Below are 57,671 nucleotides of genomic sequence, written 5' to 3' on the forward strand. Positions count from 1 at the left end.
AAATAAATTTACGAAACCGGTTGTTTTATTTGAAATAATGGATCTTTTACGAAAATTATTTGAGTAAAATATATCTTTTGTATTAAAAAGGAGATTTTTTAACAAAAAAAGCGGGGCGAAAAATTTCTTAAACCATTTAATTTTGAATTCTTTAAAAAGAAAAATAGTACTTTTGAAAAATAATATTTAACATGTTTTTTTTTGTTTCAAAAGAAATCTCATGAAAAAACAGCTATTGCATTTTTAAAAAGATTCTTTTTGATAATATCATGCATTAGTTAATTTTGCAAGTGTAAAAACTACATTAATAAATTATGAAACCTATTAGGAAGTTTATATATTTACCACTAAAATATTTAATATGCTAAACAGTTATAGCTCTGCCGATAAAGTTCTATTAGCAGTAGATTGTATCATTTTTGGATTCGACCATGAAGGTTTAAAAATACTTTTAATCAAAAGAGACTTTGAACCTGAAAAAGGAAAATGGTCTTTGATTGGAGGTTTTTTAAAACGTGATGAAGTACTTGATAACGCAGCCATCAGAATATTACATACCTATACCGGGTTACACGATATTTATATGGAGCAGTTATATGCATACAGCGAAATTGATCGTGACCCGGTTGAAAGAACTATTTCTGTATCCTATTATGCTTTAATTAATATTGAAAATCATAATACAGAACTTATTCAAAATTATCATGCACAATGGTTCAGTATAACCGATGCTCCTAATCTAATTTTTGACCACAACGAAATGGTAGATTTTGCCATTAGGAGATTACGCTATAGAACTTCAATAAAACCAATTGGATTTGAATTGTTGCCTGAAAAATTTACAATGCGTCAATTATTAGAATTGTATGAAGCCATTTTGAGCAAGGAATTAGACAAACGAAATTTTATCAGTAAAATTAATTCATTAGAAATTCTGAATAAATTAGATGAAAAAGACATGCAGTCATCCAGAAAAGGTTCTTATTTATATACCTTCAACAAAGAAAAATACGAAGAAAAATTACTAAATGATTTTGTACTGAACTTATAATCACACTAGTAAGCCACAGCTTAAAGGATTAAAATGACTTAAAAAAATCGGTATTACTCCTTTATTCTGTTGTTATTTTTTTTCCATTAAAAAACAAAAACCCTGAAAGCTACAACTTCAGGGTTTTTTTCTTCAATAAAACTAATTTTAAAAAACTTAACAAATTATTCTTTTTTATACTCCTACAAATTGAACAAAACAAATAATAAGTGTAAAATTTACATTTGCAAATGTAAGTAAAAAAATTAAACAAAAACAAAAAATTGCATTCTTATTTTTTTTACCAATAACTTATAAAATTAATAAACAAAAAGAGCTTTAATTGTGATATAGATGCGTTTTAAACAAAAATTAAACTTATACACTATAGTGAGTTTCGCATAATAAGGGCCGACTTATTTTCTATTTGCACATTGTTTCCTTTAATAACCATCTCGGCCAATATTTTACCCATCATTTCAAAATGGGTTGAAATAGTGCTAATTCCGTTTGCAACCACTTTTTTCAAAGGTGTTTCGTTATACGATATAATTCCAAAATCAGATCCTAACTTTAAATTCTGATTTCTTGCATTTTCAATTACACGAACCAGATCACGGTCATTCGGGATAATATATAAATCTCCTGAAGTGATTTCGCGATCGGTAAATTCGGTTATAATCTCAGACTCAAAATGATATTCGGAACAAAAAGCTTCAAAACCTAATTTCATTCCAAGCGGCTCTCTAAATCCCGGGAAAATTAAAATCAATTTCTTGTATTTGCTTACCCTGGCTTTTCCTTTTACTAAGCTTTCAAAAATGTCTTTTTCATGATTTTGATAAATCGCCGGGTATGATTTTAAATCTGGATTGGTCTGGTCCAAAATAATAACATCGTTCACTGGTAGGGTTTTTATCAAATTGACTATATCATTTAAATTGGTCGGCATGATAATGTATTTCGTATAATTTCCATTGCTGTCATTTATTAGTTTTTGAAAGACCTGAAAATTGAAATGATGAAAGAAAATATCGACCTGAACATTTTTTCCAATGTTTTTTAAAAATGAATTATAGATGTCTTCCTTAAAAATATTCAATTCATCAAAAAGCAAAAATATCTTCTGTTTTATAGCAATTCCGGTGCTTTTGACGTAATATCCTTTACCTGGAATGGCATAAATTATCCCTCTTTTCTTCAGCTCATCATAACCTAACAAAACAGTATCCCGTGATAAAGAAAAAGCCAGGCAAACTTTATTGACAGATGGAAGTCGGTCACCTTTTATCAATTGACCTTCTTCGATCGCTTTTTCAATTGAAAGAATAATCTGTTTATATTTTGGTAAACCAAGATTGCTCTGAATAGATATTATGTTCATGAAAATTGCTTTTTTAAGCAATATACAAAAAACTGGTAGGTACTGGTATGTAAACATAAAGAATGTTTCTATTTTTGGATTTCATTTTTGGTAAAAATAACATGGAAATAAAACACATATCGCAGTTTCAAGATCAGTCTGATTGCAAATTATTTGGTTTAATGCCTGATAACGAAGAAATTCATTCTTTTGAATTACGTAATAAAAACGGAATGAAAGTGCAGCTTATCAATTACGGCGCGACAGTTACTTCCTTAAAAGTTCCGGCATCAAACGGAAAACTGGTAGATGTTGTTTTAGGTTTTGATAATCTGGAATCTTATTTGTCTTCTTATAATTTACCAAGTGCGCCTTATTTCGGAACCACAATTGGCCGATATGCAGGAAGAATCAGTAAAGGAACTTTCACTTTAAATGATGAAACATTTCAGCTTGTTGGTAATAATAATGGCAATACTTTACACGGTGGCAATATAGGTTTTGGAAGAAGAGTGTGGAATGTAACTGATATTACCGGCGGAGAAAATCCATCCATAACTTTTGGGCTTTTAAGCGAAGATTCAGACGAAAATTTTCCTGGAGAACTGCACGTTTATCTTACTTATACTTTGACAGAGCAAAACGAATTAAAGCTGGATTATAAAGCAATTACCACAAAAGATACTGTTATAAACTTAACCCATCACAGTTATTTTAATCTTGACGGGCATGATACTGCAGTCTTAGATCAGCAAATGTATATCGATTCTTCTAAAATGTTAGAAACAGATGTTGAAGGTATTCCAACAGGAAAATTCACGGATCTTTCTAATCATAATTTCGATTTCAGAACTCCTAAAAATTGCCCTTCTTCTATTGACAATTCTTTTGTAATTGATTCAAAAGATAAGATTGCCGCTCAATTGCTCAGTGCGAAAAACAATCTGAAAATGGAAGTCTATACAGACCAGCCAAGTGTACATATATATGTAGGCGGAAATTGTTTTGATATTCTTTCGGGAAAAGAAAATACAAAATATCACGCAACAAGCGGAATTTGTTTTGAAACACAAAATTTTCCGGATGCACCAAATAAGGCACATTTCCCGAATTCTGTTTTGAAAAAAAACGAAGAGTATCGCCAGACAACAGTTTATAAATTTGATCGTATTAATTAATTATCTTAAAACATATTTTATCTGATTTTAATGATTTTCCATTTGAATCACAAGACAACACAATCACAAATAATGAATGACATTTTAATACAAACGACCTCAGCCTTTTTTGAGAAATCTTTCGGATCTGTTCCTCAAAAAATTGTGCTATCTCCGGGAAGAATTAATATTATTGGAGAACATATCGATTACAACGACGGTTATGTTTTACCGGCTGCTATTGATAAAGTAATTTGCTTTGCTTTTGAAAAAAGCAATACCAAAAAATCTAAAATAATCGCCATCGATTTAAAGGAAGAATTTGAACTTGATTTAACAGAATCGATTCAATTAAGTGATATCATTTGGACCAATTATATTCGTGGCGTTGTGAAGCAACTTCAGGACAATGGGTTTTCATTTGAAGGTTTCAATTGTGTTTTCAGCAGTAATATTCCGGTTGGTTCGGGATTGTCTTCTTCGGCAGCTTTAGAGTGCGGTCTTCTTTTTGGAATTAAGGAACTTTTCGATTTAAAAATTGAAAAAGTTGATATTGCGCTAATGGGACAAAAAGCAGAACATTGGGTTGGTATTAATTGTGGAATTATGGACCAGTTTTCGAGCGTGCACGGACTTGAAAACAAAGTGATAAAATTAGATTGTAATACCTTAGAATTTGAATATCACGATGCTGATTTCAAAGATTACTCCGTTATTTTATTTGATAGCAATGTAAAACATTCTCTTTTTACTTCTGAATATAATACAAGAAGATTAGAATGTGAGGAGGGTTTATCAATTATAAAAAATCATTTTCCGGAAGTAAAAAGTTTTAGAGATTGCACAGAAGAGCAACTTTTGAGTATTCAGGATCAATTTACTCCGATTGTTTTTAAGAGAGTTCATTTTGTCGTAAAGGAAATTAATCGTGTAATAAGAGCGTGTGAGGCGCTTGATAAAGGAAATATAAAACTTTTAGGACAATTGCTTTTTGAAACGCATTATGGTTTATCGCAGGAGTACGAAGTAAGTTGTGCTGAATTGGATATGCTTGTAGATACCGCAAAAGCTGACGAAGCGATCATTGGAGCCCGTGTAATGGGTGGCGGATTTGGAGGTTGTACCATAAATTTAGTTGAAAAAGGGCACGAAAATGAGGTTAAACGTAAATTTTCAAACCTTTATTTAGATACATTTGGAATTGAATTAAAATTCTATGATGTAAAAATATCCAACGGAACAACATTACTTTAATACCACAACTAGCATACAATGAAAAATTTTGACATTAACGAAGATCCTCACAGACGCTTCAATCCTTTACTTAACGAATGGGTATTAGTTTCACCTCATCGTGCAAAACGCCCGTGGCAGGGACAAAATGAAACAATCGCCACTGAAGCATTACCAAAATACGATTCAACTTGTTATTTATGTCCGGGGAATGTTCGCGCCAACGGAGTAAGTAATCCGAAATACGACAGCAGTTTTGTTTTTGAAAATGATTTTGCTGCCATGAAACAGGAAGAAATTATTTTTGAAGAAGACATTAAACATACCTTTTTTAAAGCTAAACCAGAACAGGGAATTTCGAGAGTGGTTTGTTTTTCACCAAGACACGATCTTACACTACCGGAAATGGATCTGGACGGAATTGAAAATATCATTAGAACCTGGCAAAAAGAATACACTGATTTAGGAAGCATAAAATACATTAATCACGTTCAGATTTTTGAAAATAAAGGAAGTGTTATGGGGTGTAGCAACCCGCATCCGCACGGACAAATCTGGGCACAATCATCATTACCAACTCAGGTCGAGAAAACACATCATAGCCTAAAATCCTATTTTGATAAAAACAAAAGAACGCTTCTTGAAGATTACCTTCAGGCCGAATTAAGATCAGGAAGTCGTATCGTAATCGAAAACGATGATTTTGTGGCTTTAGTTCCTTTCTGGGCAATCTGGCCTTATGAAACTATGATTTTGAGCAGAAGAGCAATCTCTAAAATTACCGATTTCACAGAGCAGGAAGTAAGCTCTTATGCCAAAATTTTAAAACAATTAACCATTAAGTACGATAATTTATTTAGTACTTCTTTCCCCTATTCATCAGGAATTCATCAGGCACCAACAGATGGCTTAGAACATCCTGAATGGCATTTTCATATGCATTTTTATCCGCCTTTGCTACGATCTGCTACAGTTAAAAAATTCATGGTTGGCTACGAAATGTTAGGCGAGTCGCAACGTGATATCACACCTGAAAAAAGTGCGGAAATTTTAAGACAACAGCCAGATGTGCATTATAAAAGTAAAGCAACAATAGGCGAAAAAGCTGAAGCTAAATAAAAATCTATTTAAATTTTAACATTATATCATATCCATAAATGTAAAAAACACATTTGTGCATGATGTAAATATAGATTTTTATTCTACTTTTGGCTTTCGTTCTTATTTTGACAAAATAATAACAGAAATAAAACACATATTGTATTTTTAGTCAGATAAAACCACAAAAAAGCTGATTTTATAATTTATTAAACAACCAATCACCTATACTAATTTTAAAATACTACTATCAATGAACCAGAACCTTGCTTTCGCAGATTATGCGGTTTTTATTATTTACTTTATCGTAGTTTCGGTCTACGGTTATACCGTTTACAGAAAACGTAAACAAGATGAACAAGATGCTAAAGCTTACTTTTTGGCTGAAGGAAATTTAACCTGGTGGGCTATTGGAGCTTCGTTAATTGCCTCAAACATTTCAGCTGAACAATTCATCGGAATGAGCGGTGAAGGTTTCTTTTTAGGAATCGCCGTTGCTGCATACGAATGGCTTGCTGCTGTTGCTCTTATTATTGTAGCGGTTTGGTTTATTCCTGTATATCTTAAAAATAAGATTTACACCATGCCTCAATTCTTAAAAACGCGTTACAACGAATCTACTGCTTTAATTATGGCGGTTTTCTGGTTGTTTTTATACGTTTTTGTAAACTTAACTTCTATTCTTTATTTAGGAGCGGTTGCTATTAATGGACTTGCTGGTGGACAATACCTTCACGTAATCATGGTTGGATTGGCTGTATTTGCTTTGTTTATCTCTTTAGGAGGTATGAAAGTTGTGGCCTATACTGACGTTATTCAGGTTGCGGTTTTAATTATTGGAGGACTTGTAACTTCGTATATTGCATTGGTAACTGTTGGAGAAAAGTTAGGAATAAGTAGTAGTGCAATCGAAGGATTTAAAGTCTTAATGAGAGAAGCTCCTGAGCATTTCAAAATGATTATCCCAAAACCAACGGCGAATTCATCTCAACTTGAAATCGACAAATATTTGACTTTCCCAGGTTTGATGTCTTACCTTGCCGGTATCTGGATCATCAACTTAAACTATTGGGGATGTAACCAATACATTACACAGAGAGCTTTAGGTGCCGACTTGCAAACTGCCCGTACAGGAATTTTATTTGCTGGTATGTTAAAATTATTAATGCCTTTAATCGTAATGCTTCCTGGTATCGCTGCATTTGTTTTATATGAAAACGGACACTTACCACAATTAGTTGGAGGAAAAGATGGAGCTTATTCTGCTGTATTGACATTCCTGCCAACCGGTTTAAAAGGACTTTCTGTAGCGGCTTTGACTGCGGCAATTGTAGCTTCATTGGCTGGAAAAGTAAACAGTATCTCGACTATTTATACTTTAGATATTCATAAAAAATACATCCAAAAAGAAGCGGGTGAAAAACAACAGGTAAACATTGGTAGAATTGCCGTTTTTGCTGCAATGCTTTTAGCGGTGTTATTTACATGGAATGATATTTTAGGAATTGGTGGTGTTGGTGGATTCACTTACATCCAAAAATATACAGGTTTCATTAGCCCTGGTGTATTTGCTATGTTCTTCCTTGGTATGTTCTGGAAAAGAACTACCGGAGCTGCTGCAATTGTGGGTGTAATTTTAGGATTTGTATTGTCCGTTTTATTCAATGAATATGCTCCAATGTTATTCGGAAATGAAACATTGTTATATACAGCTTATCCTAACGGAAAAGGTGCTTTCGAAATTCCTTTCCACATTTGTATGGGATTATCATTCTTCTTTACCATGTTAGCAATGATCGGAATCAGTTTCGCTGGTCCTAAAGTGAATCCAAAAGCGTTTGAAATTGACGCTGAAATGTTTAAAGTTAAACCACAAACTACAGTTTTAATTGTAATTACATTATTAGTAATTGTGGCTTTGTATGTTAAGTTCTGGTAGTATAATTTTTTTACTATATTATTTTTTGAAGACAAAAAGAGGATATCAAATTGATATCCTCTTTTTATTAATGACTATTTTTTCCTGAAAATAATCTATTGAAAATCCTTCTAAACGTGTCTAATTCATTATAATTTAGATATGAATTAAATCAAATCCATAATTGTAATTAATTTTATTTTTTCCCTTTTCATTTTCAATCCATGCTTTCTCTTTATGACTAATATCTTTAATTTGACTTGCATTACAATTTTTAAATTTCACAACAACTTCTTCCAATGATTCTAACTCAATTTCATTAAATAACTCAGAATTAAAACTTTTTAAAGGAGAAGGAATGAATTTCTCTCCAGTATAATCACCATAAAATTCAGTTTGTAAGTCAACAATTTTTTTATTTGTCATATAATCAAATATCCCGTTAAATCTCACAGGAACAGGACCATAATTATGTGCCATATATCTAGTGCCACTTATTGAGTATCCGGATTTTTTATAATTCCCAAAGTCTGCATAGAATAATAATTTATTCATCATAGTTACGGTTGGTAAAAGTTTTTCTGAAAAATATACAACCATTTCCGATAGTTTTTGAATATTTGGTTTTCGATACCCTGAAAAAACATCTGGAAGCATATTTTCAAAAAGCATGCTAACAAACTTGTTTTCATCATTTGTTTCTGATTCTAATTCTATTGCAGCGTCAATTTTTACTAATATTTTACTTTTTTCAAATTCTTCTAAATCTGTACTCCTCAAAACGAGATTTTTAAAAACGATAGAGTCATTAGAAATCGTTTGAATTAGATTAGCATTTGCCATACTTGGAACCTCCCCTTTTTCATAATTTCTATAGCTATTTGCTCCAAATCCCAATATCTGAGACATCTTATTTGCGGATAATCCATATTTTTCTCTAATACTCAGGATTTCATCTGCAAAAAGAATATTATGTTTATCTCTATATTGATTATAAACTTGATTTAAATTTAACTCGTCTATTTCTGTTGTTGTAAATGATTCTTGACTATCTTCACAATAATAACTCAAATGAAAATATTCAAACTCTTCTTTACGGAAAACCACACTATTTTTATTGGTTTGTAAGGTCATTTCCTTACCTGTAATTGGACTTTTCATAATTCTTCTATTTGATTTTTATAAGGAAATTTTATAGGATGATCTGCTTTATGAAATGAGATACAGATCGCATTGTTGGTACTTTTAGACAAAGTAAGCTTAATGTAAACTTCTTGAGTTTTTATTATTTTCCCGAAAATCCACAATTCTTTTCCATTAAATTGTGTTTCAGGCAGAGGACCTTCACTATAATCTTCAACTTCTAATTGAGTAATTATTTGTTTTCTTGAGTTAGCCGTGATGCCAATATCTGCTAAATCTTGTATACTATTTTTAGCTCTATCTACAAAAAATATATCCCATGTTTTTATTATTTGCTTAAGTTCCTGTAAAAAAGATGTGACAGTTGCTTTATGAGACATATTAATCATTTTAATAATCACCGCAAAATTACTCGTTTAAAACCAAAAAAACAATTTTAAAGTTGAATTTAACTACTAAATCAACAATTATACCACTTTAAAGTTAAACTTTATATATTTAGCCGAAATAGAAGGATATGCAAAAACTACAAAATAAACATTAAATCATTCGAATATATCACAAAAAAAGCCCTGATTATTCAGGGCTTTGTTCTTTTTGCATATTCAATAAATAGGCCATATTCTTAATAACATGATCATGTTTTTTCACAAAAGGGTTTTCTTCATTCCAAACATATCCAGCTAATACAGAACAAATTTTTTCTTTCACATCTGGATTTTCGGGCTGATGAAAAAACAAAGTCTGCAGGTTTCCGGTGTACCATTCTTTCACGTAAGTGGTAAAAACAGCAATTCCTTTTTTCATGTAAGCTGTGAATTCATTTTCCCAGTCTACTTCAATTCCCTGCGATTCTTTAATGTATAATTTTGCAGCCAGCATTCCCGATTCTGTTGCAAACGCAACTCCTGAAGAAAAAACCGGATCTAAAAATTCTGAGCTGTTTCCTGTCAAGGCAAAACCATCTCCATACATTCTTTTTACCGCTCTCGAATAATTTTCGAGTTTTACCGGTTCAAACAAAAACTCGGTTCCTTTAAATCTTTTGATATAATAATCGGATTGCTGAATCGCATTTCGCAACGCTTCAACATTATCTTTATTTTCTGAAAGCGAATTGATGAAATCCGTCGGACCCACAACCCCTAAACTGGTGTTTCCATTCGAAAACGGAATAACCCATAACCAAACTTCGGTTTCCAGAATGTCAAATGAAATTTGAGTTCCTTCCTCGCCTTCTGGTCTGTTTATATCTTTTACGTGGGTAAATATCGAAGAATGCGGATCTAATTTTGAAGGTGTATCCAAATCTAAAAGTCTTGGCAAAACGCGTCCGTATCCGCTGGAATCAATAATGAACTTGGCGTGAATTTCTTTTAAATTTCCGTCTTTGTCTTTTACAATGGTTTTCGAATTTTTTCCTTCAAAAGAAACCTCCAAAACCTCTGATTCAAATTCTAAGTCAATTCCTTTTCGAACAATTTCCTGTGCCATCGTATTGTCAAAATCTGCACGCGGTACCTGCCAGGTCCAGTCCCAGCCTTCTCCAAATTTCTGACTAAAATCGAAAACACAAATTTCTTCTCCTCTGATAAAGCGGGCGCCGAGTTTTTTCTCAAAATTCATTGCATCGAGACATTCAAAAAGTTCGGCTTCGGCAAAATGATCCATCACCCGCGGAATAAGGCTTTCGCCAACCACAAGCCTTGGGAATTTTGTTTTCTCCACCACTTTTATCTTTATATTATTTTTATGAAGATAAGACGCCGAAACGCATCCAGAAGGTCCTGCACCAATCACTAAAACATCAACAAACTCCTTTGTCATAATAAAAATGTTATCGATTATTAACTTACATTTGCCTTCATCAAAATAACTACATTTATTTTGATAAATAAAATTAAATTAGCATAATCAAAAACGATTTAATGAACACAATTAATGAATATTTAAGTTTAGCAGAATTCGAATCCATTATTTTTGGGAATAACAAAGTTGCAATTAGCGATGTAGTTTTAAATCGGGTAAACGAAAGCTTTAACTTTCTGAAAGAATTTTCAGGAAACAAAATAATATATGGTGTAAATACTGGTTTTGGACCAATGGCTCAATATCGTATTAAAGAGTCAGACCAAATTCAGTTGCAATATAATTTAATTAGAAGCCACTCTTCAGGAACCGGAAAACCATTAAGTCCGGTTTGTGCAAAAGCAGCAATTTTAGCTCGTTTGAATACGCTTTCCTTAGGGAATTCCGGTGTTCATCCTTCTGTCATCCACTTGATGGCTGAATTAATCAACAGAGATATTACACCTCTTATTTTTGAGCATGGTGGCGTTGGCGCGAGCGGCGATTTAGTACAATTATCACACTTGGCTTTAGTCTTAATTGGCGAAGGCGAAGTTTTTTATAAAGGAGAAAGAAGACCAACTCCGGAGGTTTTTGAAATTGAAGGTTTAAAACCAATTCAGGTAGAAATCAGAGAAGGTCTGGCTTTGATTAACGGAACTTCGGTTATGACCGGAATTGGCGTTGTCAATGTGCATCATGCTAATAAATTATTAGACTGGTCTTTAAAATGTTCTTGCGCCATCAATGAATTGGTTCAGGCGTATGACGATCATTTCTCTGCAGAATTAAACCAAACCAAACGTCATAAAGGGCAGCAGGAAGTAGCTTCAAGAATGAGAGAAAACCTTTCTGACAGTACTTTAATCCGTAAAAGAGAAGACCATTTATATTCTGGAGAAAACACTGAGGAAATCTTCAAAGAAAAAGTGCAGGAATATTATTCTTTAAGATGTGTACCTCAAATTTTAGGTCCGGTTTTAGAAACAATTAATAACGTTGCTTCTATTTTAGAAGACGAATTTAACTCGGCAAACGACAATCCAATTATCGACGTAAAAAACAAACACGTTTATCACGGGGGTAATTTTCACGGTGATTATATTTCACTGGAAATGGACAAATTAAAAATCGTTATTACCAAATTAACGATGCTGGCAGAACGTCAATTGAATTATTTACTGAATTCAAAAATCAACGAAATTCTTCCCCCATTTGTCAATTTAGGAACATTAGGATTTAATTTCGGAATGCAGGGTGTTCAGTTTACGGCAACCTCAACAACTGCCGAAAGCCAAATGTTATCCAACCCAATGTATGTTCACAGTATTCCGAACAACAACGACAATCAGGATATTGTAAGTATGGGAACAAACGCAGCCGTGATTACCTCAAAAGTAATCGAAAATGCATTTGAAGTTTTAAGTATCGAAATGATCACGATTGTTCAGGCAATTGATTATTTAAACCAAAAAAACAAAGTTTCATCAGTTACCAAAAAATGGTACGACGATGTTCGTAATATAATTCCGGAGTTTAAGGAAGATCAGGTAATGTATCCGTTTGTGCAACAAGTAAAAGATTATCTGATAAACAGCTAAATTTTAATTTTCACATTATTAATATTGAACCTTTAATCATGAAAAAAATACTTCTTTTTTTATTTGCATGCTGTATTCAATTTGTTAATAGTCAGGAACTGGCTTTAGTTAAAAAAAATTCTAAAATTGGATATATTTCCAAAAACGGAGATTTTAAAATTGAACCAAAATACAAATCAGCAAGAAGTTTTTCTGAAGGTCTTGCTGCAGCAGAAGAAAATGGAAAATGGGGATTCATAGATACAAAAGGAACTTTTACAATTCCGGCAACTTTTGATGATGCAAAAGATTTTAACAGCGGAATTGCCGTTGTTAAAAAAGGCAAGGACTGGGTTTATATTGATACAAAAGGAGAAATTCAAAAAGCACCTGCTTCTGAGAAATTATTTGATTTTAAAGATGGCGTTGCTTTTTTCAGACAAAATAATAAAGTTGGATTGATCAATCCAAAAATGACCGTTGTTCTGGAACCAAAATACGATCAGATTAAACCTTTTGAAAATGGTTTCGCGAGAGTTGAAAACAATAAAAAATGGGGAATTATCAATACGTCCGGAAAAGAACTTATTGAACCTGCTTATGATGAAATAGGTAATTATTTTAAAAATACAAGCTGGGCAAGAAAGGATAAAACTTTCGGAGTTGTAAGTGCCGGAAATTTTATTCCAGTTGACGGAGCAGAAAAAATCTGGGATTTTGAAACACAAGATTTGACTTTTGCCAAAAAGAACGGGAAAATTGGTTTTATTGATTTAAAAGGAAATTGGGTCATTACTCCAATATATGATAAAGCAAAAGCATTCTCAAAAAATTTAGCTCCAGTTTGCGTCGGTTCAAAATGGGGATATATCAACCCAAAAGCAGAATTTGTAATTGAACCAACTTACAACGATGCAGAAGTTTTCAGTTCAAACGGCTTGGCTCCTGTAAAAGAAAAGAACTGGGGATTTATCAATGAAACAGGAAAATTAGTTATCCCAACACAATACGGAATTACAGCAAACGGAATTATAGCCATGTTTGTACAGCAGGATAAAGGATTTATTGGTGGTGTGGCGAGAGTAAAAAATGAAGGAAAATGGGGTTTTCTTAACCCAGACGGAACTGTCATAAGCAATCAATGGTTTGAAAACGCTGAGCTATTTTCTCAAACAGAGAAAAAAGAGACAATTGAAGTTGCCGTAGAAAAGCCAAAACAAGAAATAAAACAGGCTAAACCTGCAACCAAAACCGCAGCTAAACCTGCAGTTAAAAAGAAGAAATAATATTTATCCCCCAATAAATAATAAAAAATGAAATGTGTATTAGTAACAGGCGGTTCGAGAGGAATTGGAAGTGCTATTTGTAAAAAATTAGCCGTCGAATCCAATTATCACATACTGATTAATTATCATTCGAATAAAACAGCTGCCGAAGCAACACTTCAGGAAATACAAAAATTAGGCGCAACCGGAGAAATCTTAGGTTTTGATGTTTCTAATTTTGAAGAAGTTCAAAGCATTTTAACAAAATGGCAGGAAGCCAATCCTGAGGCTCTGGTAGAAGCTATTGTAAATAACGCCGGAATTACAAAAGACGGTCTTTTTATGTGGATGACTCCCGAAGACTGGAACGGAGTAATAAACACAAGTATAAACGGATTTTTTAATGTGACACAGTTTTTCATCCAAAAAATGCTTCGCAATAAATATGGCAGAATTGTCAATATGGTTTCGGTTTCAGGCGTAAAAGGAACGGCCGGACAAACCAATTATTCTGCTGCAAAAGGCGCTATTGTTGCGGCAACCAAAGCATTGGCACAAGAAGTTGCCAAACGTAATATTACGGTTAACGCAGTTGCTCCTGGTTTTATCAGAACGGACATGACAAGCCAGCTGGATGAGAAAGAATTACTAAAGCTAATTCCGGTGAATCGTTTTGGCGAAGCCGAGGAAGTAGCAGATTTGGTAAGCTTTTTGATCTCTAAAAAATCAAGTTATATTACCGGCGAAATTATAAACATAAACGGAGGGATATATTCTTAAAAATAGTATTCTCCTTTTTAAGAGATTATTTTTTGTTTTTTTGTTTAACGCTGAAAATTGCTCGCAAAAATAAACAACTACGCGTTTGAAGTCCAGTTTTAGTTTTACGGACTAAAAGTCGGCAAGACTGAAAAGCTTGATAGTTAACCACAAATTGCCCAAATTCTCTCAAATTAATTCGTGGAAATTTGTGAAATTTGCGGTTAAAAAACTTTTTTAGAAGCTGAAAGCGAAATACATTAAAGTACATTGCGTTAAGCTATTTTAGAAGCCAATAAAGAATAATTAAAAAAAATTGAACGTGATTAAAATTACATCTAACGGATAAAAAATTACTTTAAAAGACAATGAATAAGAGAGTTGTAATTACTGGAATGGGAATTTATTCATGTATCGGAACTTCTTTAGATGAAGTAAAGGAATCTTTATACAACGGAAAATCGGGTATTCAGTTTGATGCTGATAGAAAAGAATTTGGTTTCCAATCGGCTTTAACGGGCGTTGTTCCTAAAGCAGATCTAAAAAATTTATTGACCCGAAGACAACGTATGAGCATTGGTGAAGAAACCGAATATGCTTATATGGCAACCATCGAAGCATTGAAAAATGCCAATATCGACGAAGCGTTTTTTGATGCCCGTGAAGTGGGCATCATGTACGGAAACGACAGTGTTTCTAAAGCCATTATTGATGCTACAGATATTGTTCGTGAGAAAAAAGACACTGCTTTAATAGGTTCCGGAGCCATTTTCAAATCGATGAATTCGACGGTTACGATGAATCTTTCGACAATTTTTAAACTTCGAGGCATCAATTTAACGGTAAGTGCAGCCTGCGCGAGCGGCTCACATTCTATTGGATTGGCCTATTTCTTAATAAAAAGCGGTTTTCAGGATATTATTATTACCGGTGGAGCTCAGGAAATCAACAAATATGCGATGAGTAGTTTTGATGGTTTGGGCGTTTTTTCAAACAGGGAAAACGAACCTGAAAAAGCGTCAAGACCTTTTGATGCTGACCGCGACGGATTGATTCCGTCAGGCGGAGGTGCTACTTTGATTTTGGAAAGTTACGAATCAGCCATTGCGAGGGGAGCCAATATTATTGCCGAAGTAGTAGGTTACGGATTCTCATCCAACGGAGGTCACATTTCGACTCCAAATGTTGAAGGCCCGTCTATAGCCATGCAACGAGCGCTTGACGACGCACAATTAAAAGCAACAGACATCGAATACATTAATGCGCATGCCACTTCAACTCCGGTTGGAGACGGAAATGAAGCCAAAGCGATCTTTGAAGTTTTTGGAGAAAAAAATCCATACGTAAGTTCCACTAAATCAATGACTGGCCACGAATGCTGGATGGCCGGAGCCAGTGAAGTGATTTATTCAATTTTGATGATGCAGCATGATTTCATTGCGCCGAACATCAATTTGGATAATCCTGATGAAGATGCTTCTAAATTAAATTTGGTCAAAACTACTTTAAACAAAAAATTTGACATATTTTTGTCCAATTCTTTCGGTTTCGGAGGAACCAACTCTGCGTTGGTGGTTAAAAAGTTTAAATTGAACAATGAATAAAGAAGAAATTATAACGAGAATTAATGGTTTTTTGGTTGATGAATTTGAAGTAGATAATGATGAAATTGAACCAGATGCTAATTTAAAAGATACACTTGGGTTGGATAGTTTGGATTATGTTGATTTAGTAGTTTCAATTGAATCTAACTTTGGTGTAAAACTAGTTGAAGCTGATTTTGTTGGAATTGCGACTTTTCAAAATTTTTACGACCTTATTGAAACCAAAATAAAAGCAAAAACTGCTTAATGAGTCAATGGGATGGCAAATCAAAAGGAACAGTTTTAGGCTATAGAATATTCGTTTTTTTGATACAAAAAGCGGGTGTCAAGTCTGCTTATGTCCTGCTTTATTTGGTTGCTTCTTATTACTTTTTATTTCTAAAAAAGAGCAATCGCGCTATTTTTTATTATTTTAAAGAAAGACTCCACTATTCCAATTTTCAAGCAAAAAAAATGGTTTTCAAAAGTTACTACACTTTTGGGCAGACTATTATTGACAAAATTTCGATTTCGGCAGGAATGCGAAACAAATTCACTTACGAGTTTGACGGAATAGAAACTCTAAAAAAACTTTTGGCCGAGAAAAAAGGCGGGGTTTTAATCAGTGCACATGTTGGAAATTTTGAAATTGCCGAACACTTTTTGGGCGATATCGATCTTGAATTTCAAATAAATTTGGTCACCACAGATTTAGAACATTCGGCTATTAAAAATTATCTGGAGAGTGTTACACAAAAACCTACCGTAAAATTCATCATCATCAAAGACGATCTGTCTCATATTTTTGAGATCAATGCTGCACTCGCTAACAACGAATTAGTTTGTTTTACCGGGGATCGTTATTTTGAAGGAACCAAATCACTTTCAACAGAAATTTTGGGCAAAGAAGCCAACTTCCCGGCTGGTCCTTTTTTGATTGCTTCACGATTAAAAGTACCCGTTGTTTTTGTTTACGTAATGAAAGAACCCAATCTGCATTATCATTTATACGCCCGAGAAGCAACCGTAAAACATCGCGACGAAAAAGGATTATTACAGGAATATGTAAAAAGCGTCGAAAGCATTCTGCAAAAATATCCTCTGCAATGGTTCAATTATTTCGATTTTTGGAATGATATAAAAAGCTAGTTTTTTCGCCACGAATTCACGAATTATCATAATTTGATTAAAAATAAATTCGTGAATTCGTGGCGAAAAAACATTCCATTAAACAAGAAAATTCGTTTAAATAAATTTACTTATTTTTGTTTGCAACCAAAGCTTCCTAATCAAATGAAAAATGTCCTCGTTATTTTTTATTCTCAATCCGGGCAACTAGAATCGATTGCGCGAAATATTGCAAAACCCTTTTTAAACTCAGAGGAAATAAAAGTAACTTTTCACGAAATTGAGTTAGAAAAACCTTTTCCTTTTCCGTGGAATAAAACCACTTTTTTTGATGCTTTTCCAGAATCATTTTTACAAATTCCGACAGCCTTAAAACCGGTTGCTGAGGAAATTCTGAATACAAAATACGATCTTGTGCTGCTGCATTATCAGGTTTGGTATTTATCGCCATCCATCCCGATGAACTCTTTTTTGAAAAGTCCCGAAGCCAAAACTATTCTGAGCAACACGCCTGTCGTTACCATAAACGGATCCCGAAATATGTGGATTATGGCGCAGGAAAAAGTCAAAGTTTTATTGCGTGATGTAAATGCAAAATTGGTTGGAAATGTAGCTTTGGTCGATCGCGTTGGAAATTTAATCAGCGTGATTACGATTGTAAACTGGATGTTTTCAGGAGTAAAGAAAAAATATTTAGGCTTTTTTCCACTGCCTGGAGTTTCTGACAAAGACATTCAGGAATCGGATAAATTTGGAGGAGTAATACTTGCTCAATTCAATCAAAACAATTTAGACGATTTACAACCAAAATTAGCCGAAATTGGAGCTGTAAAAATCAGTTCATATTTAGTTACGGTAGATAAAACAGCGAACAAAATCTTTAATAAATGGTCTAATATCATTCATAAAAATCAAAAAAACAGAAAAACGCTTCTTAAAATATTTTATGTTTATTTATTCTTAGCTATATGGCTAATCTCGCCAATAGTCTATATATTGCATCTTATTACCTATCCATTTAAGTTCAAAAAAATAAAAAAGGAAACTCAATATTATCAGGGAGTTTAGAAGAGGAAATTAAATTATGTTTGACGTATATATTACCAAAGCCGCAAAATATTTACCCAACGAAGCTGTTTCAAACGATGAAATGGAAAACTATTTGGGACTTATAAATGATACTGCCTCAAAAGCAAGACGTATTATTTTGCGTAATAATAAAATTACAAGCCGCTATTACGCTGTCGACAAAGAAGGTAAAAGCACACACAGCAATGCCGAATTGACGCGGAATGCGGTTGTGCAATTATTTGATGAAAAATTCTCAGATCAGGATTTAGAAGTACTTTCCTGTGGAACTTCATCGCCAGATGTTTTTGCGCCGTCACACGCCGCAATGGTTCACGGTTTGCTAAAAAATAAATCGGTAGAATTGAATTCTTCGACTGGAATCTGTTGTTCTGGAATGAACGCCCTGAAATATGGCTTTCTTTCAGTTCGATCTGGAAATTCTAAAAATGCCATCTGTACAGGATCTGAAAAAGTTTCAACCTGGCTTTCGGCACAAAAATACAATCACGAAATCATCAACTTAAAAAATCTGGAAGCGCAGCCTATTATCGCTTTCAAAAAAGATTTTTTACGTTGGATGTTATCTGACGGAGCCGGTGCTTTTTTATTAGAAAATAAACCAAGCGGAGACATTTCTCTAAAAATCGAATGGATGGAATCCTATTCTTATGCCTTCGAATTAGAAACTTGTATGTACGCTGGTGGAGATAAATTAGAAAACGGCGAAATCAAACCGTGGAGTGATTACAAACCAGATGAGTGGTTGAACGAATCTGTTTTTGCTGTGAAACAGGATGTGAAATTACTGGACGAATTCATCTTGCCAAAAGGTGTTGAAAGTATGAGCGAAGCTATGGCAAAGCACAATGTTACAGCAGAAGAGGTTGATTATTTTTTACCACACGTTTCGTCTAACTTTTTTGTTGAAGGATTGAAAAATGGCTTAAATGAAAAAGGAATTGTAATTACTGATGAAAAATGGTTTATGAACCTTTTGAGAGTTGGAAATGTGGGATCAGCTTCGATTTATATTGCGCTTGAAGAATTAATGTATTCAGGAAAATTAAAAAAAGGAGACCGCATTTTATTGTCTGTTCCTGAAAGTGGAAGATTCTCATTTGCGTATGCCTATTTAACGGTTTGCTAATGGAAACTACTATACTTTTAGAAAAAGAAGCGGTTGGGAATTTAGTACCACAAAAGTTTCCTTTTGTAATGGTAGATCGACTATTTTCTTATTCTGAAACCTCATTGGTTGCAGGGTTGAGAATTCAGGATGACAATATTTTTTTAGAAGAAAATACTTTTCTTGAAGCAGGTTTAATCGAACATATGGCGCAGTCTGTGGCTTTGCACACCGGTTATCAGTTTTTTTTGAAAAACGAAATTGCACCAACAGGTTACATCGGTTCTATTAAAGATATCGAAATTAAAAAACTGCCACAAATCGACGATACGATTCAATCGACCATAACGATTTTACAGGAATTTGGCGGCATCACTTTGGTTGATATTGTGACTTTTTTGAATAATGAAGAAATTGCAAGCGGACAAATGAAAACCGTTTTAGCCAAATAATCAAGAATATGATAGTGGGAATTGACATTCAAAATTACTTGCCTCATCGCGCTCCGATGCTGATGGTCGATTTGATTTTAGATATCGATGCCAATTTCGTAAAAACCATATTTTTCATCCAAGAAGACAATATTTTTGTCGATAAAAACATTTTTACAGAAGCCGGTTTAATCGAAAATACAGCCCAGACTTGTTCAGCAATCGTCGGCAAAAAGTATTTTTTTGAGGATGATGGCACAGAAAATGAGAATGTTAGCGTTATAGGTTTTATCAGCTCGTTAAAAAATGTAAAAATATATTCATTGCCAAAAGTTAACGACACAATTACAACCAAAGCAACTTTGGTATCAAAATTTGTTGGCGACGATTATACTTTATGCACGATGAGCTGTGAAAGCTTACTCGAAGACCAAATACTTTTAGAATGCGAAATTAATTTGTTTATTCAAAAGACGATTTCTGCAGCAACTTAATGCTAAATCGAAAATAAAACCCGTCATGGAAAAAGAAAATGTACCTCAGCACGATGGAAATTTAAGCAAAAAGAACCTCAAAGAATTGGTTTATGCTACCGATGAAAATGGCAATTACACAACCGCTTTAAGTACGGGTTGGGAACCAAAAGCCATTGCGCTTTCGAACGCGATCGATGACATAAAAGAACGTGCAGAAGAAGCAAAACTAAAAGTTCAGATTGGAGAAGTTAGTCCGATTTGCTATTATATGGAGCTCAACAAAATGGATCTTACAATTCTTGCCGGTTATGTTGATATGTGGAAATGGCGTGTAAAAAGACATTTTAAACCGACTGTTTTCGCTAAACTAAACGACAAGACTTTACAAAAATATGCCGACGCTTTTGACATTTCAATAGCCGAATTAAAAAACTTTAAAACAGATTAATGCAAGTTACTTTTACACACCATCAATCTGCTCATTGTGAAAATGGAGTAGCGTCAAATTTGCTAAAAAACAGTGGACTGAACATCAGCGAACCGATGGTTTTCGGAATTGGTTCCGGACTTTTGTTTGTGTATTTGCCTTTTATAAAAGTGAATCACGCGCCGGCCATCAGTTATAGAACTTTGCCGGGACAGATTTTTAATAAAGTCGCAAGCCGATTAAATCTTAAAATAAAAAGACAAAAATTTTCTTCTGTTTCAACTGCCACTCAGGCTTTAGACGAAAATTTAAAAAATAATATTCCAACTGGTTTACAAGTTGGTGTTTACAATTTGAGTTATTTCCCGGATGAATACCGTTTTCATTTCAACGCGCATAATTTAGTCGTTTACGGAAAAACCGAAACCGATTATCTGATCAGCGATCCTGTGATGGAAACCGTTACAACTTTAACACACGACGAACTGGAGAAAGTACGTTTTGCTAAGGGTGCTTTTGCGCCAAGAGGACAGATGTATTATCCAATTCAGGTTCCGGGTGAAGTTGATTTTAAAAGTGCGATCATCAAAGGAATTAAAGATACCTGTCGTACTATGCTGGCGCCAATGCCAATTGTAGGTGTCAATGGAATTAAATTTGTTTCCCGCCGAATCAGAAAATGGCCGGCAAAACACGGTGTCAGAAAAGCCAATCATTATCTGGCGCAAATGGTACGCATGCAGGAAGAAATTGGAACCGGAGGCGGTGGTTTCCGATTTATTTACGCTGCATTTTTACAAGAAGCTTCGGTTATTTTAGGTAATGAAGAATTGAAAAATCTTTCGAAAGAAATGACACAAATTGGAGATTCCTGGAGAGATTTTGCCGTTGAAGCTTCCCGAATTTACAAAAACAGAAGCGCCAAAGAAGACGCTTACAACGCCATTGCAGATGAGCTTTTGGACATCGCGAATCGCGAAGAAATCTTTTTCAAAAAACTAAAAAAAGCAATCAGCTAACTATATTTTGAATTCCATTATAAAAATAGAATCCCTTTCGAAAAAGTACAAAGACGCAGAAATGTTTTCTTTGAACAACGTTTCGCTGGAAATAAATGAAGGTCAGATTTTTGGTTTACTAGGACCAAACGGCGCCGGAAAAACTACTTTAATCTCCATGCTCTGCGGATTGATCAAACCAACTTCAGGACATTTCACGATTAATGATCTGGATTATTCGCATCATTCTGCCAAAATCAAAAAAATTATTGGCGTTGTTCCTCAGGAATATGCGTTGTACCCAACTTTGACAGCACGAGAAAATCTGCATTATTTTGGAAGTATGTACGGTTTGAAAGGTTCTTATTTAAAAGACAAAGTAATCGAAACTTTAGATCTTTTGGGACTTTTAAAATTCGCCGACAAACGCATTGAAACCTTTTCTGGCGGAATGAAACGCAGGGTCAATTTGATTGCCGGAATTCTGCACAATCCGAAAGTTTTGTTTTTGGATGAACCAACCGTTGGTGTTGATGTACAATCTAAAAATGCTATTTTGGATTATTTAAAAGTATTAAATCAAAACGGAACAACGATTATTTATACGTCGCATCATTTGGCTGAAGCCGAAGATTTTTGCGACACGATTGCCATTTTGGATCAAGGCCGGATTTACGCCCAAGGCACGCCGTCCACTTTGATTGCGTCTGTCGAAGAAGCAAGAAATCTCGAAGAAGTTTTTATTTCATTAACCGGTAAAGACTTTAGAGATGCTATATAAAATTTGGATGTCCATTGTAAAAGAATTTTTACTGCTAAAACGTGATTTAGGCGGTTTGATTATTCTGTTCATCATGCCTTTGATATTGGTAATCACGGTTACTATCATTCAGGATAGTACCTTTAAAACCGTAAGCGACAATAAAATTCAGATCTTATTGGTTGACAACGACAAAGGTTCTGTTTCAAAAACCGTTTTTGATAATCTGCAAAAGAACAATGCATTCGATATTGTAACGCAAATCGACGATCAGCCTATTACAGAAGAAATTGCCAAAGAAAATGTGTACAAAGGAAAATTCAAATTGGCGATTGTAATTCCGAAAGATTTAAGTGTCGATTTACAAGCCAAAGTAGATCAGAATGTACAGAACATTGTGAGCAAAATGGGTTTTACAGATTCTGTTGCCGAACCAAAAACTTCGAAAGTTTTACAGCAAAAAGAAGTAAAATTGTATTTTGATCCGGCTGTTCAAATGAGTTTCAAAACTTCGGTTATGAACGCCATTGATAAAATGATTTCTCAGATTGAAACGAAATCAATTTATACTACTTTTCAAAATCAATTGGGCGAAGAAAATGCACAATTCGACCAAAAGAGTTTCATCACTTTCAAAGAAATAATTCCAAGAATAAACAACAAAGAAGTACTGCCGAATTCGGTTCAGCACAACGTTCCGGCCTGGACACTTTTTGCTATATTTTTTATTGTGATTCCGTTATCTATCAATATTGTAAAAGAAAAATCACAGGGAACATTTGTGCGTTTATTGACCAATCCGACTTCGAATTTAATTATCATCATCGGAAAAACCATTACGTATTTAATGATCTGTATGATTCAGTTTTATATGATGGTTGCCGTTGCAATATTCTTATTTCCGCATATTGGTTTGCCATCCTTAAATGTTGAAGGACATTTGTTTTTAATGAGTGTTGTGGCTTTATTTTCAGGTTTTGGTGCCATTGGTTTCGGAATTTTATTAGGAACTATTGCGAGCACTCAGGAACAATCTGCTCCGTTTGGCGCAACGAGCGTAATCATTTTAGCCGCCGTTGGTGGTGTTTGGGTTCCCGTTTTTGCGATGCCAAAAATCATGCAAATCATCGCCAAATCATCACCCATGAATTGGGGATTAGAAGCTTTTTACGATGTGTTATTGCGCAACGGATCATTCGTCGAAATCATCCCAAAAATAAGTTTGCTATTTTTGTTCTTTATAATCACAACTTCCATTGCCCTATTTTATGACAAAAAGAAAAGAACAGTATAACGAAGCCACTTCCCTAACCGTTTCGCACGAAATCAGAATTCGTTTTAACGAAACTGATCCGCTTGGAATCGTTTGGCACGGCCATTATATTACCTATTTTGAAGATGGAAGAGAAGCCTTTGGACGAAAACACGGACTTACGTATTTAGATATTGGCAATACCGGTTACACAACACCAATTGTAAAATCAAAATGCGAACACAAATTGTCTTTGCGTTACGGCGATGTTGTAACGATCGAAACAACCGTTGTCGATACGCCAGCCGCCAAAATGATTTATCGTTTTAGAATTATTGACGCTCAAGGTGAAGTAGCCTGCACTGGCGAAACCGTTCAGGTATTTTTAGACAAAGAAGGAAACTTAATGTTGACAAATCCTCCTTTTTATGAGGAATGGAAACGTAAAGTAGGACTTTTAAAATAAAACACGGATTTCACGAATTTTCACAAATTATAAAATCCGCGTTAATCTGCTTTAATCTGTTTAAATCTGCGTGCCATTTTTTCCAGACAAAGCTTTAAGATACCTACAAGGTTTTGGAAACCTTGCAGGAATAAAAATCACAAAATGACAAGAGAAGTATATATAAACGAAACCAATTGTATCACGCCTTTAGGTTTTGATGTTGACTCCAACATCGAAGCGATTTTGCGTGGCGATTCCGGAATTCAATTGCATCAGGATATTTCCTTGATGCAGAATCCGTTTTATGCTTCTGTAATTGCTGATGAAAAAATAAACACTGCTTTTGAAAAAATCAGCACTGACACCAAATATTCTCGTTTAGAGAAAATGATGATTTTGGCTTTAGAGCCGATGATTAAAAAATCCGGAGTTGAGTTAAATTCGAAAACGGCTTTTATACTTTCAACTACAAAAGGAAATGTTACGGCATTAAAAAATGATTCAGAAGAAAGTTTTCAAAACGCACATTTAGATGTTTTGGCTCAAAATATTGCCAATTTCTTCGGATTTCAAACAACACCAATCGTAGTATCGAATGCTTGTGTTTCTGGAATTTTAGCAGTTTCAGTTGCCAAAAGAATGATTCAGTCGGAACTTTACGAAACCATTTTTGTTGTGGCCGGCGACGAAGTTTCAGAATTTGTTTTGTCTGGTTTTAATGCTTTTCAGGCGATGAGCGATTTACCTTGCAAGCCCTATTCTAAAAACAGAACCGGCGTAAGTTTGGGCGAAGCAACAGCGGCAGTTTTAGTTTCGGCAGAAGCCAGAAATGCTAAAATAAAAGTTATTGGCGACAGTTCGATAAACGATGCCAATCATATTTCGGGTCCATCAAGAACTGGCGAAGGTTTGTTTAGAAGTATTCAGAATGCGATGAAAGAAGCGCAAATCAATTCCGATCAAATCGATTATATTTCAGCACACGGAACCGCAACTCCATTCAACGACGAAATGGAAGCGATTGCCTTGAATCGTCTGGATTTACAAAATGTTCCTATTAATAGTTTAAAAGGATTTTACGGTCATACTTTGGGTGCTTCAGGATTATTGGAAACCGTAATCGCGATTGAATCAGCCAATCAAAATACACTTTTTGAATCGAAAGGTTTTGATGAAATCGGCGTAAGTGAAAAGATTAATGTTATTCAGAAAAACGAAGAGGCAAGTATTGAAATTTTTCTGAAAACGGCTTCTGGATTTGGGGGTTGTAATACGGCTGTTGTTTTTGAAAAAGTGAAACACTGATTACACTAATTTTCACGGATTAAATTCGTTGAAAATTTATATATAAAATAGTTTGAACTGTTCGGAAATTCAGAACAGTTCAAGAGAAGAAATCCAACTTGTAAAGAAATCTTACAAGTTCAATTATTTTAAAAATAAATGAAATTATCAAAATTCATATTGATAACTCTAATTCTTCTTTCTTTTTTTGGTTGTAAAAAAGAAGAAATTAAGAAAGTAGACGAACTGCGATTCGAAAAAGATGCAATGAAAAGTGTATTTGTTGAAATTGTAGATTCTATCTATATGGATCGAAGAATAATTACTCCTCCACCATTTCCAAAACGTGATTTTAAAACAAACATAGAAGATACAACAGGTTATCATGCTGAATTAAAAAAATTTTATCATCGTAGAGACAGCATCAAAAATGACAAAACAAGAATACTTCTTGGTGTTTATACCGATGTAGAGAAAATTAGTTCTTTTGAAACCGAAATGATAGTTGAGCAAATTAATATTTCAGCCTATACTTATGACGTTTCAAAAGAAACAGACAAATACAAATTTGATTTAAAGCCTTTTGAAAACAACAAAAAGTTTAATTTTCAAAACGCATCAAAATATCCGCATGAAAAAAATTGGAACTTAAACGATAATAGTAATGTACTATTTCCCGTTGGAACCATTTCAGTATCAAGAATTCAATTCAATAAAACAAAAACAAGAGGGATTTTATCCGCCGGTGCTTCCTGCGGTGGTGGAAAATGCGGAAGAGGCTTTTTAATTATAATTGAAAATAAATCTGGAAAGTGGAAAATTGCCGAAGTTATTCATACCTGGGTTTCTTAAATTATAAAACTAATTTTCAAAGATTAGTTAGTGTAATTTTAACTCAAAAACAATCCGTGCAAATTTGTGCAATTAGTGTTAAATCAAAATAATGACTCAAAACAAAACACGCATACAATCCTACATCACCATCCAAAACAACGAAATTGTTTTGGACGGAACTTCTGTATTCAAAATTGAACCAACCAATTTTGCTGATTTTTCCAAACAAGCGTATCGCAATTTTGACATTCAATATCCGAAGTTTTTCAAAATGGATGCTTTGAGTAAATTGGCTTTTTTAGGTGCCGAATTACTTTTGAGTCCGATAACTTCTTCGGAACAAGAAAATAATATCGCTTTGGTTTTCGCCAATAAATCTTCGAGTTTAGATACCGATGTAAAATATCAGGAATCTATTTCAGACAAAGAAAACTATTATCCGAGTCCGGCAGTTTTTGTTTATACGCTGCCAAATATTTGTCTGGGGGAAATAAGTATCCGCCATCAGTTGAAAAGCGAGAATTCTTTCTTTATATTTGATGTTTTCAACACCGAATTTATGTCGAATTATTCGAATATTTTACTAAATTCGGATAAAGCAGATGTTGTGCTTTGCGGTTGGGTAGAATTTTTTAATGACGATTACAAAGCGTTTCTTTGCACAATAAGCAAGGAAGAGAACACAAAATATACGAACGAAAATATCAATACATTATATAAGAACTCATCATGGAAGCATTAAAAGAAGAATTAAAAAATAAAATCATCACGACTTTAAACTTAGAAGATATCGCAATCGAAGACATTGCTGATAACGATCCTTTGTTTGGAGACGGTTTAGGTTTAGACTCGATTGATGCACTTGAATTAATCGTGATTTTAGATAAAGATTACGGAATTAAATTGGTGGATCCGAAAGAAGGAAAATCAATTTTCCAGTCAATCGAAACTATGGCGGCGTACATTAGCGCAAATAGAACGAAGTAAACTTTAAAAAGTTATTTCAACACATAGAGACATAGCTTAAAGAGCTGTTAAAAAAGGCATTTCATTTACATCAAGACACATAGCTATGTTTTTTTAAACAAATGAAATGCCTTCTTTTAAGTTTTCAAAATCTATGTTCCTATGTGTTTAATATTTACAATCAGAGAATAAACTTTGACAAAGTTCTAATAATCTAAAATCATAAATCTAAAATTGCATGAAAGGCATCGCAATAACCGGAATGGGAATTATCTCTTCGATTGGAAATTCAGTCGAAGAAAATTATATTTCGTTAATCGAAAATAAAATTGGTATTTCCAAAATCCAAAATATTCCGACTGTTCATGCTGATGTAATTAAAGTTGGTGAGATCAAAAAAACCAATGAAGAATTGGTTGACGAATTAGAGCTTTCTGAAAATAACAATTTTTCGAGAACGGCGATGATCGGAACTTTGGCAGCGAAACAAGCAGTTGAAAATGCCGGAATTACATCTATAAACGAATTCAGAACCGGACTTATTTCGGCTACAAGCGTGGGCGGTATGGACATGACCGAAAAACATTATTACGATTATTTCGAAAATCCGGAACTTATAAAATACATTTCCTGTCATGACGGTGGCGATGTAGCTGAAAAAATTGCGCAAGAATTAGGTTTAAAAGGAATGGTTACCACTATAAGTACGGCCTGTTCATCGGCAGCGAACTCTATAATGTTGGGCGCACGATTGATCAAAACCGGAAAATTAGATCGCGTTATTGTTGGCGGAACGGATGCTTTGGCAAAATTCACCATCAACGGTTTCAAAACTTTGATGATTTTATCTGACGATTACAACAAACCTTTTGACAATACCCGTAAAGGATTAAACCTGGGCGAAGCGGCAGCTTTTTTAGTTTTAGAATCAGATGAAATGGTTCAGAAATATGACAAAAAAGTGTTGGCCAGAGTTTCAGGTTACGGAAATGCAAACGACGCATTTCATCAAACTGCTTCTTCAGAAAATGGAGACGGCGCTTATTTAGCAATGAAAAAAGCTTTTGAAGTTTCGGGTTTAAATCCCTCTGAAATTGACTACATCAACGTTCACGGAACCGCAACTCCCAATAATGATTTATCTGAAGGAAGAGCTTTACTCCGAATTTATGAAGATGGAAAAGTGCCTGATTTCAGTTCGACCAAACCTTTTACCGGACATACTTTAGCAGCCGCAGCAGCTATTGAAGCTGTTTACAGTGTTTTGGCGATTCAGAATAGTGTGGTTTATCCGAATTTAAATTTCGAAGTTCCGATGGAAGAATTTGAATTGAAACCACAGACTTCCTTAAAAATGAAAAATATCGAACACGTTTTATCTAACTCTTTCGGTTTTGGAGGAAATTGTTCAACCCTTATATTTTCTAAAAGCTAATGAAATCGTCATGATTCTAATAAACTGAACTACTCAGCACGTAAAGTCAATGGATACAATCGGCAGACTTTGAGTCTACAGTATTAACTAAAACCTTAATTTTAACCACAAATTGCACAAATTAATTGGTGAAAATTTGTGTAATTTGTGGTTAAAAGACTTTTTTAGAAGCTTAAAGTAAATTACGTAGTTTTAAACTTTTTTAAAACCAATTTTAAGAATGACGATTCAATCTTTCTTTAGAAAAACAAATATAATCTTCGTATGAAAAAAACATATATAAATGGAGTAGGCTGTATTTCGACTCAAAAAACATTTGATACTGTTTTTTTAGAAGAAGCTGTCGTTAACACAAACGAAACGGTGCTTTCGATTGTTCCTCCGGTTTACAAAGATTATATTTCTCCTGCTGCAATTCGAAGAATGGCAAAAGGAGTAAAAAACGGAATCGTAGCTTCGGCCTTGGCCATGAAAGATGCGAACGTCGAAAATGTAGACGCGATTATTACCGGAACCGGTTTGGGATGCATTGAAGATTCTGAAAAGTTCCTGAAAAATATTCTTGATAATAATGAAGAGTTTTTAACTCCAACTTCATTTATTCAATCGACGCATAATACCGTTGGAGCTCAAATTGCTTTATCACTGCAATGCAAAGGTTATAATTTTACGTATGTAAACGGAGCGGTTTCTTTTGAATCGGCACTTTTAGATGCTAAAATGCAGATTGAAGAAAACGAAGCCAATTCGATTCTAGTTGGAGGAGTAGATGAAAACGGAGAATATACTTTGTCTCTTTTTAAATTGGCCGGAAGAATCAAAAAAGAAAATGACCTCCCATCCAATATTTTAAATAGCAATTCAAATGGAGTTGTTTATGGGGAAGGTGCGAGTTTTTTTGTTTTAGAAAATGAAAGAAAAGATTCGACTTACGCAGAAATCTTAGATGTCGAAATCATAAATACACTCGAAGAAAACGAAATTGAATCAGAACTAATCACTTTTTTAAAGACCAATAATTTACAAATTTCAGACGTTGATGCTGTTGTTTTTGGCTTCGACGGTGATATCACTTTTGATTCCTATTACAAAAATCTGACTGAAAAAGCTTTTGCTCAAACACCTCAATTGTACTTCAAACATTTGAGCGGAGAATACGATACAGCTTCGGCTTTTGCTTTGTGGATGGCTTCAAAAATTATAAAAACACAGGAAATTCCGGAAATCTTACAAGTAAATTCGGTTACTAAACCAGCTTACGATACCATTTTATTGTACAATCAGGTAAATGGAAAAAATCATAGTTTTACGTTACTTTCAAAATGATAACGCATAAAAACATTTCGTTATTCTTTATTTTTTTATTGCTTTTACTGCTTCTTCTGAATCTCTATACAGCAATAAATTTACTATGGTTCATCGGAATAATTTTAATCTGGATCGGACTAAATGCTTTTGGTTCTGCCCGAATTTCTTCGAATTATCATATAAAAGCGTTCTGCCATAATCCATCGGAAACAGAAAAAAAAATTGCACTTACTTTTGATGACGGGCCAAGTGTTTTTACTTTGGAAGTTTTAGATCTTCTGAAAAAATACAATGCAAAAGCGACTTTTTTCTGCATTGGAAAAAATGTGGAAAAGCATCCGGAAATTGTAAAAAAAATTATTGCTGAAGGTCATTTGGTGGGAAATCATTCTTATAATCATTCAAAATTTTTTGATTTTTATAATGCTGCAAAAATCAGGGAAGAAATTCAAAAAACGGATGAAATTTTAGAAAAATTCACTTCAAAAAAAATCAACTTTTTTCGTCCGCCTTACGGAGTTACAACACCTTCGATTCGCCGAGCTTTAAAAAAAACCGGCCATAAAGTAATTGGCTGGAATATTCGTTCGCTTGACGGCGGAACAAAAGACCTAAATTTAATTTTCAATCGCATAATAAAACGGGTTTCTCCCGGCGGAATCGTACTTTTGCACGACACAGGATTACACTCAGTTTTAGTATTGGAACAGTTTTTGCAATTTTTACAGCAAAACAAATATGAAGTGATTTCTGTGGAAGAACTTTTGAATCTTAAAGCTTATGGGATAGAACGCGGATGAGACGGATTCGCTAAAGCGAAAACGCGGATAAAAACGGATTTTATCTATAATCTGTGTAAATCATTTATCCCGATAGCTATCGGGAGTGGCAAAAATTTTAAAAAAATATGAAAACTAAAATAGCACTACTAATTCTATTTATTTCAGGCAATTTGTTTGCTCAGGAACAAAAAATGACGGATGCCGAAATTGCATCTTTCAAGCAGGACGTCAATGTGGTTTCTAAAAAAATAAAAACTTTAAGTACCGATTTCGTTCAATATAAACATATGGATTTTTTATCCAAAGACATTGAAACATCAGGAAAAATGATTTTTAAAGAGCCGAATCTTTTGCAATGGCAATACAAAAAACCATACAATTACAGCATTGTTTTTAAAAACGGAAAAATCCTGATCAATGACGAAGGAAAGAAAAGCGCGGTTGATATTGGCAACAGCAAGATCTTTGGACGCATCAATAAATTAATTGTTGGAAGCGTGAGCGGCAATATGTTTGATGATAAAGAATTTGCCATTTCGTACTTCAAATCAAAAGGACAAAATATTGCGAAATTTGTTCCGAAAGATGCTACGCTGAAAAAATACATCAAACAAATCGAATTGACTTTCGATAAAGAAGAAGCAACAGTTGTTCAGGTAAAACTATTAGAATCATCTGAAGATTATACCCGAATTGTACTTAAAAATAAAGTGATCAATGCAAAAATCGACGATTCAGTTTTTACTAATTAATTGCTTTCTCGCAATTGTTTTGGTTTCTTGTGGCTCTGTCACTAAAAATTATACGCCTAAAAAATTAGACAAAAAAACGGTAGAAGTTCCTTATTTTTCTGAACCCAAAACCGATTATGTTTACAAAACCAACATCACGGTTTACGGTCATGAAATGTCTGGAATTTTTATTGCCAAGAAAATAAATGACACCACGCATCGGGTGGTTTTCACAACTGAATTCGGTAACAAATTGTTCGATTTTGAGATTTCCGACACGACTTTTAAAGTCAACTCAATTGTTTCGGAATTAGATAAAAAAATCCTGATCAATACGCTGAAAGAAGATTTTAGATTGCTTCTTAAAAAAGAGTACGTGATTCAGGAACAATTCGAAAACGAATCGGATAACATTTATAAATCGGCAGACGGGAATCGTGATAACTATCTTTTCGTCTCCAAAAAAGAGCAGAAATTAGAAAAACTCGTTCGTTCTTCTAAAACAAAAGAAAAAATAACAATTACTTTTACTTTAGAAAACGATATTTTTGCTAAAAAAGTTGTCATTTTACATCAGAATATCAAATTGAGAATTGAGCTAAATTATTTTAAATCAGAGTAAAGTTCATCTTAACCTAAACTAAACCAAAATGAGAAAAATATCCTTAATTGCCTTTGTTTTATTGATTGGTCTTGCAACCACACAAGCACAAGTTAAAGTTAGTCCGGGAATTCGTGGCGGTTTAAATCTTTCAACCTTAACCAATATTGATGACAACGGTATGAAATCTGATTATTACATTGGGGGTTTAGTTGAAATAAAATTCAACAAATATTTTACCCTTCAGCCTGAAATAACGTATTCAAGACAAGGAAGTGATGGCTCCTATTTTGATGGCAATCCTGGACAAAATACAATACCAAAAGACACAAAATATGAACTAAATTATGTAACACTTGGTGCAGTTGCAAAGTTTAATTTTGGAGGACAAGGTTTTCATGTATTAGCCGGGCCATCTCTTGACATTAAAACAAGTGACAATTTTGGCCGATACGGGTATGACCCAATTGGTACAGATTTGGCTTTTGTTGGTGGAATTGGCTACAGCTTACCAAACGGACTAACTTTTGAAGCCCGGTTTAAACAAGGATTAATTGATATTTACGGTTACGATGGAATCGATTATGATGACTATTATTATGATCAGGTAATTTTAAATCAGGTATTGCAATTTGGTATCAGCTACACTTTTAAAGTAAAATAATCTTGAAGTATAGCAACTTATTACTTGTTATAATCGCTTTTTTTGGATTCCAGAATGGGCACGCACAAACTTCTTTTAAACCAGGTTTAAGAGCAGGTTTTAGTTTTTCGAATATTTCAGAAATGAATTCTGATTATAAAACTGATTTTTACATTGGCGGATTCGGAGAAATAAATATTAAAAAACATTACGCATTACAGCCTGAGATAATTTACATCAGAGAAGGCGCAGATAATCTTGCCAGAATTTACTATGAAGGTGATTCGAAAAAAATTGAATATCGAGATCTTCAATTGGGTTACTTATCTTTTGGTTTGATGAATAAATTTACATTTGGACCGGGTATTCAATTTCAATTTGGACCTTCTTTAGATATTTTGGTAAATGATAATTTGGTTCGAAAAAAAACATATAATGATGTAGCTATTTTAGCTGGTGTTGCCTATCGTCTGCCTTCTGGCCTGACCATTGAAGGAAGGGTTAAAAAAGGGTTAGCAGATGTTTTAGAAAGTAGCTATTATAATAATGACGGCAGCAACACTGTACTTTTTAGGGATTATAATCGCAATGTCAATTTTCAATTAGGACTTTCTTACGCCTTTGAAGGAAAAAAATAAAAAAATGGTTTTAAAAGATTTTTACAAAGTTCTTTCGGAAGAAAAAACAACTGATTCTAAATATACAATTACGATTTTGGTCAATGAAAAACACGAAGTTTTCAAAGGCCACTTTCCGGGAAACCCCATTATGCCAGGTGTTTGCATGATTCAGATTATTAAGGAACTTACGGAAGCCATTACCAAAAGCAGTTTGATGATTCAGACACTTGCCAACGTAAAATTCATGGCGCTTATTAATCCGGAAACAAATCCTGAATTGCGCTTAGAACTTGACATTACAACTACTGAAGATAATCTGGTGAAAGTAAAAAACACCACTTATTTTAACGAGACTGTTGCTTTGAAACTAAGCAATGTCTATAAAAAACTTTAGATATGAAACTGCTATTAACATTACTTTTATGGGTTAATTTTTCTGGCACGCCAGACTTGGCTGCCATCAGAAAAATGTATACTGGCGTTACAAAATCAGAAAGCAACGCTAAAGAATTTTCAGCAAAACTGGCTGATGTTTCTAACAATGATGATAAAACTTTGGTCGCTTATAAAGCGGCTTCCATTTTATTGGACTCAAAGTTTGAAAAGAAATTAAATGACAAAATTGCTCGTTTTAAGGAAGGTGCAAAATTGCTTGAATCAACCATCAAAAGCGAACCAAATAATATTGAAATGCGATTGATCCGCTTAAGTATTCAGGAAAATGTTCCTGGAATTACGGGTTACAAAAAGAATATTAAAGAAGATAAAAAATATATTACAGATCATTATGCTGAGCAAAATAGCGCTTTGAAAGAGTACTTAAAGGACTTTATTTTACAATCGAAAAGTTTCTCTGAAAAAGAAAAACAATTTGTAAAGTAAGCGAAAGCAAAACTTCAAAATGAAATCCACTTTGTCACAGCAAGATCTTCTAAATTCCACTTCCTTTTGTGTTATTGTACCAACGTATAACAATCACAAAACGTTACAAAAGGTGCTGGATTCTGTTCTGGATTTCACTCCAAACGTCATCATTGTCAATGACGGATCGACAGATTCTACGCCAGAGATTTTAAAATCATATTCTCAACTTACACAGATTCATCATCCTAAAAATTTAGGTAAAGGCCGTGCGCTTAGAAATGGATTTCGAAAAGCAATCGAAATGAAATTTGAATATGCGATTACGATCGATTCTGATGGTCAGCATTTCGCCGCTGATATTCCGGGTTTTATAGAAGAGATTCAAAATGAACCGAATTCGTTATTGATTGGAAGCCGAAATATGACACAGGAAAATGTGCCAAAGAAAAGCAGTTTTGGAAATAAATTTTCAAACTTTTGGTTCAAATTCGAAACAGGAATAAAACTCGACGACACACAATCTGGTTTTCGACTGTATCCTTTAAATTTAATTCCGAAGAAATTTTACACCAATAAATTTGAGTTTGAAATTGAAGTTATCGTTCGATCAGCCTGGAAAGGAATTGTGGTTAAAAATATTCCGGTTCAGGTTTTGTACGATCCGGCAGAACGTGTTTCGCACTTTCGTCCCTTTCGTGATTTTACCAGAATCAGTATTTTAAATACGGTTTTAGTAACCAATGCGCTTTTATATATCAAGCCAAGGGACTTTCTTAGAAGAGCAAAAAAAAAGGGTTTTAAAAAGTTCTTTCTTGAAGATATTTTAGAAAGTAAAGATTCCAATTTTAAAAAATCAGCTGCCATTGCTTTGGGTGTTTTCATTGGTATTTCTCCTTTTTGGGGTTTTCAGACTATTTTGCTTTTTACGTTTGCTGCTTTATTTAAGCTCAATAAAGTCATTGCTTATTTGTCTTCTAATGTGAGTTTCCCGCCTTTCATTCCTTTTGTCATCTATGGTTCTTTAAAAATGGGAAGTTATTTTGTCTCTACTGATGCTCCCTTAATTTTAGACAGTTCTATCACGCTTGACGATATTCAAAAAAATGCTACACAATATATCGTTGGAAGTCTTATTTTAGCATCCGTTTCGGCGCTGTTTTTTGGTTTGTTGAGTTATTTGCTTTTAACGGCTTTTACCAAAAAACGCATTGAATAAAAATCTGAAAAGTTTTGCCACAGATTAAAGGATTAAAAGGATTTTTTTTCACCACGACCCAAGCGACAGCGAACTGGCGAAGCAATTCACGAATTAATTTATAATAATTCGTGAATTCGTGGCGAACTGACAAAGATTTTAAATCAATTTAATCTCTTAATCTGTGGCAAAAAAACAATAAATAATAATTATGCATCACTATTTCTACGCCATTCATATGTTTGTCAACCGAAGAAAATCTTTGTCGGTTGTATTGGCTGTTTTGATGCTTTTTGTATTTGGCTTTTTTGCTTCTCAAATTAAATTTGAAGAAGACATCACCAAATTAATCCCGACAAACGATAAAGCTGATGTCACAGCAAAAGTTTTAAAACAATTGAATTTTGCTGATAAAATAACGGTCATTTTCAAACTAGAAAAAAATGGTTCTGATGAAGATTTAAAAGAAATGGCAACCGCTTTTTCAGATAGCGTTGCAAAATCCTGCAAACCTTACGTAACCGGAATTCAGGGAAAAATTGACGAAGAAAATATTCAGGAAACTATTAATTTTGTCTACGGGAATTTGCCACTTTTCCTGGACAATAAAGATTACGAAACCATTCAGACTAAACTGCAAAAAGACAGTATTGAGGCAACGGTTCAGGGAAATTATAAATCGATTATTTCACCATCCGGATTTATTACTAAAGATTTTATTCTGCAGGATCCATTAGGGATTTCGTTTATCGCTCTTAAAAAATTACAACAATTAAATATTGGCGACGATTTTACGCTTGACAATGGATTTGTCATGACGAAAGACAAAAAGAAATTATTGCTATTTATAACATCTAATCTGCCATCGAGCGAAACAGAAAAAAACACGATTTTCGCGTCTAAACTAAAATCGATTCAGGAAAATTTAAATCAGAAATTTAAAGGTAAAACATCTATTAGTTATTTTGGTTCGGCTTTGATTGCCGTTGCCAATGCCAATCAAATTAAAAGCGATATTGTTTTAACGACAACGATCGCGATGATTACGCTGATGCTGATTTTGATTTTATTTTACAGAAAGATTTTAATTCCGCTGATTATTTTTCTACCAACCGTATTCGGAGCTTTGTTTGCCGTTGCTTTTTTATATTTTGTAAAAGAACAGATCTCAGCTATTTCACTCGGAATTGGCTCTATTCTACTCGGAATTACAATTGATTATTCCATTCATATTCTCACGCATTATAAACACAACAGCGATGTAAAAACGTTGTACAAAGACATTACGATGCCGGTAATTATGAGCAGCTCCACAACAGCTGTTGCATTTTTATGTCTGCTTTTTGTAAAATCTGATGCGTTGAATGATCTCGGAATTTTCGCTGCTGTAATTGTTATGGCTTCTGCATTTTTCTCGCTTTTGATTGTTCCTCATTTATATAAACCGAAAGAAAACAACTTTGAACACAAGAAAAATGTGATCGATAAATTGGCTCATTTTTCTTTTCACAACAATAAAATCTTAATTGGGTTTTGTGTTTTAATTACGATTGTTTGCTTCTTCACCTATAATAATGTTGGTTTCAATAACGATTTGTCGCAATTGAATTTTGTTCCGAAGGAAATTAAAGCAGCCGAAAAAGAACTGGAGGAAAGCACGAGTTTAACTTCGAAAACTATTTACGTTGCTTCGTATGGAAAAAGCATGGAAGAAGTTTTGCAGAATAATAGTCAGCTTTTTTCTGATTTATCGAAGGACAGACAACAAAACAAAATCTTAAATTTCAGTTCTGTTGGAGGGATTATGCTTTCGCAGAAGGAACAGCAGCAGAAAATAGACAAATGGAATTCGTTTTGGGATGCCAATAAAAAAGAACTTTTAAAATCAGAACTAATTGCCGAAGGTTCAAAACTCGGCTTTAAACCCACAACTTATTCTACATTTTACGATCATTTAGATTTCAATTTTAAACCCATTTCAGCTCAGGAATATTTAAAAATTCAGGCGTTGCAACTGAAAGAATTTGTAACCGAAAAAAATGGTTTTTTTACGATTTCGACTTTAGTAAAAGTAACGCCAGAACAACGAGATGCTTTTGTAAAATCGGCTTCAGCCAAAAATAATCTCATTGCAATTGATCGCCAGCAAATGAACGAAACGTTTTTCAGCACTTTGAAAACCGATTTTAATTCGCTTGTCAATTATTCCTTCGTTGCGGTAATTTTGATTCTGTTTTTCTTTTTCAGAAGAATCGAATTGGTTATTGTCAGCTGTATTCCAATCGCTTTAACCGGAATTGTAACGGCAGGAATTATGGGCATTTTTGGCATTCAGATGAATATTTTCAGTATGATTGTCTGTACGTTGATTTTTGGACATGGTGTCGATTTTAGTATTTTCATGACTAGTGCGCTCCAAAAAGAATATACAACAGGCAAAAACGAAATTGCGATTTACAGAACTTCAATTATCCTGGCCGTTATCACGACAATTTTAGGAATTGGCGCTATGATTTTTGCACAGCATCCGGCCTTGAGATCCATTTCATCTGTTTCCTTAATTGGAGTTTTCGCAGCGCTTATTATTACGTTTATCTTCTACCCGATCCTTTTCAAATTATTTTTATCAAACCGACCTAAAAAAGGAAATGCTCCTTTTGTATTTCGAACTTTTTTACACGGTGTAATTTCTTTTTTCTACTATGGATTGGGCGGAATTTTAATGTCGCTTTTCAGTTTAATCATCATGCCAATTCTTCCGATAAAAGGAGAAACAAAAATGAAAGGATTTCGATATGTGATTTCAAAATTCATGAAATCAGTATTGTATTCGAATCCGTTTATTTATAAAAAAGTCATTAATAAATTTAATGAAAATTTCAAAAAACCAGCGATTATTATTGCCAACCATTCTTCGTTTGTAGATATTTTGGCGATGGGAATGTTGAGCCCAAAAATCATTTTCTTAGTTAATGATTGGGTTTACAACTCTCCTATTTTTGGTGCTACCGTTAAAAAAGCTGGATTCTATCCGGTTTCTGAAGGACTTGAAGGCGGTGTTGAACATTTACGTCAAAAAGTAAAAGAAGGCTATTCGCTGATGATTTATCCGGAAGGAACCCGTTCAGAAAGCAATCAGATTAAACGTTTTCACAAAGGGGCTTTTTATCTTGCCGAAGAATTTAATTTAGATATTCTTCCGGTTGTGATTCATGGCGCTTCAGAGGCAATTCCGAAAGGTGATTTTGTCATTCACAGCAGTCATCTTTCCGTTTCAATCTTAGAAAGAATTACTCCTGAAAATCTTTTGTTTGGAAAAAATTACACAGAAAGAACCAAGTTAATAAGTGCATTCTTTAAAGCTGAATTCCGCAAAATCAGACAAGAATTAGAAGGCCCAAATTATTTCAAAAAAATGCTTCTTCATAGTTACGATTACAAAGAAATTGAAGTCGTAAAAAGTGTCAAACAAAATATTGAAAGTCATTTAGAAACTTATTATAAACTCAATCAGCACATTTCGGCGAAAGCCAAAATATTGCATTTTGCAAATGATTACGGACAACTGGATGTTTTACTGGCTTTGCAGGAACCGCAGCGCAAAATACAGTCGTACATTGCTGATGAAGAAAAACGAGATGTTGCCAATACCAATTATTTCCTTAAAAAGAGAAAAATCTCTTATATAGAAAATCTCGAAAGTATTTCAAAAAATCAATTTGATGTTGTTTTAATTTCGGATGAAAGTTATAAAGATGAAATTGAAAAAATTAGTGCTATAACTTCTATTGTAATTTTAAATGATTGTTCGCTACTAAAGGACACTTTACTTAACTTTGGTTTTGAATCTATTTTAGAAGAAAACAACCTAATCATATTTAAGAAAATTTAAAATGAAAGAGCATTACGATGTAATAATTGTAGGCAGTGGTCTCGGCGGATTGGTTTCGGCTATTATTCTGGCGAAAGAAGGCTACAGTGTTTGTGTGCTCGAAAAAAACAATCAATACGGCGGAAATCTACAGACTTTTGTTCGTGATAAAACTATTTTTGATACCGGAATTCATTATATCGGAGGTCTTGGCGAAGGTCAAAATCTGCATCAATATTTTAAATATTTAGGAATAATTGACAAACTAAATCTAAAACAATTAGACGAAAATGGTTTTGATATTATTTCTTTTGAAGACGATAAAATTGAATATCCACACGCTCAGGGTTATGAAAATTTTGTGCATCAACTAGAAAAATATTTCCCCGAAGAAAAGGAGAATATTGAAAAATACTGCGAAAAATTACAATCGATTTGCGATTCATTTCCACTATATAATTTAGAGTCGGAAGGAAAATATGACAATGAAATTTTGACTTTAAATGCCAAAGAAACGATTGATGCCTTTACTCAAAATGAAAAACTAAAAGCCGTTTTAGCCGGTTCTAATTTTTTGTATGCCGGAATTCCGGACAAGTCTCCTTTCTATGTTCATGCACTAATCGTTAACTCTTATATTCAGAGTTCGTGGCGTTGTATTAATGGCGGAAGTCAGATCACCAAACAACTTTTGAAACAACTCAAAAAACACGGCGGAGAATTTTACAAACATAAGGAAGTTACCCGTTTTGACGTTGAAAATCATAAGGTAAATTCGGTTGAAATGAAAGACGGAACTAAGGTTTCCGGAACTTATTTTATCTCGAATATCGAACCTAAAACTACACTGAAAATGGCCGGTGAAGAAAACTTCAGAAAACCATTTTTTAACAGAATTCAGAGCTTAGAAGGTGTACTTTCTGCTTTCAGTTTATATATCGTTTTTAAACCCGAAACTTTCAAATATATTAATCACAATTATTATCATTTTAAAAAGAGTAGCGAAGTCTGGACAGCGCACGAATACGATGAAGATTCCTGGCCAAAAACCTATATGGCATCAATGAATGCTTCTAAAAAAAATGAAGTCTGGGCAGACGGAATGACATTTATAACGTACATGAAATTTGATGATGTTCTGCCATGGTCAAATTCTTTTAATACAACGGTCGAAAAAAATGATCGTGGAGAAAGTTATGAAGAATTCAAAACCAGAAAAGCCGCTAAATTTTTAACCGAAATTGAAATTAAATTTCCAGAAATTAAAGATTGTATTCAATCAGTTTATACTTCGACCCCACTTTCCTATCGTGATTATATTGGCGGCGATAATGGTAATATGTATGGTTATGTCAAAGATTCCAACAATCCGATGAAGACTTTGATTCCATCAAAAACTAAATTAGAAAATTTATATCTAACAGGTCAAAGTATTAATATGCATGGTGTTTTGGGTGTAACAATTGGAGCGGTTGTAACCTGCTCAGAAATTGTTGGAAAAGAATATTTGATTACGAAAATTAATCAGGCAACCGAATAAATGAATCATGAAAAACCGAATTACATATCTTTTTTTCATCGGTTTTTTAGGAATTTTGATTTCTTGTGGTACTTCTAAATCAAAAAATCATCAACCGGATATTTCCAGCTATAATGCGACCAGACCTGTTGTAACTAAATTTTCTGACAGTGTTTTTATCTCCGGAAAAAATTCACTTTTAAAAAACAAACAAGGCCTTTGGGAATTGTATGTTGAAGGTGATCCATTAGAAATTGGTCTCAACACCGGCGCTTTATCTGATTCTCTTTTACAACGGCAACAACAGATTTTTTTCTCCAAAATAAAAGATTTAGTGCCGTCAAAATTTGAACAAAAAATACTGCGTCAGTTTTTAAAATGGTACAATCGAAAATTATATTCAAATGTTACGGCAGAATATCAAACCGAGATTTACGGGCTTTCACAATACACTTCGCACGATTTTGACAATATTGCACCACAATATCAGCGCGGCTTATACTTACACGCGGCGCACGATATTGGCCATGCTTTGCAGGATCTGGCTTTGGTTGGCTGTTCTTCTTTTGCGGCCTGGGGCGAAAAATCTGAGGATGGAAATTTAATTCTTGGACGCAATTTTGATTTTTATGTCAATGACGCTTTCGCGGAAAATAAAATCATCGCCTTTATAAAACCGGAACAAGGTTTCAATTTTATGATGGTGACCTGGCCCGGCATGATTGGCGCTGTTTCCGGAATGAACCAGCAAGGTTTGACAGTTACGATTAATGCCTCAAAATCAGAAATTCCGCTGAGTGCTAAAACCCCAATCTCGATTTTGACTCGCGAAATTTTACAGCACGCTTCAACTATTGAAGAAGCAATTACAATCGCTAAAAAAAGAAAGGTTTTTGTTTCTGAATCTATTATGGTGGGAAGTGCTCAGGATAATAAAGCTATTTTGATTGAAGTTTCTCCAAAGAAAATAGATGTATATGATGTTCCGAACAGTAATCAATTACTTTGTTCGAATCATTTTCAAAGTGAAGCTTTCAAAAATGATGTACGAAATCAGGCCCAAATTAAAGACAGTCATTCAAAATATCGCTTTGACAGAATGCAGGAACTTTTAGATGAAAATCCGAAAATGAATCCGAAAATTGCTTCTGAAATTCTACGAAATAAAGAAGGCTTAAAAGATATATCATTGGGTTATGGAAATGAAAAAGCCCTCAACCAATTGCTTGCACATCACGGAATTATTTTTAAACCAAAAGAAAAATTGGTTTGGGTATCGGCAAATCCTTTTCAAATGGGCGAATTTGTCTGTTATAATTTAGATTCTATTTTTGGCAGAAAATCATATTCGGCAATTTCATTTGAAGAAGAAAATTTAAATATCGCCAAAGATCCATTTATAACTAGCGAAGCTTTTCGAAAATATGAAAAATTCAAAGTTGAAAATCATCAGTTTGATTTGTATTTGAAAAAGAAAGAAACCATTTCTTCCGAATTTATTCAGCGTTATCAATCTTTAAACCCGGACTATTGGGTTGTATATTACAAAGCAGGGTTGTACTTTTATCAAAAAAAAGAATTCCGCGCTGCTCAGACTAATTTTGAAAAAGCCCTGACCAAAGAAATTACTACTGCTCCTGAAAAAGCAAAAATTGAAGAATATTTAAAAAAACTCAAAGAAAATTACAATGATTCCAGCAATAGAAAAAGATTCTTTAGACGAAATTAAAATTTTTCAGGAACAAAAATTAGCAGAACTTTTAACGTATATCAGCGAGAATTCTCCTTTTTATAAACGACTTTTTGCAGGAAGAAATATTGATATTTCGACTATAAAAACGATCGAGGATCTACAATATTTGCCCGTAACTACAAAAGAAGATTTACAACAATACAACGATGATTTTCTGTGTGTACCGCAACATAAAATTATTGACTATGCCTCGACTTCAGGAACTTTAGGCGATCCGGTAACTTTTGGTTTAACCGATTCTGATTTGGATCGATTGGCTTATAATGAAGCCATTTCGTTTGCCTGCGCCGGAATTGCAGAAGGTGATGTGGTGCAATTAATGACGACAATCGACAGGAAATTTATGGCTGGTTTGGCTTATTTTCTGGGATTACGAAAACTGAAAGTTGGCGTTATCCGCGTTGGTGCCGGAATTCCGGAATTGCAATGGGATTCTATTTTAAAATACAAACCGTCTTATTTAATTACGGTTCCGTCTTTTCTTTTGAAATTAATTGAATATGCCGAAATTCACGGAATTGATTATAACAATTCGAGCATAAAAGGTGCCATCTGTATTGGAGAATCATTAAGAAATGAAGATTTTTCGATGAATACTTTATCCAAAAAAATCATCGATAAATGGAATATTAAGTTGTTTTCGACTTATGCTTCAACCGAAATGAGCACTGCTTTTACCGAATGCGCACACGGAATTGGCGGTCACCACCACCCGGAATTAATTATCGTAGAAGTTCTCGATGAAAATAATATGCCCGTAAAAAATGGCGAAGTTGGCGAGCTTACTTTTACAACTTTAGGAATTGAAGCCATGCCGTTATTGCGTTTTAAAACCGGCGACATTGTACAGCTTCATAACGAACCTTGTTCTTGCGGTAGAAATACTTTGCGTGTTGGCCCGGTAATTGGCCGTAAAAAACAAATGATAAAGTACAAAGGCACGACACTTTATCCGCCAGCGATGAATGATGTTTTAAGTGGTTTTGACAATATCGAAAATCATATAATCGAGATTTCTACCAACGATTTAGGCACAGATGAAATCCTGATAAAAATTGCGGTAAAAAATCAAACGCCTGAATTTCTGCAGGAAATAAAAGATCATTTCAGAGCCAAATTACGAGTTACTCCAAAAATAGAATTCGCTTCAAAAGAAACTTTAAATCCATTGGTTTTTAATCCGATGAGCCGAAAACCAATTCGATTTTTTGACTATAGGTAGGCATCATAGAATGCTTAATTTTTTACCATATAAGTGATATAAGTTCATTTTAAAACTTTGTGTTACTTGCAGGTTTGTTAAATGAACTTTTAAGATCATATAAAGATTACTTAATTCTGCAATTTTAATTAAATAAACTTATATCACTTATATGGTTTAATTCCAGCCTTTTAAATGTTTTGCTGTGAATTGAACTAAATGTTGTAATTTTGCACAAAATATTGAAGATGGTCAAGATTGGCAACATAGAATTACCCGAATTTCCTTTATTACTCGCACCGATGGAAGATGTGAGCGATCCACCGTTTCGCAGATTATGCAAAACGCACGGCGCTGACATGATGTATTCTGAATTTATTTCATCAGAAGGATTGATTCGTGATGCTATCAAAAGTCGAATGAAACTGGATATTTTTGATTATGAACGTCCGGTTGGAATTCAGATTTTTGGTGGAGATGAAGAAGCAATGGCACTTTCGTCTAAAATTGTTTCTACAGTAAAACCAGATTTAGTGGATATCAATTTTGGATGTCCGGTAAAAAAAGTGGTTTGCAAAGGTGCCGGTGCCGGCGTTTTAAAAGATGTCGATTTGATGGTGCGTTTGACAAAAGCCGTTATAAGAAGTACTGATTTACCTGTTACCGTAAAAACACGTTTAGGCTGGGATGAAAGCTCAATTAATATTGATGAAGTTGCTGAAAGACTTCAGGATATTGGTGTGCAGGCTTTGACTATTCACGCGAGAACACGTGCTCAAATGTATAAAGGCCATGCTGATTGGTCGCATATTGCACGTGTAAAAAACAACCCAAGAATAACAATGCCCATTTTTGGAAATGGCGATATCGACAGTCCGGAAAAAGCATTAAAATATAAAAATGAATACGGAATCGACGGAATTATGATTGGTCGTGCTGCGATTGGATATCCATGGATTTTTAATGAAATCAAACATTTCTTTAACACTGGGGAACACTTACCTGCTCCAACAGTTGCAGATCGAGTTGAAGCCGCCAGAAATCATTTAATTTGGTCAATGGAATGGAAAGGCGAGCGATTAGGAATTGTTGAAATGCGCCGTCATTATACGAATTATTTCAAAGGAATTCATTCGTTTAAAGAATACAAACAAAAGCTAGTTACAACTGACGCACCTGAAGATTTGTTTGCGGTTATGAAAGAAATCGAACAGGTTTATGCCGGATATGAATTTGTTTAAAAGCATAAGTTTTATCAAATTTTAAAACTTTTATAAAGATCTCTAATACAAAAAAGACCTTCAATTGAAGGTCTTTTTTGTATTTCAATTAATCATCATAATGAAATCTGCATTGTATGATAATACACTTTTGATCAATTCCTTTGGTTCCCGAAACTTTATAAACTAAACGGTGTTCGCCATTACTTCTTCTTGACCAAAAACTTTTTAGATCGTGACGTAAGGGTTCTGGTTTTCCAATTCCTTTAAATGGATTTTCTCTAATTGATTTTATTAATTCTTTTATTTTTATCGCAGTGTCAGTATCGTTTTCAATCCAATATTCAAATTCTTCCCAACCATGTTTAGTGAAACAAATATCCATATTTATGCTTCATCTAAATTATAAGATGTCAACTTTCCTTTCTCCATTTGCTCAATAGATTCCGCAAGTCTTTTTCTATTTTGTTTAGTTGATAATAAATGCTGGGTTTCTAATATAGAATTATATTCTTTCATTGAAATTATTACAACGGCATCTTCCTCTGTATTTCTAGGTACAACGATTATTTCTGAGGACTCAGATACTTCATCAAAATAATTTTTTATATTTTTTCTTAATGTAGATATTGTGACTGCTTTCATATTATAGTTGTTGTGTACTTTATATTGTACTTTCAAATGTACGTTATTTTTAAATAAATAAAATGTTAAACTATAATTTTTAACTTTTAAATAAAAAAAGACCTTCAATTGAAGGTCTTTTTATTAAATCATACCTGAATGCGCTTCCACTTTCCTCTTTTATAAAGGACAATCCCTGCCAAAGTTATAGCAGTTTCTGCAACCGGAATGGCAATAAAAACGCCTGTTGGTCCCATATTAAAATGTTTTGCCAATACATAAGCTAAAGGAATTTGGAACAACCAAAATCCGAAAAAATTTATTCCGGTTGGTGTCCAGGTATCTCCTGCTCCGTTGAATGTATTAATTAAAACCATTCCAATTCCATAGAAAACAAATCCAACACTCATAATCTGCAAGGCTTCAACGGCCACTACTCTTACCATTTCATCATTCGTGAAAAACGATATAATGTACTTTCCAAAAACTAATGTAATAACCATGATGGTCGCCATAAAAATGACGTTGTATTTTGCTGTCGTTAAAACCGATTTTTCGGCACGATCAATTTGTTTTGCTCCTAAATTCTGACCAACTAAAGTTGCAGCAGCATTACTTAAACCCCACGCGGGAAGAATAAAAAACATCATAATTCTAAGTGCGGTCTGATAACCTGCAGAACCATGATCTCCTCCTGTTGTGGCAACCAATTGCGCCAGAAAAATCCAGCTGCACGAAGCAATAACGAATTGTAAAATTCCCGGAGCTGCAATTTTTATTAATGCTTTTATCTGTTTAAAATCAGGAATAAAATAAGAGATAACAATTCTTAATGCCCCTTTTCCAAAAAACAAATGATAGACTTGATACAAAACTCCAATGCTTCTTCCAATGGTTGTTGCCAACGCAGCTCCAACCAAACCAAAAGCAGGGACTGGACCAAGACCATTAATTAAAATTGGGCACAAAATAATATTACAGATATTCGCTAACCACAAACTTTTCATTGCAATGGCTGCATTTCCTGCACCTCTGAATATTCCGTTAATCAGGAACAAAAGCATAATGCATAAACTGCTTCCGATCATTATTTGTGTAAATCGGAAACCGTGCTCAGCAGCTTCAACGGACGCTCCCATTAAAATCAGTATATCTTTGGCATAAACAACGCCCAGAATACTCATTACGCTGTTGACGGCAAAAGCAATAATAATAGCCTGCATTCCGGCTTTCGCAGCAGCAATTGGATCTTTTTCTCCAATGCGTCGTGCTACAACAGCTGTTGCTGCCATACTCATACCAATTGCCAAAGAATATATAATCGTTAATACCGATTCGGTTAAACCAACGGTTTGAATGGCAAAACTCGAGTGTTCTAAATGACCGACAAAATATAAATCGACTAAAGCAAAAACCGATTCCATCATCATTTCTAAAACCATCGGAATGGCCAGTAAAATAACTGCTTTTTTAATGCTTCCGGCAGTGTAATCAAAAGATTCGTCGCCTTTGAGTGCTTGTTTTAAAGTGGTAAAAATTTTAGAAAATAAACTTTTCTGTATAGTTGTTTCTGTCATGATATATTAGGATAAATGATAAAATTGGTCCAGAATAAGTTATCTGAACTCGAAAAAATAAACGTTAGTATCCTAATTATTAAAAAATAAATATAGGATTAGGCAGAAACAATCATATGCTGTAGCTTTTTAAGACGATAAATATAGGTAATATTTTTTAAGAAGAAATATTAATCTAACAGCTTTTTACTCACTCTGCTGCTGGCAATTAGAGAGGCTACGAAACCAAGTGAAACGATTGTTGCCATTACGATAAGTACGTTTTCTAAAGTAAAAACGACAGGATAGGCCAAAGTTGGGGTCAACATAATAAAGTTGTATTTTTGCTGTAAAACAACCATAATAATTCCAAGAGCAAGGCCAATAATCCCTCCAAAAACACTTAACAGGGTTCCCTGAAGCATGAATATTTTTCGAAGGCTTTTAATTTCTGTTCCAAGATTAAAAAGGGTTTTCAGGTTTCCTTTTTTATCTAGAATCATCATAATTAAGGCGCCAACCAAATTAAAAAGTGCCACAATTATCACCAAAGTAAAAATCAGATAAACTGCAATGTTTTCGGTGTTGAGCATCTTATACAAAGACTCATTGAGTTGCGCTCTGTTTTTGATTGTGATTTTATTTTTGAAAATATTTTCCAGTTGAGATCGGATTGCATCTTCATTGGCATTTTCTTTTAATTTGAATTCTACGCCCGAAATCTGATTTGGTTTGTACATCAATAATTCCTGTGCCAAGCTCAAATCGGCAAACACATATTTCGAATCTAAATCTTCGCTGATTGAATAAATTCCGACAGGCAAAACATCGGTTTTATTAAAAGCTTCTTCGGGATTTTCAAAAGCCCCTTTTCCCGGTTTTGGCGCAAATATCTGCAAGGGGTTTTCAAAATCTAAAACGCCCATCGAAAAATCTCTTGCGATACCATAACCAACGACTACCTGATAGGTATCAGGCTTAATCCATTGACCATTAAAAAGCTTTTTTCGGATATCGTTTACAACCGGATAAAGACTGTCCACTCCTTTTAAATACGTAACTTGTTGTTTGTCTTTAAACAAAAACAAAACACGTTCTTCGATAATTTTGGTATACGAAGCAACGCCATCTATCTTTTTAATTTTACTTTCCTGATCCGGCGTAATCAAAAATGATTTTCCCAGCGTACTTGTAATTTTTAAATCGGGGTCAATTTCATTCGTGAAAGAAAGACTGAATACCTTTAGTCCGCTAAAAACAGATAAAACCACAAACAAGGCCATTGTGCCAACAATAATTCCCATGCTGGCAATGCGATTAATAATATTGATAGCATTGTTTTTACTTCTGCTAAAAATGTAACGTTTGGCTATGTAAAGGGGGAAATTCAACTTATGATTTTCTTCTTTTTTCTAAAAGATCACGGTTTTCAATTGGGTTTTCTCTGTTTGATAAAGCGTTGTCAATTTTTTCGATATAGTCTAATGAGTCATCGATAAAAAATACCAGGTTGGGTACACGACGCAATTGCAAACGTACACGTTGTGACAAATCGTGTTTAATTAAGGTTGTATTCGATTTTATACCTTCTAAAGTTTCCTTTGCTTTTTCTTGTGGAAAAATGCTTAAATATACTGTTGCCACAGATAAATCTGATGTAACGCTAACTTTGGATACGGAAATTACCAAGTTGTTAATTCCGTTTTTTCGCACTTCACCTTGCAAAATATCAACCAAATCTTTTTGGATGACACCGCCTATTTTTTTCTGTCTATTTGTTTCCATAGTGCAAAAATACTATTTTTAAATTTCACTAGATACAATTTCCATTGAACAATAGAATGATTTTTACATTCTTACCTCTTTTTACTTCCATTTTGATTCTTTTTTTGATGAAAACCCAATAAATCAGATTATCCTTCTTAGATCTCAACGATGATAAAAGTCATATTTTTTATCAGGATTATTCGACATATTTGATACTAACAAAGTAACAAATCAATTATGAAAAAAAGAGAACCAATCAGTCATATTATGACCAAAACCGTAGTGACTGCAAACCAAAATGACGACCTTAAAATGGTTGTTGAGAAACTAAAGAAAAATACGATTCGCCATATTCCTATTGTGAAAGGGAAAGAAGTTGTAGGGATTATTAGCAGAACGGATATCAACCGATTAACTTTTGGTGCCTTGTTTGAAGGACAGGAAGGTGCTGATGAAGCCGTTCTGGACATGCTGACAATCTCTCAGGTTATGACTTCAAAACCCAAAACAGTCTCATCAGATCTTAGTATAAGAGATCTGGCTGAAATTTTTGCCAAAGAAGATTTTCACGCTTTGCCTGTTGTAGATAGTGGCGAACTTAAAGGAATCGTAACAACCACCGATGTTGTAAAATATTTTTTGGAACAGTACGATTGAGTGAAATTTCAATTTTTTTAAATTCCAAATTCCAACTATTGGAGTTTATAAATTAAAGGGAGCTATAATGGTTCCCTTTTTCTGTTTTAATAATCATTCATTTAGTTTTTAAGGGCTTACACTTCAACAAAGCCGATATTCCGAATATGAAATTGAAAAAAAACATAGCCTTAAAAAGTATAATTTTCAAAATAGAAAGGTCAAAAAAAGAATCGCGTATAAATTATAAAATCCATACTATTTTAAAACTTAACAGAAAAATAAATTTGTATTTTAGATCAAAAAATGAATATTTTTCATCAAAAAGTCTATAATTCAATTTATTTAATAATTAGAGTATGGCGAAGCTAGCACCCAGTTTAAATCATAAAGGTTGGGATGAAATGTTCTCAAAAGAAGGCGTTCGGGATTCCTACAGTCAGGTTTTTAAAACTTTACAAAGTTTAAGTCATAAAAATTTAACCAACAAACAACAACAGGCTTCTGATCTCTTCATGAATCAGGGAATTACATTTACTGTTTACAGTGATGATGCCAACGGAATTGAACGAATATTCCCTTTTGATATCATTCCGAGAATCATCACACAAAACGATTGGTTAGAAGTGGAATCTGGAATAAAACAGCGTTTAATGGCGTTGAATTTATTTTTGGAAGATATTTATAATGAGCAAAATATTATCAAAGATGGAATCATTCCTGCGGGATTAATTGCTTCTTGTCCACATTATATACAAGAGGTTCAGGGAATAAAAGTCCCGCATAATATACACGTTCACATTGCCGGAATCGATTTAATTCGCGGAGCAAAAGGTGAGTTTTATGTTTTGGAAGACAATCTGCGATGCCCGAGCGGTGTGAGTTATATGTTAGAAAATAGAGAAATTACTAAACGTATCTTCCCCGATATGCTTTCGTCAAACCATGTAAGTATGGTCAGTAATTATCCGATGATTTTTCATAGCATTCTGGTCTCGCTTTCGCCGAGAAACGTTTCTAATCCAAATGTGGTCTTGATGACACCCGGTGTTTATAATTCGGCGTATTACGAACATACTTATTTGGCACGCCAAATGGGAATTCCTTTGGTTGAAGGAAGAGATTTGGTCGTCAATAATAATCGCGTTTATATGAAAACCACATCCGGCTTACAGCAAGTCGATGTTATTTATCGCCGTTTAGATGATGAATATCTGGATCCTTTGGTTTTTAAACCAGACAGTGCACTTGGTGTTCCTGGATTAATCAGTGCTTATCGACAAGGAAATGTGGCCTTAGTAAACGCTGTCGGAAATGGCGTTGCCGATGATAAAGCGATTTACGCTTATGTTCCGGATATGATTAAATATTATTTGAACGAAGAACCAATCTTGAAAAATGTTCCTACTTACAGAATGGAAAATCTGGACGAGCGCGAACACGTTTTTGCCAATATGGAAACGATGGTTATTAAAGAAACCAATCAAAGTGGCGGTTACGGAATGATCATGGGTAACAAGGCAACGCAGGAAGAAATGGACGATGCCAAAATTGCAATAGCCAAAACACCTCGAAATTTTATTGCACAGCCTATTATACAATTGAGTACTGTTCCCTGTTTAATAGACGGGCAACTCAAATTACGCCATGTCGATTTGAGGCCTTATGCGTTATGTGGACCAAAAGGCATTCAAATTGTTCCCGGCGGATTAACTCGCGTTGCTTTAACAGAAGGTTCTTTGGTTGTCAATTCCTCTCAGGGTGGCGGTAGTAAAGACACCTGGATTATAAAATAAACACCTTATTCTAACCTCAAAAAACATTCAAAAATGGGAGTAAATATGCTTAGTCGAGTTGCCGACGGAATGTTTTGGCTCAACCGATATATGGAACGTACAGATGGAATGTTGCTTACTTTGAACACTTCCTATATTTTATCTTTTGACAAAGAAATTAATGACTCTCAGGGCTATAAACCTTTATTAGAATATTATACTAATTTGTCAAGAGATAAAATTCATGCGATACAATATGACACAACTTATGTTCTCAAATACATTATTTGCGACAATCAAAATGACAATTCGGTTAAAAATTTAGTGGTAAAAGCGCGCGAAAATGCACGTGGTTCTCAGGATAAAATAACAAAAGAATTGTGGGAACATATCAACTCGATGTATCATTATATGAACTCGTCAGATCTTCCAAAAAAACTGGAAACAACTGATGCGCTAAAAATTATTACCAAACTCAATAAAGATTTATTACTCTATAATGGAATCCTTCAGGTGACAATGCCACGAGGTTTGGGCTGGTGTTTTTCGAGCATTGGCAAACATATCGAAAGATGTTTACAAACTATTTCGATGACTCAGGCTTACTTTGCTCCTATTAATTATAATCTCGAAGGCGAAGAAGATTTAATGTATTGGCGCCGTTTATTGCTGTCTCTGTCCGGATATGAATTGTATTTAAAAAGCTACAGCAACATTTCGCACAATCGAAAAGTTGCTCATCAGGTTATTTTCAATATGGATTTTGCGCATTCTGTAATCTATACTTTAGACTTTATAAACACTTATTTAAACTGTCTTTTCAAAGACAATGATTTGAGTGAAGCACGCACTTTAATGAACCAGTTTGGCCGATTGAAAAGTTATGTGGCTTATACCGATTATCAACATTTGACAAATCAGGAATTGGAAGAAGTTTTACGAAACACTAAAAATCAGCTTATTCAATTTTCGACAGATTTTTCAAAATTATTCTTTTCTTATACCTAAAAATATGGCGGTTTTTAAAATAGTTCACCTTACAAAATACCAATACAATTATCCCATAAAAGAAAGTATTAATGAAATTCGGTTATTCCCACATCATTTTCAAAATCAGGAAGTATTGCAATATCAGCTTTTAATTACACACAATCCTGATGTCGATATTTCTGAAGATTATTATGGAAATCGCGTTGGAAATTTCAATGTTTTAGATGCTCATACCGAAATGATAATCGAATCCCGAATGTTAGTTAGAGTGAATCATTCTCTTAAAATTCCGGAGATTGATACCACTTCCGTGGAAGATATTCAGGCTCAAAAAGAAAAAAGCATTATGTTACTGCGACTTTGCTATTTGGATGATATTGAGAAACAAAATGAAATTGAAGCCATTTTAAAAGAGATAAATATTGAAAACAAATCTATAATTGAAATTGCCCGGCAATGCAATGCTTATGTTTTTGATAATTTTACTTACACTAAAGGAATCACCAATATTGAAACAACTGTCGATGAAATTTTGACGCTCAAAAAAGGTGTCTGTCAGGATTTTGCTCATATTCTATTACAGCTTTTGCGCACGACCGGAATTCCGTCACGTTATGTCAGCGGCTATATTTGTCCTAATGAAAGCGGACTTCGAGGCGAAGGTGCAACACATGCATGGGTAGAAATTTTTACGCCAAAACAAGGTTGGCTAGGTCTGGATCCGACAAATAATATCTGGACAATGGACAATCATGTACGCCTTTCTGTGGGAAGAAATTTTAGCGATTGTACACCTATAAAAGGAACTTTTAAGGGATTAGCGAGACAAACACTTTCCGTTTGTGTTTCTATTGGTTACGAAGATGGAAGACAATTTGAAGAAATCAACGATGTCAAACTTCAGGAAGTTTCATCACGAGTTCAGGAGCAACTCGATTATATGGATCATTTGCAACAACAACAACAACAACAACAATAAAAAAAGGGAGCTTAATTAGCTCCCTTTCTTTATCTATTTTGTAACCATCCTTCCGGATTATTATTTGACGTATTTTGAAGAATCAAAAACTTAATAATTGTTTTTCCGGTATCACCACTAGTTCTCACTTTTCCGATACTTTGTTTGATACTTACTTTGTCTCCTTTTTCTACAAATACCTGACTTAAGTTTTGATAAACCGTGAAATAATCTCCGTGCTGAATCATAACCGCCCTGTTGATTGGAGATAAAACGATAACACTTGAAACCGTCCCTTCAAAAACGGCACGTGCAGTTGCGCCAGATTCCGTTGTGATCTCAACTCCTGAATTATGAACCGTTAAATTTGGATACAACGGATGTTGTTGATCACCATATCCTAATGAAATAAATCCTTTTTCTACTGGCCATGGTAATTTTCCACGATTTGCTTTAAAGTCGGCAGCCAGGATTTTTCCTTCTGGTGTTAAGGCAATTTTTGATGATGAAACCGGAGCTGCCGGAGCGGTCGATCCCGGATTTTCTTTTGCTCTTTCAGCTGCAGCTTTTCTATTTGCTTCTGCAATAGCTTCACGAATCAAACGATCAATTTGTCTGTCAATTCTTTTAGCTTCTGCCTGTTTCGTTCTCGTATCAGCAATAATTTTGTTTTTGTCTTTTTTAATCGAGTTAACTAATTTTTGCTGTTCTTTCTTTTCAATTTCTAAGCTTACTTTTTCTTTTTGATTTTCAGCAATAATCTTTTTCTTAACCTGTCTTTGGCCATCCAATTTAGCATTAAAATCAACCAACTGAGCTGTTTTAGATTGAATTTCTAAACCTTGATTTTTTCTAAAATTGGTATATTGTTTTAAATACTGCGCTCTTTTATAGGCCTGCAAAAAACTTTCAGAAGACAAAATAAACATCGCTCTACTTTGCTCAGATCGACTCTTATATGATTTCAGAATCATTTTAGAATAATCTTCTTTTAATACCGTCAATTCCTTTTTTAACTTATTAACCTGAACCTGATTAATATACATGTCATTGCTTAAAAGTTTTTCTTGCTTTGCGGTAGTATTGATCAGTTTTTCTTTCAGTTTAATTTTATTCGCCTGAATTAAAAAGACATTCACTGCCGATTTCTCTTTTTTCTTTACAGACTGCAACATTTTTTCATTATCTCTAATTTCCTGCTGAATCTGAGCTTTACGCTGCTCCAGTTTTTCTTGTTGCGAATCCTGCGCCCACGTAAAAGTTGTGGCGCAAATAAAAATTAGGCTGAGGAGAAATTTTGGCATGTTTCTTTTTTCTTTTTGCAAATTTAATTAATTATAACTTTTTTATACCCACTTGGAACACTATATGGGAAAGAAAGTTCTTCATTAAATGAAATATTGTTATAATTTAAATTAATATTGGTTTTCCCTTTTGGCTGAGCAGCATTAATCTCAATGCTTGTTGGAAGTATTCCCTGATCAAAAGTTTTACTATCAGAGTATTTAATTTCTAACATTCTGTTTTCTGCAGGTTGTGAAATCTCTTCTTTTTGCACTAAATATTTTTCAGAATCTAAGTAAAAAGTCTTTTTTACTTTGGCTTCTTTTTCATCCTCTAACTTAAAAAGATTTTCTACAATTGTCTGTGTATATTTCCCTTTTCTCAAATCGTCCAAAGCTTCTCCAACCAATAAATTTTGGACTTTGCTATAATCTAATTCAGTTCCCAGCCATTTACTTAAACTTGTAAAATCTCCTTCGTAATAAGTGCCTTTTATTTTTTCGTAATAACTTACTGTAGTTGGTGTAATCAATGCTTTAGCCATTGTAATTCCCAAGAAACGTACGCTTACTAAAATTTGTTTGTCTTTTTCTATTTTGATATCTGCCGTTACATTCTGACTTTGTTTTTCATCTTCATATTTAGCGCTTGCTTTTATATTTAATGTTTTAAAATCTAATTTATTGTCGTAATGTTTTGCAACCGCTTTTTTATCTTCTTTTGGTGCTTCTACAGGTTTGTCTGTGTTTTGTACTGCAACAGCTTTTGATTTACATGAAATCACAAAAACCGATAGCAATATTAGTGCTATATATTTTTTCATTTTTTACTTCTTTTGTTTTAATAACTCATTTGCCTTCAAAAAGTATTCCTCTTTTTTCTTAGCATCTCCTAACCCATTATATGCCTCTCCAAGCTGAATATTAAAATTTGCTTCAAGTGTTTTATCATCGACTACATAATCAAGTCCCATTTCTAAAACGGTTTTTGCATTCTTAAATTGTTGTAATTTATTGTTTCCTAAGCCTGCGTAATAGTAAAATTGCGGCTGGCTCGGATAAACTTCAATCATATTCATCGCTCTTTTTGTCATCGGCTCAAATTGTTTTGCCTGTGTATAAGCCTCAAGCAAAAGCAAATTGGTTTCGCGGTCTGTATCTGAATTTGTCTTTAAATCTTTTTCGTAATATTTAATTGCATTTTCAAACTGGCCTTTGCTATGGTAAAATTTACCAACTTCTTTTGCAACATCAACATTTGGATCATTGTCGAAATAAGCAATTGCTTTTTCTAAATCCGGAGCATATTGCGGATTTTTATTCACATAAATCAAAAACTCATTTAGCGTACGATGTTTTATTTTTGAATCAATTTTAGAACTTGACAAAATTATATTCATTGACTTAATTGCCTGATCTGCTTTATTGGCATCTAAATAAACTTTAAACAAACTCACCTGAGCCCACTCAGAATCAGGGATTTCTTTTGCCAATTGTTTTGCAACATCCAGCGCTTTGTCTGTTTCCTCATTTTTTGAGTATAAAAAAATCAAATTCACATAGTTCGATTCTTCTTTCGGATTTTGCTTTATCTGATCAATCAAATTTGCAATCTCAGAATTTTGATATTTTCCCTGCGATAAAATCTGCATTTTATAACGATCGCGATCTTCCGATTTTCCAAACTTATCGTTCATTTCATTAATTGTCGACAGCGCTTTGTCATACTGATTTGTCAACATGTATAAGGAGATCAAATCGTCTTTGTATTCTTCGTCAAACGGAATAATTTTCTGAATCGTTTCGATTGCCAAAGGATAATTTTTGGTTTCAAAACTCACATCATAAATTCCCAGCCAGTACCATTTATTTTTAGGATCTAATTGCGTCGCTTTTTCAAACGAGCTTTGGGCACTACTATATTGCTTTAGGAAAAAATAATTTTTTCCCAATTCAAAATAAGCTACAGCATCATTTGGTTTTAGCTTAATGCATTTTTCTAATGATACAATGGCTTTATCATAGTTTTCGATTCCTTTTTGTTTTAGCGATTCATAAAAAGAGTCCTGATATTCATCGGTTGCCATAGCAATATCTTCCGGTTCAGTCTGAGCTAAAACCGAAGCTGAATTGCCTAGCAAAACGAAAAATAAAATTACTAAAACCCCTTTTTTCATTCTTTTAATAATTTAATTTTTAAACCAAAAAGAATCAACTAAAACTTTCTTTTTATTCTAAAACCGAATAATCTCCAATGCTAATACTTGTGAATTTACCATCATAACTAACATGGTTTCCAATCATCGCATTGTCTAAGTTAGCATTTTTTATTTGAGAAAACGTCTGAACTAAACTGTTTTTTATAACACTGTCTGTTACATGACATCCTTTTCCTAAAGAAACATTTGGTCCAACCGTAGTGTTTTTCAGGACTACATTTTCTCCAATGTAACAAGGAGGAATGATAGTTGAATTTTCTAATGTTACATCATAATCTACTAAATGTTCTCCGTCATTGTGCAGAAATCCCAACATTCTTGAGTTAGTCTCAACGGTAACATCTTTGTTTCCGCAATCCATCCATTCGTCAACGCTTCCGGTTTTAAAAACTTTTCCGTTAGCCATCATCGCTTTAATTCCGTCATTGATTTGGTATTCTCCACCATTCTGAATATTATTATCCAGAACACCCTGAAGTTCCTTTTTCAACTCACCAACTTCTTTAAAATAATAGATTCCGATAACCGCCAGGTCACTTACAAATTCTTTTGGTTTTTCAACCAATTCTATAATTTCATTATTGTTATTTAATTTCACAACCCCAAATGCTTCTGGCTGATCTACTTGTTTTACCCAAATTACAGCATCTGCCGCTGGATCTAATTCGAAATCAGCTCTGATCAATGTATCTGCATAAGCAATTACGGCAGGTCCTGATAAAGATTCTTTGGCGCACATAATCGCATGACCAGTTCCTAATGGTAAATCCTGACGATAAATTGAGGCTTTTGCACCTAAACCTTTTGCTAAATCTTGCAAACTTTCAACAACATCATCTCCAAAAAAAGCTTCATCACCCAAAATAAAAGCAACTTCTTCGATAGGCTGTTTTAAGATTTTAGCAATGTCTTCGACTAAACGATGTACGATTGATTTTCCAG

General features: G+C 34.0%; 56 protein-coding genes (1 of these 56 running past the window's edge). 43 read left to right on the forward strand and 13 right to left on the reverse strand.

Features of this window, described 5'->3' with window-relative positions; translation table 11 throughout:
* Positions 1-361 precede the first annotated feature (361 nt).
* Positions 362-1,051 (forward strand): NUDIX hydrolase, encoded by a 690-nt coding sequence (locus tag B0A65_RS05860; protein WP_074660034.1) that lies wholly within the window; start codon positions 362-364, stop codon positions 1,049-1,051.
* A 364-nt stretch (positions 1,052-1,415) separates the two neighbouring features.
* On the opposite strand, the gene B0A65_RS05865 is transcribed toward B0A65_RS05860, so the two are convergent.
* The gene (locus B0A65_RS05865) at positions 1,416-2,414 is read right to left on the reverse strand and encodes a GntR family transcriptional regulator (protein WP_074660035.1); all 999 of its coding nucleotides are present in this window, start codon (positions 2,412-2,414) and stop codon (positions 1,416-1,418) included.
* Positions 2,415-2,515: 101 nt separating this feature from the next.
* Between B0A65_RS05865 and B0A65_RS05870 the strand changes: the two genes are divergently transcribed.
* The 4 genes from B0A65_RS05870 (at position 2,516) to B0A65_RS05885 (ending at position 7,820) form a co-directional block, all read left to right on the forward strand.
* Positions 2,516-3,571 carry an aldose epimerase family protein gene (locus B0A65_RS05870; RefSeq protein ID WP_074660036.1) on the forward strand — a complete coding sequence of 352 codons (1,056 nt, stop codon included), beginning with the start codon at positions 2,516-2,518 and terminating at the stop codon, positions 3,569-3,571.
* Positions 3,572-3,643: 72 nt separating this feature from the next.
* Positions 3,644-4,804, forward strand: coding sequence for a galactokinase (gene galK, locus B0A65_RS05875; RefSeq protein ID WP_074660037.1), 1,161 nt, complete (start codon positions 3,644-3,646; stop codon positions 4,802-4,804).
* An 18-nt stretch (positions 4,805-4,822) separates the two neighbouring features.
* Positions 4,823-5,902: a UDP-glucose--hexose-1-phosphate uridylyltransferase gene (locus tag B0A65_RS05880; protein ID WP_074660038.1), complete on the forward strand. Its 1,080-nt coding sequence runs from the start codon at positions 4,823-4,825 to the stop codon at positions 5,900-5,902.
* 232 nt (positions 5,903-6,134) lie between these two features.
* Positions 6,135-7,820, forward strand: coding sequence for a sodium/sugar symporter (locus tag B0A65_RS05885; protein ID WP_074660039.1), 1,686 nt, complete (start codon positions 6,135-6,137; stop codon positions 7,818-7,820).
* A 135-nt stretch (positions 7,821-7,955) separates the two neighbouring features.
* Here the strand turns inward: B0A65_RS05885 and B0A65_RS05890 are convergent, their stop codons facing one another.
* From B0A65_RS05890 to B0A65_RS05900, 3 genes are all read right to left on the reverse strand, one after another.
* The gene (locus tag B0A65_RS05890; RefSeq protein ID WP_074660040.1) at positions 7,956-8,960 is read right to left on the reverse strand and encodes a type II TA system antitoxin MqsA family protein; all 1,005 of its coding nucleotides are present in this window, start codon (positions 8,958-8,960) and stop codon (positions 7,956-7,958) included.
* Positions 8,957-9,322, reverse strand: coding sequence for a type II toxin-antitoxin system MqsR family toxin (locus B0A65_RS05895; RefSeq protein ID WP_074660290.1), 366 nt, complete (start codon positions 9,320-9,322; stop codon positions 8,957-8,959). The genes B0A65_RS05890 and B0A65_RS05895 overlap by 4 nt, the downstream gene beginning before the upstream one ends.
* Before the next feature lie 196 nt (positions 9,323-9,518).
* Positions 9,519-10,769 carry an NAD(P)/FAD-dependent oxidoreductase gene (locus tag B0A65_RS05900; protein ID WP_074660041.1) on the reverse strand — a complete coding sequence of 417 codons (1,251 nt, stop codon included), beginning with the start codon at positions 10,767-10,769 and terminating at the stop codon, positions 9,519-9,521.
* A gap of 101 nt (positions 10,770-10,870) precedes the next feature.
* On the opposite strand from B0A65_RS05900, the gene B0A65_RS05905 reads away from it, so the two are divergent.
* The 34 genes from B0A65_RS05905 to dusB all read left to right on the forward strand — a co-directional run bounded on the left by B0A65_RS05905 (position 10,871) and on the right by dusB (position 44,942).
* Positions 10,871-12,391: an HAL/PAL/TAL family ammonia-lyase gene (locus B0A65_RS05905; RefSeq protein WP_074660042.1), complete on the forward strand. Its 1,521-nt coding sequence runs from the start codon at positions 10,871-10,873 to the stop codon at positions 12,389-12,391.
* A 38-nt stretch (positions 12,392-12,429) separates the two neighbouring features.
* On the forward strand, positions 12,430-13,656 hold the full coding sequence (locus B0A65_RS05910) for a WG repeat-containing protein (RefSeq protein WP_074660043.1): 1,227 nt from the start codon (positions 12,430-12,432) through the stop codon (positions 13,654-13,656).
* A gap of 27 nt (positions 13,657-13,683) precedes the next feature.
* Positions 13,684-14,415 carry a 3-oxoacyl-ACP reductase FabG gene (fabG, locus tag B0A65_RS05915; RefSeq protein ID WP_074660044.1) on the forward strand — a complete coding sequence of 244 codons (732 nt, stop codon included), beginning with the start codon at positions 13,684-13,686 and terminating at the stop codon, positions 14,413-14,415.
* A 347-nt stretch (positions 14,416-14,762) separates the two neighbouring features.
* On the forward strand, positions 14,763-15,998 hold the full coding sequence (locus B0A65_RS05920; RefSeq protein ID WP_074660045.1) for a beta-ketoacyl-[acyl-carrier-protein] synthase family protein: 1,236 nt from the start codon (positions 14,763-14,765) through the stop codon (positions 15,996-15,998).
* Positions 15,991-16,245, forward strand: a complete 255-nt coding sequence (locus B0A65_RS05925; RefSeq protein WP_026982485.1) for an acyl carrier protein — start codon at positions 15,991-15,993, stop codon at positions 16,243-16,245. Before B0A65_RS05920 ends, B0A65_RS05925 begins: the two co-directional genes overlap by 8 nt.
* Positions 16,245-17,126 carry an LpxL/LpxP family acyltransferase gene (locus B0A65_RS05930; RefSeq protein WP_074660046.1) on the forward strand — a complete coding sequence of 294 codons (882 nt, stop codon included), beginning with the start codon at positions 16,245-16,247 and terminating at the stop codon, positions 17,124-17,126. The genes B0A65_RS05925 and B0A65_RS05930 overlap by 1 nt, the downstream gene beginning before the upstream one ends.
* A gap of 144 nt (positions 17,127-17,270) precedes the next feature.
* Positions 17,271-18,173: an NADPH-dependent FMN reductase family protein gene (locus tag B0A65_RS05935; RefSeq protein ID WP_074660291.1), complete on the forward strand. Its 903-nt coding sequence runs from the start codon at positions 17,271-17,273 to the stop codon at positions 18,171-18,173.
* 16 nt (positions 18,174-18,189) lie between these two features.
* Positions 18,190-19,323 (forward strand): beta-ketoacyl-ACP synthase III, encoded by a 1,134-nt coding sequence (locus B0A65_RS05940; protein ID WP_074660047.1) that lies wholly within the window; start codon positions 18,190-18,192, stop codon positions 19,321-19,323.
* Positions 19,323-19,754 carry a hypothetical protein gene (locus B0A65_RS05945; RefSeq protein ID WP_074660048.1) on the forward strand — a complete coding sequence of 144 codons (432 nt, stop codon included), beginning with the start codon at positions 19,323-19,325 and terminating at the stop codon, positions 19,752-19,754. Before B0A65_RS05940 ends, B0A65_RS05945 begins: the two co-directional genes overlap by 1 nt.
* A gap of 8 nt (positions 19,755-19,762) precedes the next feature.
* Complete coding sequence (locus B0A65_RS05950; RefSeq protein ID WP_074660049.1) at positions 19,763-20,227, forward strand: ABC transporter permease; 465 nt, start codon at positions 19,763-19,765, stop codon at positions 20,225-20,227.
* Positions 20,228-20,252: 25 nt separating this feature from the next.
* Positions 20,253-20,657: a hypothetical protein gene (locus B0A65_RS05955; RefSeq protein WP_074660050.1), complete on the forward strand. Its 405-nt coding sequence runs from the start codon at positions 20,253-20,255 to the stop codon at positions 20,655-20,657.
* Positions 20,657-21,655 (forward strand): BtrH N-terminal domain-containing protein, encoded by a 999-nt coding sequence (locus tag B0A65_RS05960; protein ID WP_074660051.1) that lies wholly within the window; start codon positions 20,657-20,659, stop codon positions 21,653-21,655. The genes B0A65_RS05955 and B0A65_RS05960 overlap by 1 nt, the downstream gene beginning before the upstream one ends.
* A gap of 61 nt (positions 21,656-21,716) precedes the next feature.
* Positions 21,717-22,415: an ABC transporter ATP-binding protein gene (locus tag B0A65_RS05965; RefSeq protein WP_074660292.1), complete on the forward strand. Its 699-nt coding sequence runs from the start codon at positions 21,717-21,719 to the stop codon at positions 22,413-22,415.
* Positions 22,405-23,688 carry an ABC transporter permease gene (locus B0A65_RS05970; RefSeq protein WP_074660052.1) on the forward strand — a complete coding sequence of 428 codons (1,284 nt, stop codon included), beginning with the start codon at positions 22,405-22,407 and terminating at the stop codon, positions 23,686-23,688. The genes B0A65_RS05965 and B0A65_RS05970 overlap by 11 nt, the downstream gene beginning before the upstream one ends.
* Complete coding sequence (locus B0A65_RS05975; protein WP_074660053.1) at positions 23,663-24,112, forward strand: acyl-CoA thioesterase; 450 nt, start codon at positions 23,663-23,665, stop codon at positions 24,110-24,112. Before B0A65_RS05970 ends, B0A65_RS05975 begins: the two co-directional genes overlap by 26 nt.
* 144 nt (positions 24,113-24,256) lie before the next feature.
* Positions 24,257-25,399, forward strand: a complete 1,143-nt coding sequence (locus tag B0A65_RS05980) for a beta-ketoacyl synthase N-terminal-like domain-containing protein (protein WP_074660054.1) — start codon at positions 24,257-24,259, stop codon at positions 25,397-25,399.
* A 138-nt stretch (positions 25,400-25,537) separates the two neighbouring features.
* Positions 25,538-26,230, forward strand: a complete 693-nt coding sequence (locus B0A65_RS05985) for a hypothetical protein (RefSeq protein WP_074660055.1) — start codon at positions 25,538-25,540, stop codon at positions 26,228-26,230.
* A gap of 91 nt (positions 26,231-26,321) precedes the next feature.
* On the forward strand, positions 26,322-26,954 hold the full coding sequence (locus B0A65_RS05990) for a 3-oxoacyl-ACP synthase (RefSeq protein WP_074660056.1): 633 nt from the start codon (positions 26,322-26,324) through the stop codon (positions 26,952-26,954).
* Positions 26,942-27,199, forward strand: a complete 258-nt coding sequence (locus B0A65_RS05995) for a phosphopantetheine-binding protein (protein ID WP_026727250.1) — start codon at positions 26,942-26,944, stop codon at positions 27,197-27,199. Before B0A65_RS05990 ends, B0A65_RS05995 begins: the two co-directional genes overlap by 13 nt.
* Before the next feature lie 217 nt (positions 27,200-27,416).
* Positions 27,417-28,613 carry a beta-ketoacyl-[acyl-carrier-protein] synthase family protein gene (locus tag B0A65_RS06000; protein WP_074660057.1) on the forward strand — a complete coding sequence of 399 codons (1,197 nt, stop codon included), beginning with the start codon at positions 27,417-27,419 and terminating at the stop codon, positions 28,611-28,613.
* A gap of 264 nt (positions 28,614-28,877) precedes the next feature.
* Positions 28,878-29,939, forward strand: a complete 1,062-nt coding sequence (locus tag B0A65_RS06005; RefSeq protein ID WP_074660058.1) for a beta-ketoacyl synthase N-terminal-like domain-containing protein — start codon at positions 28,878-28,880, stop codon at positions 29,937-29,939.
* Positions 29,936-30,721 carry a polysaccharide deacetylase family protein gene (locus tag B0A65_RS06010; RefSeq protein ID WP_074660059.1) on the forward strand — a complete coding sequence of 262 codons (786 nt, stop codon included), beginning with the start codon at positions 29,936-29,938 and terminating at the stop codon, positions 30,719-30,721. Before B0A65_RS06005 ends, B0A65_RS06010 begins: the two co-directional genes overlap by 4 nt.
* Before the next feature lie 107 nt (positions 30,722-30,828).
* Positions 30,829-31,455, forward strand: coding sequence for an outer membrane lipoprotein carrier protein LolA (locus tag B0A65_RS06015; RefSeq protein ID WP_074660060.1), 627 nt, complete (start codon positions 30,829-30,831; stop codon positions 31,453-31,455).
* A complete protein-coding gene (locus B0A65_RS06020) occupies positions 31,421-32,056 on the forward strand; it encodes a hypothetical protein (RefSeq protein WP_074660061.1) in 636 nt (211 codons plus the stop codon). Before B0A65_RS06015 ends, B0A65_RS06020 begins: the two co-directional genes overlap by 35 nt.
* Before the next feature lie 28 nt (positions 32,057-32,084).
* A complete protein-coding gene (locus tag B0A65_RS06025; protein WP_074660062.1) occupies positions 32,085-32,699 on the forward strand; it encodes a porin family protein in 615 nt (204 codons plus the stop codon).
* A gap of 2 nt (positions 32,700-32,701) precedes the next feature.
* The gene (locus B0A65_RS06030; RefSeq protein WP_074660063.1) at positions 32,702-33,316 is read left to right on the forward strand and encodes an outer membrane beta-barrel protein; all 615 of its coding nucleotides are present in this window, start codon (positions 32,702-32,704) and stop codon (positions 33,314-33,316) included.
* A gap of 4 nt (positions 33,317-33,320) precedes the next feature.
* A complete protein-coding gene (locus B0A65_RS06035; protein ID WP_074660293.1) occupies positions 33,321-33,692 on the forward strand; it encodes a 3-hydroxyacyl-ACP dehydratase in 372 nt (123 codons plus the stop codon).
* Between the two features lie 2 nt (positions 33,693-33,694).
* Complete coding sequence (locus B0A65_RS06040) at positions 33,695-34,180, forward strand: hypothetical protein (protein WP_074660064.1); 486 nt, start codon at positions 33,695-33,697, stop codon at positions 34,178-34,180.
* Between the two features lie 19 nt (positions 34,181-34,199).
* Entirely contained in the window at positions 34,200-35,378 is a 1,179-nt protein-coding gene (locus tag B0A65_RS06045) for a DUF2062 domain-containing protein (protein ID WP_074660065.1), read from the forward strand.
* Positions 35,379-35,568: 190 nt separating this feature from the next.
* A complete protein-coding gene (locus B0A65_RS06050) occupies positions 35,569-39,249 on the forward strand; it encodes a 1-acyl-sn-glycerol-3-phosphate acyltransferase (RefSeq protein ID WP_074660066.1) in 3,681 nt (1,226 codons plus the stop codon).
* A gap of 1 nt (position 39,250) precedes the next feature.
* Entirely contained in the window at positions 39,251-40,768 is a 1,518-nt protein-coding gene (locus B0A65_RS06055; RefSeq protein ID WP_074660067.1) for a phytoene desaturase family protein, read from the forward strand.
* Positions 40,769-40,775: 7 nt separating this feature from the next.
* Positions 40,776-42,476, forward strand: a complete 1,701-nt coding sequence (locus B0A65_RS06060) for a C45 family autoproteolytic acyltransferase/hydolase (protein ID WP_074660068.1) — start codon at positions 40,776-40,778, stop codon at positions 42,474-42,476.
* Positions 42,436-43,722, forward strand: a complete 1,287-nt coding sequence (locus B0A65_RS06065; protein ID WP_074660069.1) for a phenylacetate--CoA ligase family protein — start codon at positions 42,436-42,438, stop codon at positions 43,720-43,722. The genes B0A65_RS06060 and B0A65_RS06065 overlap by 41 nt, the downstream gene beginning before the upstream one ends.
* Before the next feature lie 227 nt (positions 43,723-43,949).
* Positions 43,950-44,942, forward strand: a complete 993-nt coding sequence (gene dusB / locus B0A65_RS06070) for a tRNA dihydrouridine synthase DusB (RefSeq protein WP_074660070.1) — start codon at positions 43,950-43,952, stop codon at positions 44,940-44,942.
* Between the two features lie 88 nt (positions 44,943-45,030).
* On the opposite strand, the gene B0A65_RS06075 is transcribed toward dusB, so the two are convergent.
* From B0A65_RS06075 to rbfA, 5 genes are all read right to left on the reverse strand, one after another.
* Positions 45,031-45,306: a Txe/YoeB family addiction module toxin gene (locus B0A65_RS06075; protein WP_074660071.1), complete on the reverse strand. Its 276-nt coding sequence runs from the start codon at positions 45,304-45,306 to the stop codon at positions 45,031-45,033.
* Between the two features lie 2 nt (positions 45,307-45,308).
* Complete coding sequence (locus B0A65_RS06080; protein WP_074660072.1) at positions 45,309-45,566, reverse strand: type II toxin-antitoxin system Phd/YefM family antitoxin; 258 nt, start codon at positions 45,564-45,566, stop codon at positions 45,309-45,311.
* Between the two features lie 128 nt (positions 45,567-45,694).
* Positions 45,695-47,122 carry an MATE family efflux transporter gene (locus B0A65_RS06085; protein ID WP_074660073.1) on the reverse strand — a complete coding sequence of 476 codons (1,428 nt, stop codon included), beginning with the start codon at positions 47,120-47,122 and terminating at the stop codon, positions 45,695-45,697.
* A gap of 170 nt (positions 47,123-47,292) precedes the next feature.
* The gene (locus B0A65_RS06090) at positions 47,293-48,492 is read right to left on the reverse strand and encodes an ABC transporter permease (RefSeq protein ID WP_074660074.1); all 1,200 of its coding nucleotides are present in this window, start codon (positions 48,490-48,492) and stop codon (positions 47,293-47,295) included.
* A 1-nt stretch (position 48,493) separates the two neighbouring features.
* Positions 48,494-48,886 (reverse strand): 30S ribosome-binding factor RbfA, encoded by a 393-nt coding sequence (rbfA, locus tag B0A65_RS06095; protein ID WP_007808467.1) that lies wholly within the window; start codon positions 48,884-48,886, stop codon positions 48,494-48,496.
* Between the two features lie 219 nt (positions 48,887-49,105).
* On the opposite strand from rbfA, the gene B0A65_RS06100 reads away from it, so the two are divergent.
* From B0A65_RS06100 to B0A65_RS06115, 4 genes are all read left to right on the forward strand, one after another.
* Positions 49,106-49,525, forward strand: coding sequence for a CBS domain-containing protein (locus B0A65_RS06100; RefSeq protein ID WP_074660075.1), 420 nt, complete (start codon positions 49,106-49,108; stop codon positions 49,523-49,525).
* A gap of 338 nt (positions 49,526-49,863) precedes the next feature.
* On the forward strand, positions 49,864-51,300 hold the full coding sequence (locus B0A65_RS06105) for a circularly permuted type 2 ATP-grasp protein (protein WP_074660076.1): 1,437 nt from the start codon (positions 49,864-49,866) through the stop codon (positions 51,298-51,300).
* A 33-nt stretch (positions 51,301-51,333) separates the two neighbouring features.
* On the forward strand, positions 51,334-52,287 hold the full coding sequence (locus B0A65_RS06110; protein ID WP_074660077.1) for an alpha-E domain-containing protein: 954 nt from the start codon (positions 51,334-51,336) through the stop codon (positions 52,285-52,287).
* A gap of 4 nt (positions 52,288-52,291) precedes the next feature.
* A complete protein-coding gene (locus tag B0A65_RS06115) occupies positions 52,292-53,248 on the forward strand; it encodes a transglutaminase family protein (RefSeq protein WP_074660078.1) in 957 nt (318 codons plus the stop codon).
* 29 nt (positions 53,249-53,277) lie between these two features.
* Here the strand turns inward: B0A65_RS06115 and B0A65_RS06120 are convergent, their stop codons facing one another.
* The 4 genes in view from B0A65_RS06120 to B0A65_RS06135 are tightly spaced (at most 52 nt apart) and all read right to left on the reverse strand, a layout consistent with a single transcriptional unit that may run on beyond the window.
* Positions 53,278-54,531, reverse strand: a complete 1,254-nt coding sequence (locus B0A65_RS06120; protein WP_074660079.1) for a murein hydrolase activator EnvC family protein — start codon at positions 54,529-54,531, stop codon at positions 53,278-53,280.
* A gap of 23 nt (positions 54,532-54,554) precedes the next feature.
* Positions 54,555-55,334, reverse strand: a complete 780-nt coding sequence (locus B0A65_RS06125) for a DUF4292 domain-containing protein (RefSeq protein WP_074660080.1) — start codon at positions 55,332-55,334, stop codon at positions 54,555-54,557.
* Between the two features lie 3 nt (positions 55,335-55,337).
* Complete coding sequence (locus B0A65_RS06130; protein ID WP_074660081.1) at positions 55,338-56,687, reverse strand: tetratricopeptide repeat protein; 1,350 nt, start codon at positions 56,685-56,687, stop codon at positions 55,338-55,340.
* Positions 56,688-56,739: 52 nt separating this feature from the next.
* A protein-coding gene (locus B0A65_RS06135) for a sugar phosphate nucleotidyltransferase (protein WP_074660082.1) crosses the window boundary here: on the reverse strand, positions 56,740-57,671 show its 3' portion. 85 nt of this gene lie beyond the right edge of the window; only the last 932 of its 1,017 coding nucleotides appear in the window; the start codon falls outside the window, past its right edge — the gene reads right to left on this strand; it ends in the stop codon at positions 56,740-56,742.

It is taken from the genome of Flavobacterium frigidimaris, from assembly GCF_002217275.1.
GTDB classification, from domain to species: Bacteria; Bacteroidota; Bacteroidia; order Flavobacteriales; family Flavobacteriaceae; genus Flavobacterium; species Flavobacterium aquidurense.

Excerpts from the sequence above, each read along its gene's own strand:
- B0A65_RS05860 (WP_074660034.1), top strand. The coding sequence starts at position 362 with ATGCTAAACAGTTATAGCTCTGCCGATAAAGTTCTATTAGCAGTAGAT.
- B0A65_RS05865 (WP_074660035.1), bottom strand. The coding sequence starts at position 2,414 with ATGAACATAATATCTATTCAGAGCAATCTTGGTTTACCAAAATATAAA.
- B0A65_RS05870 (WP_074660036.1), top strand. The coding sequence starts at position 2,516 with ATGGAAATAAAACACATATCGCAGTTTCAAGATCAGTCTGATTGCAAA.
- galK (WP_074660037.1), top strand. The coding sequence starts at position 3,644 with ATGAATGACATTTTAATACAAACGACCTCAGCCTTTTTTGAGAAATCT.
- B0A65_RS05880 (WP_074660038.1), top strand. The coding sequence starts at position 4,823 with ATGAAAAATTTTGACATTAACGAAGATCCTCACAGACGCTTCAATCCT.
- B0A65_RS05885 (WP_074660039.1), top strand. The coding sequence starts at position 6,135 with ATGAACCAGAACCTTGCTTTCGCAGATTATGCGGTTTTTATTATTTAC.
- B0A65_RS05890 (WP_074660040.1), bottom strand. The coding sequence starts at position 8,960 with ATGAAAAGTCCAATTACAGGTAAGGAAATGACCTTACAAACCAATAAA.
- B0A65_RS05895 (WP_074660290.1), bottom strand. The coding sequence starts at position 9,322 with ATGTCTCATAAAGCAACTGTCACATCTTTTTTACAGGAACTTAAGCAA.
- B0A65_RS05900 (WP_074660041.1), bottom strand. The coding sequence starts at position 10,769 with ATGACAAAGGAGTTTGTTGATGTTTTAGTGATTGGTGCAGGACCTTCT.
- B0A65_RS05905 (WP_074660042.1), top strand. The coding sequence starts at position 10,871 with ATGAACACAATTAATGAATATTTAAGTTTAGCAGAATTCGAATCCATT.
- B0A65_RS05910 (WP_074660043.1), top strand. The coding sequence starts at position 12,430 with ATGAAAAAAATACTTCTTTTTTTATTTGCATGCTGTATTCAATTTGTT.
- fabG (WP_074660044.1), top strand. The coding sequence starts at position 13,684 with ATGAAATGTGTATTAGTAACAGGCGGTTCGAGAGGAATTGGAAGTGCT.
- B0A65_RS05920 (WP_074660045.1), top strand. The coding sequence starts at position 14,763 with ATGAATAAGAGAGTTGTAATTACTGGAATGGGAATTTATTCATGTATC.
- B0A65_RS05925 (WP_026982485.1), top strand. The coding sequence starts at position 15,991 with ATGAATAAAGAAGAAATTATAACGAGAATTAATGGTTTTTTGGTTGAT.
- B0A65_RS05930 (WP_074660046.1), top strand. The coding sequence starts at position 16,245 with ATGAGTCAATGGGATGGCAAATCAAAAGGAACAGTTTTAGGCTATAGA.
- B0A65_RS05935 (WP_074660291.1), top strand. The coding sequence starts at position 17,271 with ATGAAAAATGTCCTCGTTATTTTTTATTCTCAATCCGGGCAACTAGAA.
- B0A65_RS05940 (WP_074660047.1), top strand. The coding sequence starts at position 18,190 with ATGTTTGACGTATATATTACCAAAGCCGCAAAATATTTACCCAACGAA.
- B0A65_RS05945 (WP_074660048.1), top strand. The coding sequence starts at position 19,323 with ATGGAAACTACTATACTTTTAGAAAAAGAAGCGGTTGGGAATTTAGTA.
- B0A65_RS05950 (WP_074660049.1), top strand. The coding sequence starts at position 19,763 with ATGATAGTGGGAATTGACATTCAAAATTACTTGCCTCATCGCGCTCCG.
- B0A65_RS05955 (WP_074660050.1), top strand. The coding sequence starts at position 20,253 with ATGGAAAAAGAAAATGTACCTCAGCACGATGGAAATTTAAGCAAAAAG.
- B0A65_RS05960 (WP_074660051.1), top strand. The coding sequence starts at position 20,657 with ATGCAAGTTACTTTTACACACCATCAATCTGCTCATTGTGAAAATGGA.
- B0A65_RS05965 (WP_074660292.1), top strand. The coding sequence starts at position 21,717 with ATGTTTTCTTTGAACAACGTTTCGCTGGAAATAAATGAAGGTCAGATT.
- B0A65_RS05970 (WP_074660052.1), top strand. The coding sequence starts at position 22,405 with ATGCTATATAAAATTTGGATGTCCATTGTAAAAGAATTTTTACTGCTA.
- B0A65_RS05975 (WP_074660053.1), top strand. The coding sequence starts at position 23,663 with ATGACAAAAAGAAAAGAACAGTATAACGAAGCCACTTCCCTAACCGTT.
- B0A65_RS05980 (WP_074660054.1), top strand. The coding sequence starts at position 24,257 with ATGACAAGAGAAGTATATATAAACGAAACCAATTGTATCACGCCTTTA.
- B0A65_RS05985 (WP_074660055.1), top strand. The coding sequence starts at position 25,538 with ATGAAATTATCAAAATTCATATTGATAACTCTAATTCTTCTTTCTTTT.
- B0A65_RS05990 (WP_074660056.1), top strand. The coding sequence starts at position 26,322 with ATGACTCAAAACAAAACACGCATACAATCCTACATCACCATCCAAAAC.
- B0A65_RS05995 (WP_026727250.1), top strand. The coding sequence starts at position 26,942 with ATGGAAGCATTAAAAGAAGAATTAAAAAATAAAATCATCACGACTTTA.
- B0A65_RS06000 (WP_074660057.1), top strand. The coding sequence starts at position 27,417 with ATGAAAGGCATCGCAATAACCGGAATGGGAATTATCTCTTCGATTGGA.
- B0A65_RS06005 (WP_074660058.1), top strand. The coding sequence starts at position 28,878 with ATGAAAAAAACATATATAAATGGAGTAGGCTGTATTTCGACTCAAAAA.
- B0A65_RS06010 (WP_074660059.1), top strand. The coding sequence starts at position 29,936 with ATGATAACGCATAAAAACATTTCGTTATTCTTTATTTTTTTATTGCTT.
- B0A65_RS06015 (WP_074660060.1), top strand. The coding sequence starts at position 30,829 with ATGAAAACTAAAATAGCACTACTAATTCTATTTATTTCAGGCAATTTG.
- B0A65_RS06020 (WP_074660061.1), top strand. The coding sequence starts at position 31,421 with ATGCAAAAATCGACGATTCAGTTTTTACTAATTAATTGCTTTCTCGCA.
- B0A65_RS06025 (WP_074660062.1), top strand. The coding sequence starts at position 32,085 with ATGAGAAAAATATCCTTAATTGCCTTTGTTTTATTGATTGGTCTTGCA.
- B0A65_RS06035 (WP_074660293.1), top strand. The coding sequence starts at position 33,321 with ATGGTTTTAAAAGATTTTTACAAAGTTCTTTCGGAAGAAAAAACAACT.
- B0A65_RS06040 (WP_074660064.1), top strand. The coding sequence starts at position 33,695 with ATGAAACTGCTATTAACATTACTTTTATGGGTTAATTTTTCTGGCACG.
- B0A65_RS06045 (WP_074660065.1), top strand. The coding sequence starts at position 34,200 with ATGAAATCCACTTTGTCACAGCAAGATCTTCTAAATTCCACTTCCTTT.
- B0A65_RS06050 (WP_074660066.1), top strand. The coding sequence starts at position 35,569 with ATGCATCACTATTTCTACGCCATTCATATGTTTGTCAACCGAAGAAAA.
- B0A65_RS06055 (WP_074660067.1), top strand. The coding sequence starts at position 39,251 with ATGAAAGAGCATTACGATGTAATAATTGTAGGCAGTGGTCTCGGCGGA.
- B0A65_RS06060 (WP_074660068.1), top strand. The coding sequence starts at position 40,776 with ATGAAAAACCGAATTACATATCTTTTTTTCATCGGTTTTTTAGGAATT.
- B0A65_RS06065 (WP_074660069.1), top strand. The coding sequence starts at position 42,436 with ATGATTCCAGCAATAGAAAAAGATTCTTTAGACGAAATTAAAATTTTT.
- dusB (WP_074660070.1), top strand. The coding sequence starts at position 43,950 with ATGGTCAAGATTGGCAACATAGAATTACCCGAATTTCCTTTATTACTC.
- B0A65_RS06075 (WP_074660071.1), bottom strand. The coding sequence starts at position 45,306 with ATGGATATTTGTTTCACTAAACATGGTTGGGAAGAATTTGAATATTGG.
- B0A65_RS06080 (WP_074660072.1), bottom strand. The coding sequence starts at position 45,566 with ATGAAAGCAGTCACAATATCTACATTAAGAAAAAATATAAAAAATTAT.
- B0A65_RS06085 (WP_074660073.1), bottom strand. The coding sequence starts at position 47,122 with ATGACAGAAACAACTATACAGAAAAGTTTATTTTCTAAAATTTTTACC.
- rbfA (WP_007808467.1), bottom strand. The coding sequence starts at position 48,886 with ATGGAAACAAATAGACAGAAAAAAATAGGCGGTGTCATCCAAAAAGAT.
- B0A65_RS06100 (WP_074660075.1), top strand. The coding sequence starts at position 49,106 with ATGAAAAAAAGAGAACCAATCAGTCATATTATGACCAAAACCGTAGTG.
- B0A65_RS06105 (WP_074660076.1), top strand. The coding sequence starts at position 49,864 with ATGGCGAAGCTAGCACCCAGTTTAAATCATAAAGGTTGGGATGAAATG.
- B0A65_RS06110 (WP_074660077.1), top strand. The coding sequence starts at position 51,334 with ATGGGAGTAAATATGCTTAGTCGAGTTGCCGACGGAATGTTTTGGCTC.
- B0A65_RS06115 (WP_074660078.1), top strand. The coding sequence starts at position 52,292 with ATGGCGGTTTTTAAAATAGTTCACCTTACAAAATACCAATACAATTAT.
- B0A65_RS06120 (WP_074660079.1), bottom strand. The coding sequence starts at position 54,531 with ATGCCAAAATTTCTCCTCAGCCTAATTTTTATTTGCGCCACAACTTTT.
- B0A65_RS06125 (WP_074660080.1), bottom strand. The coding sequence starts at position 55,334 with ATGAAAAAATATATAGCACTAATATTGCTATCGGTTTTTGTGATTTCA.
- B0A65_RS06130 (WP_074660081.1), bottom strand. The coding sequence starts at position 56,687 with ATGAAAAAAGGGGTTTTAGTAATTTTATTTTTCGTTTTGCTAGGCAAT.